Source organism: Pseudomonas sp. P97.38 (genome assembly GCF_001269745.1).
GTDB lineage: Bacteria > Pseudomonadota > Gammaproteobacteria > Pseudomonadales > Pseudomonadaceae > Aquipseudomonas > Aquipseudomonas chlororaphis_E.
The window spans coordinates 1-56,853 of sequence record NZ_LHVJ01000029.1; the positions used below are offsets into that span (position 1 = coordinate 1).

50 protein-coding genes and 8 tRNA genes are annotated in these 56,853 nt (G+C 62.0%); 42 read left to right on the forward strand and 16 right to left on the reverse strand.

From position 1 onward, the window contains the following. Window positions 1-392: 392 nt before the first annotated feature. Window positions 393-1,589, reverse strand: a complete 1,197-nt coding sequence (locus tag AD664_RS24525; protein WP_053150709.1) for an amino acid aminotransferase — start codon at window positions 1,587-1,589, stop codon at window positions 393-395. A gap of 332 nt (window positions 1,590-1,921) precedes the next feature. Here AD664_RS24525 and uvrB point away from each other — a divergent pair, with 332 nt between their 5' ends. From uvrB to AD664_RS24580, 11 genes are all read left to right on the forward strand, one after another. Further along, window positions 1,922-3,937: an excinuclease ABC subunit UvrB gene (uvrB, locus tag AD664_RS24530; RefSeq protein WP_042728353.1), complete on the forward strand. Its 2,016-nt coding sequence runs from the start codon at window positions 1,922-1,924 to the stop codon at window positions 3,935-3,937. Between the two features lie 331 nt (window positions 3,938-4,268). After that, complete coding sequence (gene gltX, locus AD664_RS24535; protein WP_053150712.1) at window positions 4,269-5,750, forward strand: glutamate--tRNA ligase; 1,482 nt, start codon at window positions 4,269-4,271, stop codon at window positions 5,748-5,750. Between the two features lie 146 nt (window positions 5,751-5,896). Further along, window positions 5,897-5,972, forward strand: a tRNA-Ala gene (locus AD664_RS24540). 79 nt (window positions 5,973-6,051) lie between these two features. Then, window positions 6,052-6,127, forward strand: a tRNA-Glu gene (locus AD664_RS24545). 53 nt (window positions 6,128-6,180) lie between these two features. Then, a tRNA-Ala gene (locus tag AD664_RS24550) sits at window positions 6,181-6,256 on the forward strand. A gap of 76 nt (window positions 6,257-6,332) precedes the next feature. After that, window positions 6,333-6,408, forward strand: a tRNA-Glu gene (locus AD664_RS24555). A 182-nt stretch (window positions 6,409-6,590) separates the two neighbouring features. Further along, on the forward strand, window positions 6,591-7,130 hold the full coding sequence (locus AD664_RS24560) for a TetR/AcrR family transcriptional regulator (RefSeq protein ID WP_042728355.1): 540 nt from the start codon (window positions 6,591-6,593) through the stop codon (window positions 7,128-7,130). A gap of 28 nt (window positions 7,131-7,158) precedes the next feature. Next, complete coding sequence (locus AD664_RS24565; RefSeq protein ID WP_053150715.1) at window positions 7,159-7,992, forward strand: alpha/beta fold hydrolase; 834 nt, start codon at window positions 7,159-7,161, stop codon at window positions 7,990-7,992. Between the two features lie 45 nt (window positions 7,993-8,037). After that, entirely contained in the window at window positions 8,038-8,496 is a 459-nt protein-coding gene (locus tag AD664_RS24570) for a thioesterase family protein (protein ID WP_053150717.1), read from the forward strand. Window positions 8,497-8,726: 230 nt separating this feature from the next. Next, on the forward strand, window positions 8,727-9,686 hold the full coding sequence (locus tag AD664_RS24575) for a tRNA-dihydrouridine synthase (RefSeq protein ID WP_053150721.1): 960 nt from the start codon (window positions 8,727-8,729) through the stop codon (window positions 9,684-9,686). 119 nt (window positions 9,687-9,805) lie between these two features. Beyond that, on the forward strand, window positions 9,806-10,258 hold the full coding sequence (locus AD664_RS24580; protein WP_042728359.1) for an Hsp20 family protein: 453 nt from the start codon (window positions 9,806-9,808) through the stop codon (window positions 10,256-10,258). Window positions 10,259-10,318: 60 nt separating this feature from the next. On the opposite strand, the gene AD664_RS24585 is transcribed toward AD664_RS24580, so the two are convergent. Together AD664_RS24585 and AD664_RS24590 are read right to left on the reverse strand one after the other, a co-directional pair. Next, window positions 10,319-13,597 (reverse strand): bifunctional diguanylate cyclase/phosphodiesterase, encoded by a 3,279-nt coding sequence (locus AD664_RS24585; RefSeq protein ID WP_053150724.1) that lies wholly within the window; start codon window positions 13,595-13,597, stop codon window positions 10,319-10,321. A gap of 69 nt (window positions 13,598-13,666) precedes the next feature. Then, window positions 13,667-14,557: a LysR family transcriptional regulator gene (locus tag AD664_RS24590; RefSeq protein ID WP_053150727.1), complete on the reverse strand. Its 891-nt coding sequence runs from the start codon at window positions 14,555-14,557 to the stop codon at window positions 13,667-13,669. Between the two features lie 156 nt (window positions 14,558-14,713). Between AD664_RS24590 and leuC the strand changes: the two genes are divergently transcribed. From leuC to AD664_RS24685, 19 genes are all read left to right on the forward strand, one after another. Beyond that, on the forward strand, window positions 14,714-16,132 hold the full coding sequence (gene leuC / locus AD664_RS24595; RefSeq protein WP_053150732.1) for a 3-isopropylmalate dehydratase large subunit: 1,419 nt from the start codon (window positions 14,714-14,716) through the stop codon (window positions 16,130-16,132). 11 nt (window positions 16,133-16,143) lie between these two features. Further along, a complete protein-coding gene (leuD, locus tag AD664_RS24600; protein ID WP_042728363.1) occupies window positions 16,144-16,788 on the forward strand; it encodes a 3-isopropylmalate dehydratase small subunit in 645 nt (214 codons plus the stop codon). Between the two features lie 147 nt (window positions 16,789-16,935). Next, window positions 16,936-17,700, forward strand: coding sequence for a class I SAM-dependent methyltransferase (locus tag AD664_RS24605; RefSeq protein WP_053150735.1), 765 nt, complete (start codon window positions 16,936-16,938; stop codon window positions 17,698-17,700). Between the two features lie 64 nt (window positions 17,701-17,764). Then, window positions 17,765-18,847, forward strand: coding sequence for a 3-isopropylmalate dehydrogenase (gene leuB / locus AD664_RS24610; protein WP_053150738.1), 1,083 nt, complete (start codon window positions 17,765-17,767; stop codon window positions 18,845-18,847). 54 nt (window positions 18,848-18,901) lie between these two features. Next, window positions 18,902-20,014, forward strand: coding sequence for an aspartate-semialdehyde dehydrogenase (gene asd, locus AD664_RS24615; RefSeq protein ID WP_042728366.1), 1,113 nt, complete (start codon window positions 18,902-18,904; stop codon window positions 20,012-20,014). Window positions 20,015-20,325: 311 nt separating this feature from the next. Beyond that, entirely contained in the window at window positions 20,326-21,336 is a 1,011-nt protein-coding gene (locus AD664_RS24620) for an aspartate-semialdehyde dehydrogenase (RefSeq protein ID WP_053150741.1), read from the forward strand. Between the two features lie 208 nt (window positions 21,337-21,544). Continuing rightward, window positions 21,545-24,160: a FimV/HubP family polar landmark protein gene (locus AD664_RS24625; protein ID WP_053150744.1), complete on the forward strand. Its 2,616-nt coding sequence runs from the start codon at window positions 21,545-21,547 to the stop codon at window positions 24,158-24,160. A gap of 369 nt (window positions 24,161-24,529) precedes the next feature. Beyond that, complete coding sequence (truA, locus tag AD664_RS24630; RefSeq protein ID WP_053150747.1) at window positions 24,530-25,354, forward strand: tRNA pseudouridine(38-40) synthase TruA; 825 nt, start codon at window positions 24,530-24,532, stop codon at window positions 25,352-25,354. Between the two features lie 64 nt (window positions 25,355-25,418). After that, window positions 25,419-26,051 (forward strand): phosphoribosylanthranilate isomerase, encoded by a 633-nt coding sequence (locus AD664_RS24635; RefSeq protein ID WP_053150750.1) that lies wholly within the window; start codon window positions 25,419-25,421, stop codon window positions 26,049-26,051. 257 nt (window positions 26,052-26,308) lie between these two features. Further along, window positions 26,309-27,229 carry an acetyl-CoA carboxylase, carboxyltransferase subunit beta gene (gene accD / locus AD664_RS24640; protein ID WP_042732641.1) on the forward strand — a complete coding sequence of 307 codons (921 nt, stop codon included), beginning with the start codon at window positions 26,309-26,311 and terminating at the stop codon, window positions 27,227-27,229. Beyond that, window positions 27,226-28,533 (forward strand): bifunctional tetrahydrofolate synthase/dihydrofolate synthase, encoded by a 1,308-nt coding sequence (gene folC / locus AD664_RS24645; RefSeq protein ID WP_053150754.1) that lies wholly within the window; start codon window positions 27,226-27,228, stop codon window positions 28,531-28,533. The genes accD and folC overlap by 4 nt, the downstream gene beginning before the upstream one ends. Further along, window positions 28,517-29,179, forward strand: coding sequence for an SPOR domain-containing protein (locus AD664_RS24650; protein WP_053150757.1), 663 nt, complete (start codon window positions 28,517-28,519; stop codon window positions 29,177-29,179). Before folC ends, AD664_RS24650 begins: the two co-directional genes overlap by 17 nt. Before the next feature lie 90 nt (window positions 29,180-29,269). Further along, window positions 29,270-29,830, forward strand: a complete 561-nt coding sequence (locus AD664_RS24655) for a CvpA family protein (RefSeq protein WP_053150760.1) — start codon at window positions 29,270-29,272, stop codon at window positions 29,828-29,830. Window positions 29,831-29,871: 41 nt separating this feature from the next. Continuing rightward, window positions 29,872-31,377, forward strand: coding sequence for an amidophosphoribosyltransferase (gene purF / locus AD664_RS24660; protein WP_042728273.1), 1,506 nt, complete (start codon window positions 29,872-29,874; stop codon window positions 31,375-31,377). 50 nt (window positions 31,378-31,427) lie between these two features. After that, window positions 31,428-32,639 (forward strand): O-succinylhomoserine sulfhydrylase, encoded by a 1,212-nt coding sequence (locus tag AD664_RS24665; protein ID WP_042728274.1) that lies wholly within the window; start codon window positions 31,428-31,430, stop codon window positions 32,637-32,639. Continuing rightward, entirely contained in the window at window positions 32,636-33,409 is a 774-nt protein-coding gene (locus AD664_RS24670) for an SDR family oxidoreductase (RefSeq protein ID WP_053150763.1), read from the forward strand. The genes AD664_RS24665 and AD664_RS24670 overlap by 4 nt, the downstream gene beginning before the upstream one ends. Before the next feature lie 159 nt (window positions 33,410-33,568). Continuing rightward, window positions 33,569-33,644, forward strand: a tRNA-Val gene (locus AD664_RS24675). 58 nt (window positions 33,645-33,702) lie between these two features. After that, window positions 33,703-33,779, forward strand: a tRNA-Asp gene (locus AD664_RS24680). 87 nt (window positions 33,780-33,866) lie between these two features. Beyond that, a tRNA-Asp gene (locus AD664_RS24685) sits at window positions 33,867-33,943 on the forward strand. A gap of 187 nt (window positions 33,944-34,130) precedes the next feature. On the opposite strand, the gene AD664_RS24690 is transcribed toward AD664_RS24685, so the two are convergent. After that, the gene (locus AD664_RS24690) at window positions 34,131-35,414 is read right to left on the reverse strand and encodes an FAD-binding oxidoreductase (RefSeq protein WP_053150766.1); all 1,284 of its coding nucleotides are present in this window, start codon (window positions 35,412-35,414) and stop codon (window positions 34,131-34,133) included. Window positions 35,415-35,597: 183 nt separating this feature from the next. On the opposite strand from AD664_RS24690, the gene AD664_RS24695 reads away from it, so the two are divergent. Together AD664_RS24695 and AD664_RS24700 are read left to right on the forward strand one after the other, a co-directional pair. After that, window positions 35,598-35,674 (forward strand) — tRNA-Val (locus AD664_RS24695). A 149-nt stretch (window positions 35,675-35,823) separates the two neighbouring features. Continuing rightward, entirely contained in the window at window positions 35,824-36,468 is a 645-nt protein-coding gene (locus AD664_RS24700; protein ID WP_053150770.1) for a hypothetical protein, read from the forward strand. 160 nt (window positions 36,469-36,628) lie between these two features. On the opposite strand, the gene AD664_RS24705 is transcribed toward AD664_RS24700, so the two are convergent. Both AD664_RS24705 and AD664_RS24710 read right to left on the reverse strand, forming a co-directional pair. Beyond that, entirely contained in the window at window positions 36,629-36,967 is a 339-nt protein-coding gene (locus tag AD664_RS24705; RefSeq protein ID WP_053150773.1) for a YceK/YidQ family lipoprotein, read from the reverse strand. Between the two features lie 71 nt (window positions 36,968-37,038). Next, window positions 37,039-37,467, reverse strand: a complete 429-nt coding sequence (locus AD664_RS24710; RefSeq protein WP_053150777.1) for an HD domain-containing protein — start codon at window positions 37,465-37,467, stop codon at window positions 37,039-37,041. A 162-nt stretch (window positions 37,468-37,629) separates the two neighbouring features. On the opposite strand from AD664_RS24710, the gene AD664_RS24715 reads away from it, so the two are divergent. Then, on the forward strand, window positions 37,630-37,830 hold the full coding sequence (locus AD664_RS24715) for a hypothetical protein (protein ID WP_042728282.1): 201 nt from the start codon (window positions 37,630-37,632) through the stop codon (window positions 37,828-37,830). A 25-nt stretch (window positions 37,831-37,855) separates the two neighbouring features. On the opposite strand, the gene AD664_RS24720 is transcribed toward AD664_RS24715, so the two are convergent. Then, window positions 37,856-38,755: a LysR substrate-binding domain-containing protein gene (locus AD664_RS24720; protein WP_053150781.1), complete on the reverse strand. Its 900-nt coding sequence runs from the start codon at window positions 38,753-38,755 to the stop codon at window positions 37,856-37,858. A gap of 106 nt (window positions 38,756-38,861) precedes the next feature. Between AD664_RS24720 and AD664_RS24725 the strand changes: the two genes are divergently transcribed. Beyond that, window positions 38,862-39,305, forward strand: a complete 444-nt coding sequence (locus AD664_RS24725; protein WP_053150784.1) for a PACE efflux transporter — start codon at window positions 38,862-38,864, stop codon at window positions 39,303-39,305. Between the two features lie 300 nt (window positions 39,306-39,605). Next, the gene (locus tag AD664_RS24730) at window positions 39,606-39,806 is read left to right on the forward strand and encodes a hypothetical protein (protein WP_053150787.1); all 201 of its coding nucleotides are present in this window, start codon (window positions 39,606-39,608) and stop codon (window positions 39,804-39,806) included. A gap of 268 nt (window positions 39,807-40,074) precedes the next feature. Here the strand turns inward: AD664_RS24730 and AD664_RS24735 are convergent, their stop codons facing one another. Together AD664_RS24735 and AD664_RS24740 are read right to left on the reverse strand one after the other, a co-directional pair. Beyond that, a complete protein-coding gene (locus AD664_RS24735) occupies window positions 40,075-40,506 on the reverse strand; it encodes a DUF2628 domain-containing protein (protein WP_053150789.1) in 432 nt (143 codons plus the stop codon). A 217-nt stretch (window positions 40,507-40,723) separates the two neighbouring features. After that, entirely contained in the window at window positions 40,724-40,930 is a 207-nt protein-coding gene (locus AD664_RS24740; protein WP_053150792.1) for a hypothetical protein, read from the reverse strand. 280 nt (window positions 40,931-41,210) lie between these two features. Between AD664_RS24740 and AD664_RS24745 the strand changes: the two genes are divergently transcribed. Continuing rightward, window positions 41,211-41,705, forward strand: a complete 495-nt coding sequence (locus AD664_RS24745) for an anti-virulence regulator CigR family protein (protein WP_053150794.1) — start codon at window positions 41,211-41,213, stop codon at window positions 41,703-41,705. Window positions 41,706-41,833: 128 nt separating this feature from the next. Here the strand turns inward: AD664_RS24745 and AD664_RS24750 are convergent, their stop codons facing one another. Then, complete coding sequence (locus tag AD664_RS24750) at window positions 41,834-43,684, reverse strand: sigma-54-dependent Fis family transcriptional regulator (protein ID WP_053150796.1); 1,851 nt, start codon at window positions 43,682-43,684, stop codon at window positions 41,834-41,836. Between the two features lie 423 nt (window positions 43,685-44,107). On the opposite strand from AD664_RS24750, the gene AD664_RS24755 reads away from it, so the two are divergent. The 6 genes from AD664_RS24755 to AD664_RS24780 are packed head-to-tail and all read left to right on the forward strand — an operon-like array spanning window position 44,108 to window position 50,059. Further along, a complete protein-coding gene (locus AD664_RS24755) occupies window positions 44,108-45,202 on the forward strand; it encodes an ABC transporter ATP-binding protein (RefSeq protein WP_053150806.1) in 1,095 nt (364 codons plus the stop codon). After that, window positions 45,202-46,311, forward strand: coding sequence for an ABC transporter ATP-binding protein (locus AD664_RS24760; RefSeq protein ID WP_053150809.1), 1,110 nt, complete (start codon window positions 45,202-45,204; stop codon window positions 46,309-46,311). Before AD664_RS24755 ends, AD664_RS24760 begins: the two co-directional genes overlap by 1 nt. Next, the gene (locus AD664_RS24765) at window positions 46,308-47,174 is read left to right on the forward strand and encodes a carbohydrate ABC transporter permease (RefSeq protein WP_042728292.1); all 867 of its coding nucleotides are present in this window, start codon (window positions 46,308-46,310) and stop codon (window positions 47,172-47,174) included. Before AD664_RS24760 ends, AD664_RS24765 begins: the two co-directional genes overlap by 4 nt. A 10-nt stretch (window positions 47,175-47,184) precedes the next feature. Continuing rightward, window positions 47,185-47,985: a carbohydrate ABC transporter permease gene (locus AD664_RS24770; protein ID WP_053150812.1), complete on the forward strand. Its 801-nt coding sequence runs from the start codon at window positions 47,185-47,187 to the stop codon at window positions 47,983-47,985. Window positions 47,986-47,995: 10 nt separating this feature from the next. Beyond that, window positions 47,996-48,268, forward strand: coding sequence for a DUF2160 domain-containing protein (locus tag AD664_RS24775; RefSeq protein WP_042728294.1), 273 nt, complete (start codon window positions 47,996-47,998; stop codon window positions 48,266-48,268). A 48-nt stretch (window positions 48,269-48,316) separates the two neighbouring features. Further along, window positions 48,317-50,059 (forward strand): ABC transporter substrate-binding protein, encoded by a 1,743-nt coding sequence (locus AD664_RS24780; protein WP_042728295.1) that lies wholly within the window; start codon window positions 48,317-48,319, stop codon window positions 50,057-50,059. Window positions 50,060-50,493: 434 nt separating this feature from the next. On the opposite strand, the gene AD664_RS24785 is transcribed toward AD664_RS24780, so the two are convergent. From AD664_RS24785 to AD664_RS24810, 6 genes are all read right to left on the reverse strand, one after another. Continuing rightward, window positions 50,494-51,435: an alpha/beta hydrolase gene (locus tag AD664_RS24785; RefSeq protein WP_053150815.1), complete on the reverse strand. Its 942-nt coding sequence runs from the start codon at window positions 51,433-51,435 to the stop codon at window positions 50,494-50,496. A 96-nt stretch (window positions 51,436-51,531) separates the two neighbouring features. Continuing rightward, window positions 51,532-52,326: a ChbG/HpnK family deacetylase gene (locus tag AD664_RS24790; RefSeq protein ID WP_053150818.1), complete on the reverse strand. Its 795-nt coding sequence runs from the start codon at window positions 52,324-52,326 to the stop codon at window positions 51,532-51,534. After that, window positions 52,311-53,471 (reverse strand): GNAT family N-acetyltransferase, encoded by a 1,161-nt coding sequence (locus AD664_RS24795; RefSeq protein WP_053150821.1) that lies wholly within the window; start codon window positions 53,469-53,471, stop codon window positions 52,311-52,313. The genes AD664_RS24790 and AD664_RS24795 overlap by 16 nt, the downstream gene beginning before the upstream one ends. 5 nt (window positions 53,472-53,476) lie before the next feature. Beyond that, entirely contained in the window at window positions 53,477-54,166 is a 690-nt protein-coding gene (locus tag AD664_RS24800; protein ID WP_053150824.1) for a hypothetical protein, read from the reverse strand. A gap of 95 nt (window positions 54,167-54,261) precedes the next feature. After that, window positions 54,262-54,951, reverse strand: coding sequence for a GNAT family N-acetyltransferase (locus AD664_RS24805; RefSeq protein WP_053150833.1), 690 nt, complete (start codon window positions 54,949-54,951; stop codon window positions 54,262-54,264). After that, complete coding sequence (locus AD664_RS24810) at window positions 54,948-56,843, reverse strand: hypothetical protein (RefSeq protein WP_053150898.1); 1,896 nt, start codon at window positions 56,841-56,843, stop codon at window positions 54,948-54,950. Before AD664_RS24810 ends, AD664_RS24805 begins: the two co-directional genes overlap by 4 nt. Between the last annotated feature and the right edge of the window lie 10 nt (window positions 56,844-56,853).

A 56,853-nucleotide genomic window follows, 5' to 3' on the forward strand; every position in this document is an offset into this window, starting at 1 on the left:
GGTTCTGTGGTCGAACCCAAACGACGAGATTTGATTTGGATATATCGATACCGACCCAGGAAATCATGGCAAAACCCTCTTACACTCAGAAATGAGAGTGCTCTGGCTTTGCCCACGCTTGTGATTCGAGTGCCGCTCGTACAACTGTTCGGGCTTATGGGCCAGAGTAGAAAGGTAGATGGCAGCTTTGCTCCCACTCGTGCTTCAAGCACCGCGGACTCACAGCTTGCCATCTACCCCTCTCACCCCAGAGTTTATTCCCTTACTCAGACACAAGCGGGCTTGCTCGCGAATACGGTGTGTCAGCTAAGAATATTTCAACTGACATATCGCCTTCGCGAGCAAGCCCGCTCCCACAGATCTCACCTGGTTCTGCTTTTAGTGAGCAAGCCTCAGATCACCTGGACGATGGCCTGGGTCACCGCGCCGATGTTGTTCTGGTTCAGCGCCGCCACGCAGATGCGGCCGGTGTCCAGGGCATAGATGCCGAACTCGTTGCGCAGGCGGGCGACTTGCTCAACCGTCAGGCCGGAATAGGAAAACATCCCACTCTGGCGCGCGACGAAGCTGAAGTCATGCTGTGGCGCGGCCTTGGCCAGCATGTCCACCATCTGGGTGCGCATGCCACGAATCCGCAGGCGCATTTCGCCCAGTTCCGCTTCCCACTGGGCGCGCAGCTCAGGGCTGTTCAGCACCGCAGCAACGATGCTGGCGCCGTGGGTCGGCGGGTTGGAGTAGTTGGTGCGAATCACGCGCTTGACCTGGGACAGCACGCGGGCGCTTTCTTCTTTCGACTCGCTGACGATCGACAGGGCACCTACGCGCTCGCCGTACAGGGAGAACGACTTGGAGAACGAGCTGGAGGCGAAGAAGGTCAGGCCCGACTCGGCAAACAGGCGCACGGCCGCGGCGTCTTCGTCGATGCCCGCGCCAAAGCCCTGGTAGGCCATGTCCAGGAATGGAACGTGGTTCTTGGCCTTGACCACGGCCAGCACGTTTTTCCAGTCTTGCGGGCTCAGGTCCACGCCGGTTGGGTTGTGGCAGCAGGCGTGCAGCACGACGATCGAGCGGTCGGGCAGGGCGTTGAGGTCTTCCAGCAAGCCGGTGCGGTTCACGTCATGGGTGGCGGCGTCGTAGTAGCGATAGTTCTGCACCGGGAAGCCGGCGGTCTCGAACAGCGCGCGGTGGTTTTCCCAGCTCGGGTCGCTGATGGCCACGACGGCGTCGGGCAGCAGTTGCTTGAGGAAGTCTGCGCCGATCTTCAGGGCGCCAGTGCCACCGACCGCCTGAGTGGTGATGACACGGCCGGCGGCGATCAGCGGGGAGTCCTTGCCGAACAGCAGGGTCTGGACCGCCTGGTCGTAGGCCGCGATGCCGTCGATCGGCAGGTAGCCGCGGGAGACGTGCTGAGCCACGCGAATCGTCTCGGCTTCGACCACGGCGCGCAAGAGTGGAATGCGCCCCTCCTCGTTGCAGTAAACACCCACGCCCAGGTTGACCTTATTGGTACGGGTATCGGCGTTGAATGCTTCGTTGAGGCCCAGGATGGGATCGCGGGGTGCCAATTCGACAGCGGAAAACAGGCTCATTATTGCGCGGCTCTGAATGGAGTGAGGGGGGACGTGTCGCGCTCCAGCCGGATGCACTAGAGCGGTGCACAAACGGGGAGCTAGTATAGAGGCCATCACAGGGCAGGGCGACAGGCGATTCGGTTTTTACGGTAAGTATTTTCGATTTTTTTCGACCGTTAGTCTCTTCTCGGCGTCAAAGTCTGCAAGGCGTGTAGGACGTTCGTCTTGAAAGCGAAGGCATTCACCTCCACATTGTGTGCATTCCAGTTTTTTCTTCGGGCGACATCAGTCGTTTCGGTCTTTCTCGTTCCTGTTGGTTGGCCAGCAGGAGTGAATCCAGGGGTTATGTCATGTCTGAATTCCAGCTAGTCACCCGATTCCAGCCCGCCGGCGACCAGCCGGAAGCCATCCGCCTGATGGTCGAAGGCATCGAGGCCGGGCTGGCGCACCAGACGTTGCTCGGTGTGACCGGGTCGGGCAAGACCTTCAGCATCGCCAACGTGATCGCCCAGGTGCAGCGCCCGACCCTGGTGCTGGCGCCGAACAAGACCCTGGCGGCCCAGTTGTATGGCGAGTTCAAGGCGTTTTTCCCCAACAACGCGGTGGAGTACTTCGTCTCTTACTACGACTACTACCAGCCCGAGGCCTACGTGCCGTCGTCGGACACCTTCATCGAGAAGGACGCCTCGATCAACGACCACATCGAACAGATGCGACTGTCGGCGACCAAGGCGCTGCTGGAACGCAAGGATGCGATCATCGTCACCACCGTGTCGTGCATCTACGGCCTGGGCAGCCCGGAAACCTACCTGAAGATGGTCCTGCACGTGGACCGTGGCGACAAACTCGACCAGCGCGCCTTGCTGCGCCGCCTGGCGGATCTGCAGTACACCCGCAACGACATGGATTTCGCCCGGGCGACGTTCCGGGTGCGCGGTGACGTGATCGACATCTATCCGGCCGAATCGGACCTGGAAGCGATCCGCATCGAACTGTTCGACGATGAAGTGGAGAGCCTCTCGGCGTTCGACCCGCTGACGGGGGAGGTGATCCGCAAGCTGCCACGTTTCACCTTCTACCCCAAGAGCCACTATGTCACGCCGCGGGAAACCCTGCTGGACGCCATCGAAGGGATCAAGGCCGAGCTGCAGGAGCGCCTGGAATACCTGCGCACGAACAACAAGCTGGTGGAAGCCCAGCGCCTGGAGCAGCGGACCCGTTTCGACCTGGAGATGATCCTCGAACTGGGCTATTGCAACGGTATCGAGAACTACTCGCGCTACCTGTCGGGGCGTCCGGCGGGTGCTGCGCCGCCCACGCTCTACGACTACCTGCCGGCCGATGCCTTGCTGGTGATCGACGAGTCCCACGTCAGCGTGCCCCAGGTCGGCGCGATGTACAAAGGCGACCGCTCGCGCAAGGAAACCCTGGTGGAGTACGGCTTCCGCCTGCCGTCGGCACTGGACAACCGGCCGATGCGCTTCGACGAATGGGAAAGCGTCAGCCCGCAGACGATTTTCGTCTCGGCGACCCCGGGTAACTACGAGGCCGAGCACGCAGGGCGGGTGGTCGAGCAGGTGGTGCGACCGACCGGCCTGGTGGATCCGCAGGTCGAGGTGCGGCCAGCCTTGACCCAGGTCGACGACCTGCTCTCGGAAATCACCAAGCGCGTGGCGCTGGAAGAGCGGGTGCTGGTCACCACGCTGACCAAACGCATGGCCGAAGACCTCACCGACTACCTGGCCGACCACGGCGTGCGGGTACGTTACCTGCACTCGGACATCGACACGGTGGAGCGGGTGGAGATCATCCGCGATCTGCGCCTGGGCACCTTCGATGTGCTGGTGGGCATCAACTTGCTGCGCGAAGGCCTGGACATGCCAGAGGTGTCGCTGGTGGCGATCCTGGACGCCGACAAGGAAGGCTTCCTGCGTTCCGAGCGTTCGCTGATCCAGACCATCGGTCGGGCCGCGCGTAACCTCAACGGCCGGGCGATTCTCTATGCCGATCGCATCACCGGTTCCATGGAGCGGGCCATCGGCGAGACGGAACGGCGCCGCGACAAGCAGATTGCCTTCAACCTGGCCAACGGGATCACGCCCAAGGGGGTGTTCAAGGACGTCGCCGACATCATGGAAGGCGCCACCGTGCCGGGCTCTCGCAGCAAGAAGCGCAAGGGCATGGCGAAAGTCGCCGAGGAAAGCGCCCGCTACGAAGCCGAACTGCGCTCACCGAGCGAAATCACCAAACGCATCCGGCAGTTGGAAGAAAAGATGTACCAACTGGCCCGGGACCTGGAGTTCGAAGCGGCGGCGCAACTGCGCGACGAGATCGGCAAGTTGCGCGAGCGGTTGCTGGCTGTCTGAGGTTGTGTGGCGACCTTAAGGGCCTCATCGCGAGCAAGCTCGCTCCCACAGTGGGCCGCGTCGTCCAGGCTGCAAGCGGTCTTCTGTGGGAGCGAGCTTGCTCGCGATGGGCGTTTGAGTTTTGCGGTGGTTTCGATGGCCTCATCGCGAGCAAGCCCGCTCCCACATGGAATGCATACCCCTGTAGGAGCGAGCTTGCTCGCGATGGGCGCGACTCGGTCCGACGACGAGCCACACAAATCCCGCTCTCACTGGAGCCCGCCCGCCATCGCCTGTTACCATTCGCCCCCTGTTTTGACCTCCGCTTTTATCTTCTTTTCCGAGACATGCCATGACCACCGTCCGCACCCGCATCGCGCCTTCGCCCACTGGCGATCCCCATGTCGGCACCGCCTACATCGCTTTGTTCAACTATTGCTTTGCCAAGCAGCACGGCGGTGAGTTCATCCTGCGCATCGAGGACACCGATCAGTTGCGTTCGACCCGTGAGTCGGAACAGCAGATTTTCGACGCCCTGCGCTGGCTGGGGATCGACTGGAGCGAAGGCCCGGATGTCGGCGGTCCTCATGGTCCGTATCGCCAGAGCGAGCGCGGTGCCATCTACCAGCAGTATTGCCAGCAACTGGTGGACATGGGGCATGCGTTCCCGTGTTTCTGCACTGCCGAAGAGCTGGACCAGATGCGTGCCGAGCAGATGGCCCGTGGCGAAACCCCGCGCTATGACGGGCGCGCGTTGCTGCTGTCCAAGGAAGAAGTCGCCCGCCGCCTGGCCGCTGGCGAGCCCCATGTGATCCGCATGAAAGTGCCGTCCGAAGGCGTCTGCGTGGTCCCGGACATGCTGCGTGGCGACGTCGAGATCCCGTGGGATCGCATGGACATGCAAGTGCTGATGAAGACCGACGGCCTGCCGACGTACTTCCTGGCGAACGTGGTCGACGACCACCTGATGGGCATCACCCACGTGTTGCGCGGTGAGGAATGGCTGCCATCGGCGCCGAAACTGATCCTGCTCTACGAGTATTTCGGCTGGGAACAACCGCAACTGTGCTACATGCCGCTGCTGCGTAACCCGGACAAGAGCAAGCTGTCCAAGCGCAAGAACCCGACTTCGGTGACGTTCTACGAGCGCATGGGCTTCATGCCCGAGGCGATGCTCAATTACCTGGGGCGCATGGGCTGGTCGATGCCGGACGAGCGCGAGAAGTTCTCGCTGCAGGAAATGGTCGAGCACTTCGACCTGTCGCGTGTTTCCCTGGGCGGTCCGATCTTCGACATCGAGAAACTGTCCTGGCTCAACGGCCAGTGGCTGCGGGACCTGCCGGTGGAAGAATTCGCCGCGCGCGTGCAGAAGTGGGCGTTGAACCCCGACTACATGATGAAGATCGCCCCTCATGTGCAGGGCAGGGTGGAGACCTTCAGTCAGATCGCACCGTTGGCCGGCTTCTTCTTTGCCGGTGGCGTGACGCCGGATGCGAAGCTGTTCGAGTCGAAGAAACTTGCGGGCGACCAGGTGCGCCAGTTGATGCAACTGATCCTGTGGAAGCTTGAGAGCTTGCGCCAATGGGAGAAGGACAGCATCACTGCGACCATCCAGGCCGTGGTCGAGTCCCTGGAGTTGAAGCTGCGTGATGCCATGCCGCTGATGTTCGCCGCCATCACGGGCCAGGCCAGCTCTGTGTCGGTGCTCGATGCGATGGAAATCCTCGGGCCGGACCTGACCCGTTTCCGCTTGCGCCAGGCCATCGATCTGCTCGGCGGCGTGTCGAAAAAGGAAAACAAGGAGTGGGAAAAACTGCTGGGCGCGATCGCTTAAGCGGTCGATGAGGCAGGGCACACCCCGGTTTTCCGGGGTTTGTCGGTAAGTGATTGTTATCCCGGCAAAAAATTTTCAAATTTGTTGAAAATAAATTTGACAGCCCTCCGATACGCCCTTAAGATTCGCCCCGTCCTCAGCGATGAGGGGCTATAGCTCAGCTGGGAGAGCGCTTGCATGGCATGCAAGAGGTCGACGGTTCGATCCCGTCTAGCTCCACCAATTTACACTTCGAGGTCTGGCCACACCGGCCTCGAAGCGATCAGCACTCAGCGTTGATCAGTGGTATAGAAGGGTTTGCGTCCCCTTCGTCTAGTGGCCTAGGACACCGCCCTTTCACGGCGGTAACAGGGGTTCGAGTCCCCTAGGGGACGCCAGTTTTACAGAAGCGATGTTGCAAGATGTCGCTCCGCCGCGAGGCGAAAAATCCGGGGCTATAGCTCAGCTGGGAGAGCGCTTGCATGGCATGCAAGAGGTCGACGGTTCGATCCCGTCTAGCTCCACCAATTTACACTTCAAGGTCTGGCCACACCGGCCTTGAAGCGATCAGTTCTCAGCGCTGATCATGTTCAGAAGGTTTGTGTCCCCTTCGTCTAGTGGCCTAGGACACCGCCCTTTCACGGCGGTAACAGGGGTTCGAGTCCCCTAGGGGACGCCACGATTACCCGCTCTGCGGGATTTTATAAGGGTCATTCAATTCTTGAATGGCCCTTTTGTTTGTCTGGCGTTCGGCCAATTCTCCTAATCTTTGAAAACAGGCTTCTGACCAACGGGCAGATATTCCGCTTGCGGAAAATTATTATATAGATAATATTTCAATCGTAATATTCGGAGGCGACGATGAGCGATAAGAAGGCACAAACCCGCGAACGCATTCTCAAGGCTGCCAGTGCGGCGTTGATCAAGCATGGCCCGGCCGAGCCGAGCGTGGGTGAGGTGATGGGCGCGGCGGGGCTGACGGTGGGTGGTTTCTATGCGCACTTCGAAAGCAAGGATGCCCTGATGCTGGAGGCGTTCAAGCAGTTGCTCAGCCATCGTCGTGACTTGATCGCCGGCCTGGACGCAGGGCTGACCGGTGAAGAGCGGCGCACGCTGTCGGCGGCGTTCTACCTGTCGCGCAAGCACCGCGACTCCAGCGAACAAGCCTGCCCCATCCCGGCCTCGGTGGGTGAGCTCGGACGCCTGCCGGATGAGTTTCGCGCGGTGCTCAATGAACACATAGAACTCATGGCTGCGCAGTTGGCGGCCAGCCCCGAAGACACCGATAAGGCCTTGGCCGACATCGCCCTGATGGTCGGCGGCTTGTCCCTGGCGCGGGCGCTGGGCCCGGGAGAGTTATCGGATCGTTTGCTGCGCGCTGCCAAATCGGCGGTGCGATGAGCTAAGGCGCAAGCCCTGGAGATGAGCAATGGACAGGTTGAGCTGGATTCGTGGTGTCAATGGCACGCTTGGGCGGGTAGCGCCGCGCCTGGTGGCGAAGAAAATGCGCTCGCTGTTCATGCGTCCGCGAAACCTGCCGCCACGGGACTGGGAACTGCCATTGCTGGCAACCTCCGAGCGCATCACCTTGCGCTTCGGGCTTTCGGCCCTGCGGTGGGGCAAAGGCCCGACCGTCCTGCTGATGCATGGCTGGGAAGGGCGGCCCACGCAGTTCGCGGCGCTGATCACGGCGCTGGTGAGCGCCGGCTACACGGTGGTGGCACTGGACGGTCCGGCCCATGGCCGTTCGCCGGGGCGCGAGGCGAATGTCCTGTTGTTCGCCCGGGCCATGCTTGAAGCCGCCGCAGAACTGCCACCGCTGCAAGCGGTGATCGGGCATTCAATGGGCGGTGCCAGCGCCATGCTGGCGGTCCAGTTGGGGTTACGCACCGAGACGCTGGTGAGCATCGCCGCCCCCGCGCGCATTCTTGGCATATTGCGCGGCTTTGCCCGGATGATGGGCCTGCCGCCCCAGGCACGTTCGGCATTCATCCGTCAGGTGGAACTCGACGTAGGCATGCCGGCCTCGAAGATGGACGTGGCGCATTACCAATTGGACATCCCAGGGTTGATCGTCCATGCCGAGGACGATACGTCGGTCTCGGTCAAAGAGTCGCAGGTGATTCATGAGGCCTGGTTCGACAGTCGCCTGCTGCGGCTGCCCCAGGGTGGGCACCAGCGGGTACTGGCTGATCCGCGGGTCATCGACGGGGTGCTGTCCCTGCTGGCCGGGCGCAGTTTGCAGGCGCGGCAATCGGCTTGAGCATCCGGTACACTGCCCCGATCCATATTCGACCGGGAGAGGGGCATGGGCTGGGATCGGGCAACGCCGTTCATCATTGATCTTCAAGTGAATGCCGAGGACATCGACGGGCTGGGTCACGCCAACAACGCGGTGTACGTCACCTGGCTCGAACGTTGCGCCTGGCGCCACTCACAGCGCCTGGGGTTGGATCTGGTGGAATATCGGCGCCTGGACCGCGCCATGGCGGTGGTGCGGCATGAAATCGATTACCTGGCGGCGGCCTATGAGGGCGATGAGCTGCAACTGGCCACCTGGATCGTCGACTGGGACCAACGCCTGAAGATGACCCGACACTTCCAATTGGTCCGCCCCCGTGACAACGCCACTTTGCTGCGGGCCCAGACCACCTTCGTCTGCATCGAGCTGTCCAGCGGCAGGCCCAAGCGCATGCCGGCGGAGTTCATCGACGGCTACGGCCCGGCGCTGGAGTCCCAGGTCGCGCCTGGTGTCATCACCGGCTGACCCACCGCCTTCGCGGGCAAGCCCGCTCCCACAAAGGATTTACGGTGGACACACATCCTGTGTCCGCCAACGATCAACCTGTGGGAGCGGGCTTGCCCGCGAATGCGGCGGTACATTGACCCACTGCCTTCGCGAGCAAGCCCGCTCCCACAGGGATTTATGCTGAATGCCGGATATGTGGGCAAAATCCGGTAAACTGCCGCACGTTTTTCCGTTGAGTGTGTGTTTCCATGCAAATTGCCCTGGCGCCCATGGAGGGGTTGGTCGACAACATCCTGCGCGATGTTCTGACCCGCGTTGGCGGAATCGACTGGTGTGTCACCGAGTTCATTCGTGTCAACGACCGCCTGCTCACGCCGGCGTACTTCCATAAGCTCGCCCCGGAGTTGCTGACCCAGGCTCGGACCGCTGCCGGCGTGCCGCTGCGGGTGCAATTGCTGGGGTCCGACCCGGTGTGCCTGGCGGAGAACGCAGCATTGGCCTGCGAGCTCGGCTCGGAGGTGATCGACCTGAACTTCGGATGCCCGGCCAAGACCGTGAACAAATCCCGCGGTGGGGCGGTGTTGCTCAAGGAGCCGGAACTGCTCAACCAGATCGTCGAACACGTACGCCGTGCCGTGCCGCGGCACATTCCGGTAACCGCCAAGATGCGCCTGGGCTTCGACAGCCCGGACGGCGCGCTGGTGTGTGCCACGGCGCTGGCCGAAGGCGGGGCAGAGCACATCGTGGTGCATGCGCGGACCAAGACCGACGGCTACAAGCCACCGGCTCATTGGGAATGGATCCCCCGAGTCCAGGACGTGGTCAAGGTGCCGGTATTCGCCAATGGCGATATCTGGAGTGTCGAGGATTGGCGGCGTTGCCGCGAAATCAGTGGCGTCGAGGACATCATGCTCGGTCGCGGCCTGGTTTCCCGTCCTGACCTGGCCCGGCAGATCGCCGCCGCCAGGGCCGGAGAAGAAGTGACGCCGATGTCCTGGGCCGAGCTGCAACCGATGCTGCGGGATTTCTGGGGGCAAGTGGTCGAGCAACTGACACCCCGCCAGGCCCCTGGCCGATTGAAGCAGTGGCTGGCGATGCTGACCCGCAATTACCCCGAGGCGGTGACGTTGTTCAGCGCGTTGCGCCGGGAGACCGAGCTGGAAGCGGTGGGGCATTTGCTGGGTGTGAAGCGCACGGAAGCGGCCTGAAAAAAATTCAAAAAAAGCTCTTGAAAAGTATTTGGCGGCCCCTAGATAGGGGTTACGCGATGCCGAATTCGGGTCGCGGAGACAAAAAACCTTGCTGATTTTTTCAGGAGATTTGAATCATGAGTACTGCATTTTCGCTGGCCCCACTGTTCCGTTCCTCGGTAGGTTTCGACCGTTTCAACGACTTGTTCGAAACCGCCCTGCGCAACGAACCAGGCAGCAGCTATCCACCCTACAACGTGGAAAAATACGGTGATGATCAATACCGTATCGTGGTCGCCGCCGCAGGTTTCCGGGAAGAAGACCTGGACCTGCAGGTGGAAAAAGGTGTGCTGACCATCAGCGGCGGTAAGCGCGAGGCCAGCAACGACAGCGTGACCTATCTGCACCAGGGCATCGCCCAGCGTGCGTTCAAGCTGTCCTTCCGGTTGGCGGATCATATCGAGATCAAGTCCGCTGGCCTGAGCAACGGTCTGTTGAGCATCGACCTGTTGCGGGTCATTCCGGAAGAGGCGAAAGCCAAACGCATCCCAATCAACGGGGTGCAGCAACAACCTGCGTTGCAGAACTGATGCATCGCCACTGAAAAAGGGCGCCGAAAGGCGCCCTTTTTCATGTCCAGCCTTTCACCTTCAGGGCAACAGCCGTTCAAACGCCTCCAGCGGCAGCGGCCGGCTGTGCAGGTAGCCTTGGTACAGATGGCAATCGAGCCCTTGCAGAAATTGCAGTTGTTCCAGGGTCTCCACGCCTTCGGCGATCATTTCCAGGTTCAGGCTGTGGGCCATGGCGACGATGGCGCGGATGATTTCGGCGTCGTTGGGGTCGCAGGTGGCGTCGCGCACGAACGACTGGTCGATTTTCAGCGTGTCCACCGGCAGGCGCTTGAGGTAGGTCAGCGACGAGTAGCCGGTGCCGAAGTCGTCCATGGCGAAGCTCACCCCCAGTTTTTTCAGCCGGCGCATCTTGCCGATGGTGTCGTCCAGGTTCTGGATCACGATGCCTTCGGTGATCTCCAGTTTGAGCATGGAAAAGGGCAGGCCGTGGGTGACCAGGCTGCTTTCGATGCGTTCGACGAAGTCGCTCTGGCGGAACTGCCTGGGGCTGATGTTCACGCACAGGCTGAATCGCCGCGGGTCGATCCTGCCCCGGGCGATCAGGTCCTTGAAGCCGACACAGGCCTCATCGAGGATCCAGGTCCCGACTTCGAGGATCAGGCCGCTGTCTTCCAGCACCTTGATGAACTCGTTGGGCGACTGGGCACCCAGTTCCGGGTGATGCCAGCGGACCAGGGCTTCGGCGCCGATGATGCGGTTATCCCGGGCGTCGACCTGGGGCTGGAAGTGCAGGCTGAATTCGCCACGGGCCAGGGCCTGGCGCAGGTCGGTTTCCATTCGCAGCCGTTCGCTGGCGGCTTTTTGCATGGTGGCGTGGAACATCTGTGAAGTGTTGCGCCCTGAATCCTTGGCGCGGTACAGCGCAATGTCGGCGCGCTTGAGCAGGTCGGCGGGCGTGGAGCCGTGGTCGGGAATCAGCGCCATGCCGATGCTCGGCGTGACTTGCAGGCGCTGGCCATCGAGGAACATCGGCTCCGAGAGCAGCTCACGCAGGGTGTCGGCCAGTTTCTGCACTTGCTCGCTGACGACGGCGCGGTTGCCCTCCAGCCCGCTGAGCAGTACGACGAATTCGTCGCCGCCGAGCCGGGCCACGGTGTCTTCCAGGCGTACGCTGGCCTCCAGTCGCGCCGTGATGATTTTCAGCACGGTGTCGCCCACGGGATGGCCGAGGGAATCGTTGATGTGCTTGAAATGGTCGAGGTCGAGAAACAGCAGGGCACCACGCAGGTTGTGACGCTTGAGCAGCGCGATCTGTTGGCTCAGGCGGTCCATCAACAGGGCGCGGTTGGGCAGGTTGGTCAGCGGGTCGTGGTAGGCCAGGTGGCGGATCTGTGCTTCGGCATTGCGCAGCAGGCTGACGTCTCGGGCGGTGAGCAACAGGCAGGCGGTTTCGTTCAGGGTGATCGGCTCGACGGACACCTCCACCGTGAGGATTTCCCCGCGCTTGTTGCGCCCGAGCATTTCCCGGTGGTGCACACGGCCCTTGAGTTGCAGCTCGGCCAGCAACGCCGTGCGCTGTTTTTCATCGGCCCAGATGCCCACTTCATAGACCGTGCGGCCCAGCACCTCGTCGGCGCGATAACCGGTCAGGCGATAGAAACCGTCGTTGATCTCCAGGTAGCGGCCGCTTTCGCGTTCGGTGATGGTGATGGCGTCGGGGCTGGAGTGAAACGCCTTGGCGAATTTTTCCTCGCTGGCCTTCAAGGCCGCTTCCGAGCGTTGCTGGTGGGTGATGTCTCGCAGGGTGGTGACGATGCAGGGCTGGTTGCCGACGTTGATCTGCCGGCTGGAGATCACGCAGGTCAGTGGCTGGCCGTCCTTGTGATGGACGACGATGGCGACATTGCTCAGCGATTGCTCGCGAATCACCCGCTCGATGCGCTGCAAGCTGCTGCCCGAGGCGTCCCAGAGGCCGATTTCGTCGGCGCTGAGGCCAATCACGTCCTTGGCGCTCCAGCCGAAGGTCTGGGTGAAACTGGAGTTGATCTCCAGGAAACGGCCGCTGTCCTGGTGGGTCACGCAAATCGGGTCTGGACTGACCTGGAACAGCGTGGCGAACTTCTCTTCCGAGGCCGCCAGGCTCTGTTCGCGCTCGACCTGGTCGGTGATGTCCAGCAGCGTGCCGGCCATGCGCAGGGGGCTGCCGTCTTCGTTGCGGTAGAGGCGTGCGCGGCTTTCCAGGTAGCGGGAGCTGCCGTCCGGCAGTTGCACGCGGTAAGTCAGCTGGTAATTGCCCGCCGGGCCCTCGCGCAGGCTGCGGTAGGCATTGCGCATATTGTTGCGTTCTTCATCGGGTACCCCTTCGAAAAACGCATCGAACGATTCGTGGAACGCCTTGGGCTCCAGGCCGTGCAATTGCGCGGCGCGGGCGGAGCCGTAGAGCATGCCGCTGGGAATGTGCCAGTCCCAGGTGCCTAGTTGCGCCGAGTCGAGGGCCAGGTCAAGGCGCTCCTGGCTGTCCTTGAGAGCCTGTTCGGCGAGTTTGCGTTCGGTGGTGTCGAGAAAGGTGCTCAGCAGATAGGGTTGACCCTCGAGCTCGACCTTCTGCGCGCTGAGGATGCCGTTGTGGATCTGGCCGTTACTGGCCCGGAACTCCACTTCCATGCTGACCAGTTCGCCCTTGGCCTTGGTCGCCTGCACCAGTTTGTGTCGTTGGCTGGGGTCTACCCACAGGCCCAGCTCCAGGGTCGTGCGGCCGATCACGGCATGGACCGGCCAACCGAACAGGCTTTCGAAGTACTGGTTGACCTCGCTGATCAGGCCGTCTTCCTGGCGCGTCAGCAGCACCATGTTCGGGCACAGATGAAACAGCGTGGCGAAGCGCTTCTCCGAGCTGCGCAAGGCCTGCTCGCGCTGGCGCTGGTGAGTGATCTCGCGGATCACCCCGATCATGCGTGGACGCCCGTGTTTGTCAGGTTGGACGCTGCCATTGATCTCCAGCCAGTGCAGGCTGCCGTCGGGCCAGACGATGCGGTGGTGCATCGCCTGTTCCAGCGGCGCACCGGCCACGGCGGCGCGAAAGGCGCGGATGGCCCGGGCGCGATCTTCGGGCAGCAACAGGTCCAGGTAGTCCATGTCCGCCGGCAGCGGTTGGCGCGGGTCGAAACCGAACAGCGCCTGGGTTCCGCGGGACCAACTGATCTGGCCCGTCTCGATGTCCCACGACCAGGCGCCCAGCCGCGCACCGTTGAGCGCGGCCAGCAACTGTGGCGCACTGTCCCAGCTTTGCTCTGACCGCTTCGGGTCAAGCGCCTGGATACGCGGCAGGGGCGGTAGGGGGTCTACGGGTTTGGGCATTCTCTGGCGAGCCTTGGGCAGGTTTGGGACTTAAGCGCGGGTGGCGTGGCGCTACAGGCGTCGCACAACCTATGCCTGAGTCCCTGGCAGATCGATTTGTGCGTCCAGTAGCGCCATGAAGGCCCGTGCAGCATTCGACAGCGTCCGTTCGGTGTGCAAGATATAGCCTAGCTGGCGAGTGAGTTGTATGCCTGGCAAAGGAATGCGTGCCACCTGTTCGTCCAGCATGGTGCGCGGCAAGACGCTCCAGGCCAGGCCGATGGAGACCATCATCTTTATGGTTTCCAGATAATTCGTGCTCATGGCGATGTTGGGCGTCAGGCCCTGGGCCTCGAACAGCCGTCGCACGATGTGATGGGTGAACGTATTGCCGCCGGGGAAGACCGCGGGGTGCAAGGCGATGTCGGCGAGGCTGACGGCGCCGTTTTCCAGCAGCGCATGTTCCGGCGCCACCACGAAATCCAGCGGGTCGTCCCAGACCGGTGTGGCGCTCACCAGCGTATGTGGCTCGGGGGCGAGGGTGATGACCGCCAGCTCCGCCCGACCATGGAGGATTTCCTCGTAGGCCACTTCCGAATCCAGGAACTGAATATCCAGCGCCACCTGTGGGTAGCGTCGGGTGAATGCCCTCAACAGCGGTGGCAGGCGGTGCAGGCCGATGTGGTGGCTGGTGGCGAGGGTCAGTCGCCCGGTCACTTCACCGGTCAGGTTGGTCAAGGCGCGACGGGTGTCGTCCAGTACATTGAGGATCTGATAAGCCCGTGGCAGCAGCGCGCGGCCGGCCTCGGTCAGGCCCACTTCACGGCCCAGGCGATCGAAAAGGCGTACGTTGAGTTGTTGTTCCAGGCCGGCAATGCGCTTGCTGATGGCCGGTTGGGTCAGGTGCAGGCGTTCACCGGCGCCGGAGAAACTGCCCGTCTCGGCGATGGCAATAAAGGCGTTGAGGTTGGCGAGGTCCATGGCGGTTGGGGTCGAATTCCAGTTGGTTATGCAAAGTATAAAAAATATGAATTTGAGTTATTCAATGTAACCCCATAGCATCAGCCTCACAAGCCAAAGGGTTATTGAAACGTTCAAGGCCCGGGGCATAGAAACAAGCTGATGAGGAACCGTCTGATGGCCGGCAAAACGCTCTACGACAAGCTCTGGGATTCGCATTTGGTCAAGCAGCGCGACGATGGCTCGGCGCTGATCTACATCGATCGTCACATCATCCACGAAGTGACGTCGCCGCAAGCCTTCGAAGGCCTGCGCCTGGCTGGGCGCAAGCCGTGGCGCATCGATGCCAACATCGCCACCCCGGACCACAACGTGCCGACCACCCCGGAGCGCAAGGGCGGCATCGCGGCCATTGCCGACCAGGTCTCGCGCCTGCAGGTCCAGACCCTCGACGATAACTGTGACGAGTACGGCATCGTCGAATTCAAGATGAATGACGTGCGCCAGGGTATCGTCCACGTCATTGGCCCGGAGCAGGGCGCGACCTTGCCCGGCATGACCGTGGTCTGCGGCGACTCGCACACTTCCACCCACGGCGCATTCGGCGCCCTGGCCCATGGCATCGGTACTTCCGAGGTCGAGCACGTGCTCGCCACCCAGTGCCTGGTCGCCAAGAAAATGAAAAACATGTTGGTGCGTGTCGAGGGCAAGTTGCCGTTCGGCGTGACCGCCAAGGACATTGTCCTGGCGGTGATCGGCAAGATCGGCACCGCCGGCGGCAACGGGCATGCCATCGAGTTCGCTGGCAGCGCGATCCGCGACTTGTCCGTCGAAGGCCGCATGACCATCTGCAACATGTCCATCGAGGCCGGTGCTCGCGTTGGTCTGGTGGCGGCCGATGAAAAAACCGTGGAATACGTCAAGGGTCGTCCGTTCGCCCCGAAAGGCGCGGAGTGGGACAAGGCGGTCGAAGCCTGGAAGGACCTGGTCTCCGATGCCGATGCCAAGTTCGACACCGTGGTCGAACTCGACGCCGCCCAGATCAAACCGCAGGTCAGTTGGGGCACTTCGCCGGAAATGGTCCTGGCCGTTGACCAGAACGTCCCGGATCCGGCCAAGGAAATGGACCTGGTCAAACGCGACTCCATCGTTCGTGCCTTGAAATACATGGGCCTGAGCGCCAACCAGGCGATCACCGACATTCAGCTCGACCGCGTGTTCATCGGCTCGTGCACCAACTCGCGGATCGAAGACCTGCGCGCTGCCGCGGTGATCGCCAAGGGCCGCAAGGTTGCTTCGACCATCAAGCAGGCCATCGTGGTGCCGGGCTCGGGCCTGGTGAAGGCCCAGGCTGAAGCGGAAGGGCTGGACAAAGTGTTCCTCGAGGCCGGTTTCGAATGGCGTGAGCCGGGGTGCTCGATGTGCCTGGCGATGAACCCGGATCGCCTGGAGTCGGGCGAGCATTGCGCTTCCACCTCCAACCGTAACTTCGAAGGCCGTCAGGGCGCCGGTGGCCGTACGCACCTGGTGAGCCCGGCCATGGCCGCGGCAGCGGCTGTCAACGGCCGTTTCGTCGACGTCCGCGAATTGATCTGAAGGAGCGCAGCATGAAAGCTTTTACCCAGCACACCGGTCTTGTCGCGCCTTTGGATCGTGCCAACGTCGACACCGACCAGATCATTCCCAAACAGTTCTTGAAGTCCATCAAGCGCACCGGTTTCGGCCCGAACCTGTTCGATGAGTGGCGCTACCTGGATGTGGGCCAGCCGTACCAGGACAACTCCAAGCGCCCGCTGAACAAGGATTTCGTACTCAACGCCGAGCGTTACCAAGGCGCCAGCGTGTTGCTGGCCCGCGAGAACTTCGGCTGCGGTTCGAGCCGCGAGCACGCGCCGTGGGCCCTGGAAGAGTACGGTTTCCGTAGCATCATCGCGCCGAGCTACGCCGACATCTTCTTCAACAACAGCTTCAAGAACGGCTTGCTGCCGATCATCCTGAGCGACGCTGAAGTCGACGAGCTGTTCCAGCAGGTCGAAGCCAACCCGGGTTACCAGTTGCAGATCGATCTGGCGGCCCAGACCGTCACCCGTCCCGACGGCAAGGTGCTGGGGTTCGAGATCGATGCCTTCCGCAAGCATTGCCTGCTCAATGGCCTGGATGACATCGGCCTGACCCTGCAGGACAGCGATGCGATTGCCGCGTTCGAGGCCAGGCACCGGGCGAGCCAGCCTTGGCTGTTTCGCGATGCCTGATTGATTTGAACTTTAAATAGGCAGGACCGGCCCTTCGCGGGCAAGCCCGTTCCCACAAGGTTTGCGAACACCCAGTGTGGGCGCGGGCTCGCCCTCGAAGACGGCAGCAAAAACACCACCAGGCTAACCCCAAAAAAGGAAGTGCCCATGACCAGCACCGCCCACAGTCAGGTTGTACAGAAACAATTCGGTGAACAGGCCTCGGCCTACCTGAGCAGTGCCGTGCATGCCCAGGGCACCGAGTTTGCGCTGCTGAAGGCGGAGCTGGCCGGTCATGAGCAGGCTCGTGTGCTGGACCTGGGGTGCGGTGCCGGTCACGTGAGTTTCCACGTGGCGCCGTTGGTCGGTGAAGTCGTGGCCTATGACCTGTCCCAGCAGATGCTCGATGTCGTGTCCACGGCGGCTGCGGAGCGTGGCCTGGACAACGTCGCCACGGTGCGCGGTGCCGCCGAGCGCCTGCCGTTCGCCGATGGCGAGTTCGACTTCGTGTTCAGTCGCTATTCGGCGCATCATTGGAGCGACCTGGGCCTGGCGTTGCGCGAAGTGCGCCGCGTGCTCAAGCCGGGTGGGGTGATGGCGTTCATCGACATCCTGTCGCCGGGCACGCCGTTGCTGGACACCTACCTGCAAAGCATCGAAGTGCTGCGCGATACCAGCCATGTGCGCGACTATTCGGCTGACGAGTGGTTGCGCCAGGTCAGCGAGGCGGGGCTGTACACCCGCAGTCTTTCGCGCCAGCGCCTGCGGCTGGAATACCAATCCTGGGTCGAGCGCATGCGCACCCCCGAGGTGATGCGCGGGGCGATTCTGGCGCTGCAGCGTGCGATGGGCGATGAAGTGCGTGAATATTTTGAGATTGAGGCCGATGGTTCGTTCAGTACAGATGTACTGGTGCTGTGGGCCGAGCGATAGCATTTTTCCTGGTGCGACCTGGGTTTAGAACCTGGTGCGTGCCGATAGAGCAAACGAGGAAAGCATGAGCAAGCAGATTCTGATTCTCCCCGGCGACGGTATTGGCCCGGAAATCATGGCCGAGGCGGTCAAGGTCCTGGAGTTGGCGAACGACAAGTACGACCTGGGCTTCGAGCTCAGCCACGACGTCATCGGTGGCGCAGCCATCGACAAGCACGGCGTGCCGCTGGCCGATGAAACCCTGGAGCGTGCCCGCGCGGCCGATGCCGTGCTGCTGGGCGCCGTGGGCGGCCCGAAATGGGACAAGATCGAGCGTGACATCCGCCCCGAGCGCGGCCTGCTGAAGATCCGTGCGCAACTGGGCCTGTTCGGCAACCTGCGTCCGGCGATCCTCTACCCGCAACTGGCCGACGCTTCGAGCCTGAAGCCGGAAATCGTCTCGGGCCTGGACATCCTCATCGTCCGCGAGCTGACCGGTGGTATCTACTTCGGCGCACCCCGTGGCACCCGTGAGCTGGATAATGGCGAACGCCAGTCCTACGACACCCTGCCATACAGCGAAAGCGAAATCCGCCGCATCGCCCGGGTCGGTTTCGACATGGCCCGCGTGCGGGGCAAGAAGCTGTGCTCGGTGGACAAGGCCAACGTGCTGGCGTCCAGCCAACTGTGGCGCGAAGTGGTCGAGCAGGTGGCCAAGGATTACCCGGACGTCGAGCTGAGCCACATGTACGTCGACAACGCCGCCATGCAATTGGTACGTGCGCCGAAGCAGTTCGACGTGATGGTCACCGACAACATGTTCGGCGACATCCTGTCTGACGAAGCGTCGATGCTCACCGGTTCCATCGGCATGTTGCCGTCGGCGTCCCTGGATGCCAACAACAAGGGGATGTACGAGCCATGCCACGGTTCGGCGCCGGACATTGCCGGGCAGGGCATCGCCAACCCGTTGGCGACCATCCTGTCGGTGTCGATGATGCTGCGCTACAGCTTCAACCGCAGTGACGCGGCCGACGCCATCGAGCAGGCGGTCAGCGTGGTGTTGGACCAGGGCTTGCGCACAGGCGATATCTGGTCGGCCGGTTGTACCAAAGTCGGTACGCAGCAAATGGGCGATGCAGTAGTCGCCGCGCTGCGGAATCTGTAATCTTTCGGGCCCACTGCTTCGACGGTGGCCCACTTTTGTATAGGTGTAGTTGCGATGAAACGTGTAGGTCTGATCGGTTGGCGCGGCATGGTCGGTTCCGTGCTCATGCAGCGAATGCTGGAAGAGCAGGATTTCGATCTCATTGAGCCGGTGTTTTTCACCACCTCCAACGTAGGTGGCCAGGGCCCGTCCGTGGGCAAGGATACCGGCGCGCTCAAGGATGCCTACAGCATCGAAGAGCTCAAGACCCTCGACGTGATCCTGACCTGCCAGGGCGGCGACTACACCAGCGAAGTCTTCCCCAAGCTGCGTGAAGCCGGCTGGCAGGGTTACTGGATCGACGCCGCTTCCAGCCTGCGCATGCAGGACGACGCGGTGATCATTCTCGATCCGGTGAACCGCAAGGTCATCGACCAACAGCTGGACGCGGGCACCAAGAACTACATCGGCGGCAACTGCACCGTCAGCCTGATGCTGATGGGTCTGGGCGGCCTGTTCGAGGCCGGCCTGGTGGAGTGGATGAGCGCCATGACCTACCAGGCGGCGTCCGGTGCCGGTGCGCAGAACATGCGCGAGCTGATCAAGCAAATGGGCGCGACCCACGCTGCCGTCGCCGATGACCTGGCCAACCCGGCCAGCGCCATCCTGGACATCGATCGCAAGGTGGCCGAGGCGATGCGCAGCGATGCCTATCCGACCGAGAACTTCGGCGTGCCGCTGGCCGGCAGCCTGATCCCGTGGATCGACAAGGAACTGCCTAACGGCCAGAGCCGCGAAGAGTGGAAGGCCCAGGCTGAAACCAACAAGATCCTGGGCCGCTTCAAGAGCCCGATCCCGGTGGACGGCATCTGTGTGCGCATCGGTGCCATGCGCTGCCACAGCCAGGCGCTGACCATCAAGCTGAACAAAGACGTCCCGATCGCCGACATCGAAGGGCTGATCAGCCAGCACAACCCATGGGTCAAGCTGGTGCCGAACAACCGCGACATCAGCATGCAGGAGCTGAGCCCGACCAAGGTCACCGGCACCCTGAACGTGCCAGTAGGGCGTCTGCGCAAGCTGAACATGGGCTCGCAGTTCGTCGGTGCCTTCACCGTCGGCGACCAGTTGCTGTGGGGCGCCGCCGAACCGCTGCGCCGCATGCTGCGGATCCTGCTCGAGCGTTGATTCGATGTGGCTGTGAAAGAACCCGTGCCTTGTGAAAGGTGCGGGTTTTTTTATGGTTACAGACATACGCGTCCTTGTGGGAGCGGGCTTGCTCGCGAAAGCGGTTTGTCAGTTTGCACCTGCGTTGAATGTGCCCCCGTCTTCGCGAGCAAGCCCGCTCCCACAGGTGTTTTGTCCGCCGCGAGAACCAATGTGGGAGCGAGCTTGCTCGCGATGAGGCCAGTCCAGGCACTGCAAGTCCCCCAGCCAATTGCCTGCATACCCACCACCCGGTAAAGTGCCGCTCCCCCCGTGTTACCTGAGGTAGACCCATGAGCCAGTCCTTTGATATTGCCGTGATCGGCGCCACCGGTACTGTCGGCGAAACCCTTGTCCAGATTCTCGAAGAGCGCGATTTCCCGATCGGCAACCTGCATTTGCTGGCCAGCAGCGAATCGGCCGGCAGTTCGGTGCTGTTTCGTGGCAAGAACGTGCGGGTGCGGGAGGTCGCTGAATTTGATTTCAGCAAGGTCCAATTGGCGTTTTTCGCCGCAGGCCCGGCGGTGACCCTGAGTTTCGCCCCGCGTGCCACGGCGGCCGGCTGTGCGTTGGTCGATCTGTCCGGTGCGTTGCCGCCGGAGCAGGCGCCGCAGATCGTGCCGCAAGCTAACGCCCCGGTGCTGGCCGGCCTGGCGAAGCCTTTCCAGGTCAGCAGCCCGAGCGCTTCGGCCACGGTACTGGCCATGGCGCTGGCACCGTTGCGCGAGTGCCTGGTGATGCAGCGCGTCAGCGTGACCGCCCACCTCGCCGTGTCCACCCAGGGCCGTGTCGCCGTGAACGAGTTGGCGCGCCAGACCGCCGAACTGCTCAACGCCCGCCCGTTGGAGCCGACCTTTTTCGATCGGCAGATGGCGTTCAACCTATTGGCCCAGGTCGGTACGCCGGACGAGCAGGGTCACACGCTGCTGGAAAAGCGCCTGGTGCGCGAATTGCGCCAGGTGCTGGAGCAACCTTTGTTAAAGATTTCCGGCACTTGCATTCAAGCACCGGTGTTTTTTGGCGATAGCTTTAGCGTGACGGTGCAGATGAGCGATGCCATCGACCTGGCGAAGGTCAATGCGGCCCTCGAAGCTGCGCCGGGTATCGAGCTCGTGGAGGCGGGCGACTACCCGACGCCGGTGGACGATGCGGTGGGGCAGGATGAGGTCTACGTCGGGCGTGTGCGACTGGGTATCGACGATCCGGCTGAACTAAATATGTGGCTGACGTCAGATAACGTACGCAAAGGCGCGGCGCTCAATGCGGTGCAGGTCGCTGAGTTGTTGATAAAAGACTTGCTGTAAAAGATACTTGGCGTCAATTTGTCGAATGGTTCTAGCTGGGCGCTATGCTTGGCCAGAGAGCTGAAGGCGAACCTCCCTCCGGGGGCTTCCCGGGACATGAGTGAAACGATCGCGCGCACCGTCGCTTCGGGGCTGCGCGCAATGCCTTACGGCAGCGGCATCAATACCTTCTCGCTGGCCGAGGAATGTTCAAACAAAGGAAGAGGCTATGGTTCAAGTTCGCAAACTGGTGTTAGCAATAGCGGCCGCCTCGGCGCTGTCCTCCGGTATGGCGCAGGCGCTCGGGCTTGGGGAATTGACCCTGAAGTCGACGCCGAACCAGCCCCTGGTCGCCGAGATCGAGCTGCTCGACGTCCAGCAGTTGACCGCAGCCGAAGTCGTGCCGAGCCTGGCCTCGCCCGAAGACTTCGCCAAGGCCGGCGTCGACCGCCAAGCCTTCCTCAACGACCTGAGCTTCACGCCGGTGATCAACGCCAATGGCAAGAGCGTCTTGCGGGTCACCTCCAGCCGGCCGCTGTCCGAGCCGATGGTCAAGTTCCTGGTGCAGGTGATGTGGCCCAACGGTCGCCTGCTGCGCGACTACAGCGTGCTGCTCGACCCGTCCAAGTTCTCCCCGCAGGCGGCGGATGCTGCCCGGGCGAAACCGCCGCAGGCGGTATCCACGCCGGTCACCGGTGCCACCAAGCCTTCCCAGTACACCACCACGCCGCGCGATACCCTGTGGGAAATCGCCGCCAAGGTGCGCAACGGCGGGTCGGTCCAGCAGACCATGCTGGCGATCCAGGCGTTGAATCCGAATGCGTTCATCAACGGCAACATCAACCTGCTCAAGACCGGCCAGGTGCTGCGCTTGCCGGACCCGGTGCAAAGCACCGCGCTGCCGCAGCCCCAGGCCATTGCCGAAGTCGCCGCGCAGAACGCCGCCTGGCGTTCGGGGCGGCGTGGCGTGGCGGGTGCGGGCCAGCAACAGCTGGATGCAACCCGGCGTGGCCGCGGTGAAGGCGCGCCGGCCCAGGCCGCTGGTCGCGATAACCTGAGCCTGGTGTCGGCCGAGTCGGCGAAGGCGGGCGGCAAGGGCAAGGGCGCTGCCGGTGATGCCCAGGCGCTGAGCAACAAGCTGGCCGTGACCCAGGAGAGCCTCGATTCGGCTCGCCGGGACAACGAAGAGCTGAAAAGCCGCATGGCCGACCTGCAAAGTCAGTTGGACAAGCTGCAACGCCTGATCGAGTTGAAGAACAATCAACTGGCCAAGATGCAGGCCGAAGGTGGCGCAGTGCCGCCTGCGGGCGAAGCGGCCCCGGCGATGTCCGCGCAATTGACCCCCGCTCCGGCTGCGCAAACGCCGGGGGCGCAAGCTCCGACGGTCGCGCCCGAGGCTGCTCCCGCACCGGCCGCGACTCCGGAAGCGACACCACCGGTCGCGCCGATCGAGCCAGTGCCGGCGGCTTCCAACGAGCAGAAGTACAACGATCTGCTGACCAATCCGGTCCTGCTGGGCCTGGTGGGCGGCGGCGTGTTGATCCTGCTGTTGCTGTTGTTGTTGCTCGCCCGCCGCCGCAAGGCCCAGCAGGAAGCCGAGAAACATTTGCGCATGGCCCGAGCCCTCGAGGAGGAGGCCGACTTCTCCCCGGAGCTCGATCTGCCCCCGAGCAGCTTCGAGGGCATTGAAGTTCCACCTCCCAGCGTCAAACTCGAGCCAAAACCGGCGCCTGCGCCAGTGCCCAAGCCAGCCCCGCTCGTTGCCCCGGTGATTGTCACGCCACCGATCGCCGCGCCCTTGGTGGCGCCGGCCGCCGAGCCTTCGGATGACGTGCTGCCCCTGGCCCAGTCCCACATCGACCGCGGTCGCCTGAACCAGGCCGCCGACCTGCTGGAACAAGGCATCAAGGCCGAGCCCCAGCGCAGCGACCTGCGCCTGAAGCTCATGGAAGTCTACGGCCAGCAAGGCGATCGCGATGCGTTCGTCGCCCAGGAGCGCCAGCTCGTGGCCAACGGCGACAACTACGCCCAGGTCGAGCAGCTCAAGAGCCGTTTCCCTGCCATGGTCGTGGCGACCGGCGCCGGCCTGGCTGCAGCGGCATTGGCCGCCGAGCTGGATGCGCAGTACGTCAAGGACCTGCTGGAAGACAAGCCGTTGTCCGATGAAGAACTGGACAGTGCCTTTGACCTGAGCCTGGATGACCTGGAAGCGACGCCGGTCCCACCGGCCGCCGAGCCGATCGCCGAGCTGGATGCATTCCCGGAAGACGACGACCTGAGCTTCGAGTCGGTGCTCAAGCAGCAGACCGAAGCCAACCAGAGCCTCGACGACCTGTCCGAGTTCGACCTGGACCTGGGCGCCGATACCCCGGCCCCGACCGCTGCCCTCGATGACGAGGACTTCCTGCTGGACCTGGGCGACGACCTCAAGGGCTTCGACTTGCCGCCGGCCGATGCGCCTGCGTTGCCCGACACCCCGGCCGACGATCTCGAACTGCCCGCGGATTTTGACCTGTCCCTGGCTGACGAAATGGATGCCCCTGGCGCGCCGAAGGATGCCTTCGAGTCCGAGCTGGACGACGTCAACGCCGAGTTGGACCGCCTGTCGGACAGCCTGAGCGAGCCAACCTTCACCGCCGAAGATGCGCTGGCCGGCGCCGAGGACGAGCCGGATTTCGACTTCCTCAGCGGCACCGACGAGGTGGCGACCAAGCTCGACCTGGCCCAGGCCTACATGGACATGGGCGATAACGACGGCGCCCGGGACATTCTCGGCGAAGTCCTCAACGAGGGTGATGCCACCCAGAAGAGCGAAGCGCAGGAGATGTTGTCGCGCCTGGTGTGAATCAGTGGTTATACAAAAACGGCAGCCGGTGAGGCTGCCGTTTTTGTTTGTGGGTCATTCACGCTGCTCTTGTGGCGAGGGAGCTTGCTCCCGCTGGGCTGCGAAGCAGGCCTCTCTATGGCACGTCGAGCACTTTTGCGAGCGCTGCGCACTCGAGCGGGAGCAAGCTCCCTCGCCACAAGGACTTGTCTTGGTCTGAAAACCATCTGAACCCCTGTGGGAGCAAGCGTGCTCGCGATAGCGCCAGTCCATTCGACACAGGATCGCCCGTTGGACTGGCATCCCAAGCCATCGGCCTTATAATGCCCGCCTTTGCGTCCCTCAGCAGGCTGTAATTCCTTGGCAAACATAGACAATCCGGCCGCCGAAATGGCGGCCGACGGTTTTTTCCGGATCGCCCTGGGCGTTGAATACAAGGGCTCGCGCTATCGGGGTTGGCAGCGCCAGGCTTCTGGGGTGCTGACGGTGCAGGAAACCCTTGAGAATGCGCTGTCCAAAGTCGCCGACTCGCCGGTGTCGCTGCATTGTGCTGGCCGTACCGACGCCGGCGTGCACGCCTGCGGCCAAGTGGTGCATTTCGACACCCAGGTCGAGCGCTCGATGAAGGCCTGGGTGATGGGCGCCAACATCAACCTGCCGCACGATGTCAGCGTCAGTTGGGCCAAGGTGATGCCGGCGCACTTTCACGCGCGCTTCAAGGCGATCGCCCGGCGTTATCGCTATGTGATCTACAACGATCAGATCCGCCCGGCGCACCTGAACGAAGAAATCACCTGGAACCACCGTCCGCTGGATGCCGAGCGCATGGCCGAGGCGGCGCAGTATCTGGTTGGTGTGCATGATTTCAGCGCGTTCCGTGCTGGCCAGTGCCAGGCCAAGTCGCCGATCAAGGAGCTGCATCACCTGCGCGTGACGCGGCACGGCAAGATGATCGTGCTCGACATCCGCGCCAGCGCGTTCCTGCACCACATGGTGCGCAACATTGCCGGTGTGCTGATGACCATTGGCGCCGGCGAACGCCCGGTGGAGTGGATCAAGGAAGTGCTCGACAGCCGTGTCCGCCGCTCCGGCGGGGTGACGGCGCATCCGTTCGGCCTGTACCTGGTGCAGGTGGAATACCGCGATGAATTCGAGTTGCCGGAGCGTTACATCGGGCCACATTTCCTCACCGGCTTCTCGGAACTCGACGGCTGACGCCTTTCGCAGCATTTGCTACCATCCGGGACTTTCACGGATTTGCCTTGGAGTTTTTCACGACATGTCGGCCGTTCGCAGCAAGATTTGCGGAATCACCCGCGTCGAGGACGCGTTGGCGGCGGTCGAGGCCGGAGCCGATGCCATCGGGCTGGTGTTCTACGCCAAGAGCCCGCGGGCGGTGACGGTGCAGCAGGCGAGGGCAATCATCCAGGCCCTGCCGCCGTTCGTGACCCCGGTCGGGCTGTTCGTCAATGCCAGTCGTTGCGAGCTGGGCGAGATACTCGATGCGGTGCCGCTGGCGCTGTTGCAGTTCCATGGCGACGAAACCCCGGATGATTGCGAGGGTTGGCACCGCCCGTACATCAAGGCGTTGCGGGTCAAGGCGGGCGATGAGATCGCCGCCGCATGCAAGACCTTCGCCGGGGCCAGCGGCGTTTTGCTGGATACCTACGTGGAAGGCGTTCCCGGTGGTACTGGCGAGGCGTTCGACTGGTCACTCGTGCCCAAGGGGTTGAGTAAACCGATTATCCTGGCCGGTGGGCTGACGGCGGAGAATGTGGCCGAGGCCATTCGCCAGGTTCGTCCGTATGCGGTCGATGTGAGCGGTGGCGTGGAGCAGGGCAAGGGGATCAAGGATCCGGCAAGGATTCGCGCGTTCATGGCGGCTGTACGCAGCAGCCAGTCGCCAATGTGACGGCTGGCAGACTGCCGCCGTCCATACCTGCACTGTACATAGCAGGCAGGCACCGCCTCCGGGTGGGCCGATAGCGTAGTGGCAACCACGATGAAGCGGTTGCCGGGATGGCTGAGGAAGGTTGGGTTGCACGCAGGTCATGTTTCGCGCTGACCGTGGCGGCCCTTCGGCCCTCGCCGCACAATGAATTTAGCTCAAGGGCATACGCGGGGCCGCGAACCAGAGCGTTCGGGCCGCCGGTACTGGAGAAAGAAAGCATGAGCAACTGGTTAGTAGACAAACTGATCCCTTCGATCATGCGTTCCGAGGTGAAGAAAAGCTCGGTGCCTGAAGGTCTGTGGCACAAATGTCCTTCCTGCGAAGCGGTGTTGTATCGCCCGGAGCTGGAAAAGACCCTGGACGTGTGCCCCAAGTGCAACCACCACATGCGCATTGGTGCGCGTGCCCGTATCGATATCTTCCTGGACGCCGAAGGCCGTGAAGAGCTCGGCGCCGACCTGGAGCCGGTGGATCGCCTGAAGTTCCGCGACGGCAAGAAGTACAAGGACCGCCTCACCGCTGCCCAGAAGCAGACCGGCGAGAAGGACGCCCTGGTGTCCATGAGCGGCACTTTGCTGGGCATGCCAGTGGTGGTCTCGGCGTTCGAGTTCTCCTTCATGGGCGGTTCCATGGGCGCCATCGTTGGCGAGCGTTTCGTTCGTGCCGCCAACCATGCCCTGGAAAACCGTTGCCCGATGATCTGCTTCGCCGCCTCCGGCGGTGCGCGGATGCAGGAAGCGCTGATTTCCCTGATGCAGATGGCCAAGACCTCCGCGGTGTTGGCGCGCTTGCGTGAAGAAGGCATTCCATTCATCTCGGTGCTGACCGACCCGGTCTACGGCGGCGTCTCCGCCAGCCTGGCCATGCTGGGCGACGTGATCGTCGGCGAGCCTAAGGCGCTGATCGGCTTTGCCGGCCCGCGCGTGATCGAGCAGACCGTGCGTGAAAAACTGCCCGAAGGCTTCCAGCGCAGCGAATTCCTGCTGGAACACGGTGCCATCGACATGATCATCCATCGCCAGGAGCTGCGTCCGCGCCTGGGTAACCTGCTGGCGCAACTGATGGGGCTGCCGACGCCGAAGTTCGTCGCCGCTCCCGTCGAGCCGATCGTGGTTCCGCCGGTGCCTGCAGGCCTATGACCCAACGTACCCTGGGCGACTGGCTTGCCTACCTCGAGCAGTTGCATCCGTCGGCCATCGACATGGGGCTGGAGCGCTCGCAAGCGGTAGCGTCCCGCATGGGACTGGCCAAGCCGGCGCCCCGGGTCATCACCGTGACCGGCACCAACGGCAAGGGTTCGACCTGCGCCTTCCTGGCCTCGCTGCTGCGGGCCCAGGGGTTGAACGTCGGTGTCTACAGTTCGCCGCACCTGCTGCGCTACAACGAGCGGGTGCAGGTCAACGGCGTCGAGGCCACTGACGCCCAACTGTGCGAAGCCTTTGCCGCGGTGGAAACCGGGCGGGGCGAGACTTCCCTGACCTATTTCGAAATGGGCACCCTGGCGGCGTTCTGGCTGTTCGCCCGGGCAGGCCTCGATGCCGTGGTGCTGGAAGTCGGCCTGGGCGGGCGCCTGGACGCGGTCAACCTGGTGGATGCCGACATCGCCTTGGTCACCAGTATCGGCGTGGACCATGCCGATTACCTGGGCGATACCCGCGAATCCGTGGCGTTCGAGAAGGCCGGTATCTTTCGCCAGGGCGCACCTGCGCTCTGCGGCGACCTCGATCCGCCTCAGCCGCTGCTGGACAAGGTCCGCGAGCTGGGCTGCCCGTTCTTCCTGCGGGGGCGGGACTTTGACCTGGCAATGACCGAGCAGCACTGGCAATGGCGCGGCAGCGATGCCCAGGGCCAGCCAGTGGAGCTGCGTGACCTGCCGCTGCTGGACCTGCCCATGGAAAACGCCGCGCTGGCGCTTCAGGCCTACCTGCTGCTGGGCTTGTCGTGGGAGGCGGGGCAGATCGCCGAGGCGTTGCAGGCAACGCGCGTTGTCGGGAGGTTGGATCGTCGCCAGTTCGAGTGGCAGGGCAAGCGCCTGAACCTGTTGCTGGATGTCGGGCACAATCCCCATGCCGCGCAGTACCTGGCCGAGCGTCTGGCCCGGCGGCCGGTCGTGGGGCGGCGCCTGGCGGTATTCGGACTGCTGTCCGACAAAGACCTGGATGGCGTTGTCGAGGCGTTGGGTGCTAGTGTCCAGCAATGGGCGGTGACGCCGCTGGACTCGCCGCGTTCGCGTCCGGCGACCGAGTTGCAGGCCACTTTGCAGCGTCACGGTGCTGCTGTACAAAGCTATGGCAGTGTGGCCGCCGCGCTGGAAGGGCAGTGCGCCGCGGCGACGGCCGATGACGAGATCCTGTTGTTCGGATCATTTTTTTGTGTTGCCGAGGCCCTTCAATGGTTGGTCCGGCGCTCCACGGAGGACGCGGCAGATGGCAATGCTGGATAAGGCGTACAAACAGCGCATGGTCGGTGCCCTGGTGTTGGTGGCCCTGGCGGTGATTTTCCTGCCGATGCTGTTTTCCCGCCAGGACGAGCAGCGCCAGATCACGGTGGATGCGCCGGCTGCGCCCCAGGCGCCTGCCGTGCCGCCCGTGCAGGTCGAGCCGGTGGCGGTGCCCGAACCACAGGCGCTGCCCCAGGAGCCTGTGCCGAGTGACGAGGAGCTAGCGCAGCAGCCAACTGCGCCGTCGACGCCTATCGCACCCGCACCCGCTGCGCCAGCGTCGAGCAAACCGGTCGTCGCGCCGACGCCTGCTCCGGCGGCGCCTGCCGTCAAGCCGGCCCCGACCCAGCCGATTACCGCCGCACCCGCCAAGCCGGATACCACGCAAAGCCGTGTGGATGCCAACGGCCTGTCGGTCAGTTGGTCGGTGCAACTGGCCAGCCTGACCAGTCGCGAAAGTGCTGAAAGCTTGCAGAAAAACCTGCGCAGCCAGGGCTACAACGCTTATATCCGCTCCGCCGATGGCAAGAACCGGGTATTTGTCGGGCCGTTGATCGAGCGCGCCGAGGCCGACCGCCTGCGTGACCTGCTCGGGCGCCAGCAGAACCTCAAGGGTTTCGTGGTACGTTTCCAGCCAGAGCGTGGTTGACCGGCGATTTAGCTGATTTGAATCACGCAGCTTACCGACAGCCCTGGGCTCTGCTAAAATGCGCCGCCTTATCCGTCTGCAGGCTGCACCGTGCCATTTACCTGGGTTGACTGGGCGATCGTTGCGATCGTCGCCATCTCCGCATTGATCAGTCTGAGCCGAGGCTTCGTCAAGGAAGCCCTCTCGCTGCTGACCTGGATCATCGCGGGAGTCGTGGCCTGGATGTTTGGTGGCTCGCTGTCCCAGTACCTCGCCGGATACATCGAAACCCCGTCGGCTCGCGTGATCGCGGGCTGTGCCATCTTGTTTATCGCCACCTTGCTGGTCGGCGCAATGATCAACTATCTGATCGGCGAACTGATTCGCGTCACCGGGCTTTCCGGGACGGACCGGTTCCTAGGCATGGCCTTCGGCGCGGCGCGTGGCGCGTTGCTGGTGGTCGTGGCCGTCGGGCTCCTGAGCCTGGGGCCGGTGCAGCAGGATACGTGGTGGCAGGAGTCCCGGCTCGTGCCACAATTTCTATTGGTCGCAGACTGGTCTAAAAACCTGATTCTGGGTTGGAGCAGTCAGTGGCTTGCCAGCGGTATCAGCGTACCCGCTGAAATACCGTTCAAGGAGCAGCTCTTGCCGACGGCCAAAACGCCGCAGTGAGTGCTGTTCAGTTCAGATCCATTAAGTAGGGGTTGCGTCGCATGTGTGGCATCGTCGGTATCGTCGGTAAGTCGAACGTCAATCAGGCGCTGTATGACGCGCTAACCGTGCTCCAGCACCGCGGCCAGGACGCTGCCGGTATCGTGACCAGCCATGACGGCCGGTTATTCCTGCGCAAGGACAACGGCCTGGTACGTGACGTGTTCCACCAGCGCCACATGCAGCGCCTGGTCGGCCACATGGGTATCGGCCACGTACGCTACCCGACGGCGGGCAGCTCGACGTCGGCTGAGGCCCAGCCGTTCTACGTCAATTCGCCATACGGCATCACCCTGGCGCACAACGGCAACTTGACCAACGTCGAGCAGCTGGCCAAGGAAATCTACGAATCGGACCTGCGCCACGTCAACACCAGTTCCGACTCGGAAGTGATGCTCAACGTGTTTGCCCATGAGCTGGCCCAGCGCGGCAAGCTACAGCCTACCGAGGAAGACGTGTTCGCGGCGGTGACCGACGTGCATAACCGTTGCGTCGGCGGTTACTCGGTGGTGGCGATGATCACCGGCTACGGTATCGTCGGCTTCCGCGATCCTCACGGCATCCGCCCGATCGTGTTCGGCCAGCGTCACACCGACGAAGGCGTCGAGTACATGATCGCCTCCGAAAGCGTGTCCCTGGACGTGCTAGGTTTCACCCTGATCCGCGACCTGGCCCCGGGCGAAGCGGTCTACATCACTGAAGACGGCAAGCTGCACACCCGCCAGTGCGCGACCAATCCGAGCCTGACCCCCTGCATCTTCGAGCACGTCTACCTGGCGCGCCCGGACTCGATCATCGACGGCATCTCGGTCTACAAGGCCCGCCTGCGCATGGGCGAAAAGCTGGCCGAGAAGATCCTGCGCGAGCGCCCGGACCATGACATCGACGTGGTCATCCCGATCCCGGACACCAGCCGCACGGCAGCCTTGGAGCTGGCGAACCACCTGGGCGTCAAGTTCCGCGAAGGTTTCGTGAAGAACCGCTACATCGGCCGTACCTTCATCATGCCGGGCCAGGCCGCGCGGAAAAAATCCGTACGCCAGAAACTCAACGCCATCGAGCTGGAGTTCCGCGGCAAGAACGTGATGCTGGTGGATGACTCCATCGTGCGCGGCACCACGTGCAAGCAGATCATCCAGATGGCCCGCGAAGCCGGCGCCAAGAACGTGTACTTCTGCTCGGCCGCCCCGGCGGTGCGTTATCCGAACGTCTACGGCATCGACATGCCGAGTGCCCACGAACTGATCGCGCACAACCGCAGCACCCAGGACGTGGCCGACCTGATCGGCGCCGACTGGTTGATCTACCAGGACCTGCCGGACCTGATCGAAGCAGTGGGCGGCGGCAAGATCAAGATCGAGCAATTCGATTGCGCGGTGTTCGACGGCAAGTACGTCACCGGCGACATCGACGAGGCCTACCTGAACCGGATCGAGCACGCGCGTAACGATGCGTCCAAGGCCAAGACCCAGGCGGTCAGTGCGATCATCGATCTGTACAACAACTGAGTGACGAACCGGCCCCGAGGGGCCGGTTTGCGATTTGAAGGAGTGGCAGCATGAGTCAGGATTGGGATGCCGGTCGGCTGGACAGCGACCTTGAGGGCGTAGCGTTCGACACCCTGGCGGTGCGCGCGGGTCAGCACCGGACACCGGAAGCCGAACATGGCGATCCGATGTTCTTTACCTCCAGCTACGTATTCCGCACGGCCGCCGACGCGGCAGCGCGGTTTGCTGGCGAGGTGCCAGGCAACGTCTACTCGCGCTACACCAACCCGACAGTGCGCGCTTTCGAAGAGCGCATTGCCGCCCTGGAAGGCGCCGAGCAAGCGGTCGCTACCGCTACCGGCATGGCGGCGATCATGGCGGTGGTGATGAGCCTGTGCAGCGCCGGCGACCATGTCCTGGTCTCGCGCAGTGTCTTCGGCTCGACCATCAGCCTGTTCGAAAAATACTTCAAGCGCTTTGGCGTGGAAGTCGACTACGTACCCCTGGCGGACCTGTCCGGCTGGGACGCGGCGATCAAGCCCAACACCAAGTTGTTGTTCGTTGAATCGCCGTCCAACCCCCTGGCCGAGCTGGTGGACATTGCCGCCCTGGCGGAAGTCGCCCATGCCAAGGGCGCCATGCTGGTGGTCGACAACTGCTTCTGCACCCCGGCGTTGCAACAACCGCTGAAACTGGGGGCTGACGTGGTGGTGCATTCGGCGACCAAGTTCATCGACGGCCAGGGCCGGTGCATGGGTGGCGTGGTAGCCGGTCGCGGCGAGCAGATGAAGGAAGTGGTGGGTTTCCTGCGCACTGCCGGGCCGACCCTCAGTCCGTTCAACGCCTGGATCTTCCTCAAGGGTCTGGAAACCCTGGGCCTGCGTATGAAGGCGCACTGTGCCAACGCCCAGGCCCTGGCCGAATGGCTGGAACAACAGGACGGTATCGAGAAGGTCCATTACGCGGGTCTCAAGAGTCATCCGCAGCATGACCTGGCCCAGCGCCAGCAGCGCGGCTTTGGTGCGGTGGTGAGTTTCGAGGTCAAGGGGGGCAAGGAGGGCGCCTGGCGCTTCATCGACGCGACCCGGTTGATTTCCATCACCGCCAACCTGGGCGATAGCAAGACCACCATTACCCACCCGAGCACCACGTCCCATGGTCGCCTGTCGCCCCAGGAGCGTGAAGCGGCGGGTATTCGTGACAGCCTGATCCGCGTAGCGGTCGGTCTGGAAGACGTGGCCGACCTGCAAGCCGACCTGGGTCGCGGGTTGGCGGCCTTGTGATCGAGTTGGCAACGCCGCCGGGCGGCACTCACGGCCGGGTTGCACTGGTCACGGGGGCCGCGCGGGGCATCGGCCTGGGCATTGCTGCCTGGTTGATCTGCGAAGGCTGGCAAGTGGTGCTGACCGACCTGGATCGCGAGCGCGGTTCCAAGGTTGCGAAGACCCTGGGCGACAACGCCTGGTTCATCGCCATGGACGTGGCGGACGAGGCGCAGGTCGCCACCGGTATCGCCGAGGTGCTCGGTCAGTTTGGCCGTCTCGACGCGCTGGTGTGCAATGCGGCCATTGCCGACCCGCACAACATCACCCTGGAAAGCCTGGACCTGGCCTACTGGAATCGGGTCCTGGCGGTGAACCTGGGTGGGCCGATGCTGCTGGCCAAGCATTGTGCGCCGTACCTGCGTGCCCACAACGGCGCGATCGTCAACCTGGCCTCGACCCGCGCCGCACAATCGGAACCGGACACCGAAGCCTATGCGGCGAGCAAGGGCGGCCTGCTGGCCCTGACCCATGCCCTGGCGATCAGCCTCGGGCCGGAGATCCGCGTCAACGCCGTCAGCCCTGGCTGGATCGATGCGCGCGACCCTTCGCAGCGTCGTGCAGAGCCACTCACCGATTCCGACCACGCCCAACATCCGGCGGGCAGGGTAGGGACCGTGGAGGACGTGGCGGCGATGGTGGCATGGCTGTTGTCGCGCAATGCCGGTTTTGTCACGGGCCAGGAGTTCGTGGTGGACGGCGGCATGACCAAGAAGATGATTTATGAATGAGAGCAGCTGTAAGCGGCAAGCTGCAAGCGACTGTGTGGTGTCGGCGCTTCTGACTTGCCGCTTGAAGCTTGCCGCTCCAAGTTGTTTTTGAAAAAAACCAATCCTGCTATTGACTTAGCTTCGGTACCTGCGTAAATTTCGCGGCCTCAGCGAAGCAAAGGGTGATTAGCTCAGCCGGGAGAGCGTCTGCCTTACAAGCAGAATGTCGGCGGTTCGATCCCGTCATCACCCACCATGTTCCAAGAGAGTCTTGCGAAAGCAAGATGGAAGCTGTCAAAAGCCTCCACCGACGCGCAGCGGTAGTTCAGTCGGTTAGAATACCGGCCTGTCACGCCGGGGGTCGCGGGTTCGAGTCCCGTCCGCTGCGCCATATTTTCCGAAGCAGGTTCGCCTGGTTCGAGATCAAGCCCAAGGGGTTGGTCAGATGAGTCAACTGGACGCAAGTCCACAGCGATACGCAGCGGTAGTTCAGTCGGTTAGAATACCGGCCTGTCACGCCGGGGGTCGCGGGTTCGAGTCCCGTCCGCTGCGCCATATCTGCTTCGAGGCCCACTGAACGCCTTGAAGCCAGGAAGAACGCCAAGGGCTTCTTCTGATCGATAGCAAAAACCCTGGTCGAAAGACCGGGGTTTTTTGTTTCTGTCATTCGGCTTTTGCTTGCCGTGCCCAGCGGGCTGCTTGGCAGCCCTTCTGTGGTCCTGCGAACGCTGGGGCGCTGGCCTCAGAACCCAAGTCTATCCCGCAGCCCGTAATACCATGCACCCATCGCCGCAAACGGCGTACGCAGCAATTGGCCGCCGGGGAACGGGTAGTGGGGCAGGTCGGCAAACGCATCAAAACGCTCAGCCTGACCACGTAGCGCTTCGGCCAGGACCTTGCCTGCCAGGTGCGTGTAGGTCACGCCATGGCCGCTGCAGCCCTGGGAATAGTAGATGTTGTCCCCCAGGCGCCCGACCTGAGGAAGACGCGACAACGTCAGTAGGAAGTTTCCGGTCCAGGCGTAGTCGATCTTCACCTGTTTGAGCTGAGGAAACGCCTTGAGCATTTTCGGCCGGATGATCGCCTCGATATTCGCCGGGTCCCTCGCGCCGTACACCACGCCGCCTCCGAAGATCAGGCGCTTGTCGCCGGTCAGCCGGTAGTAGTCGAGCAGGTAATTGCAGTCTTCGACGCAGTAATCCTGCGGCAGCAGGCTCTGGGCCAATTCGTCTCCCAAGGGCTCGGTGGCAATCACTTGGGTGCCGCACGGCATGGATTTGGCTGCTAGCTCCGGCACCAGGTTGCCCAGATAAGCATTGCCGGCCACGATGATGAACTTGGCCCTCACCTTGCCCTGAGGCGTGTGCACGACGGGGCTGGCACCGCGCTCGATACGCACTGCCGGTGACTGCTCATGGATGACCCCGCCGAGCGACTCGACGGCCGCTGCTTCACCCAAGGCCAGGTTCAGTGGATGGATATGCCCGCCGCTCATGTCCAGCATGCCGCCCACATACTCCTCACAAGCCACTACCTCGCGAATGCGACGCTGATCCAGCAACTCCAGCTGGGTATGCCCGAAACGCTCCCATAAGCGCTTCTGCGACTCCAGGTGGCCCATCTGCTTGGCGGTCAGGGCGGCAAACACGCCACCGTCCTTCAAATCGCACTGAATCTGATATTTCGCCACCCGTTCCCGAATGATCCGTCCGCCCTCGAACGCCATGTTGCCCAGCAGTTGCGCCTGTTGAGGGCCGACGCTGCGTTCGATCACATCGATGTCACGGCTATAGCTGTTGACGATCTGCCCGCCGTTGCGACCCGACGCACCAAAGCCCACCTTGGCCGCTTCAAGGACGGTGACCTTGAAGCCGTTTTCCAGTAGGAACAGCGCAGAGGACAGGCCGGTGTACCCCGCACCGATTACACACACATCCGTCTCGACCTCACCCTGCAGGGCTGGGCGCGACGGAGCCGGGTTGGCCGACGCGGCATAATAGGACGCTGGGTAGGATGTGTTCGCCATTCTGCAACCTCTGTTTTATATTTTTTACGAATGCGCCGATCCTACCCGAGATAAAAATCGGCCGCCAGCCACTGCAAAATCTTCGTCGCGTGGGCGAAATTAAATATTTTGCATATTCATAGGGTTAGGTGAAAAAAAGGTGTTGACACCCCTTCGGAATTCCGTAGAATGCCGCCTCACAGCAGGCACGTAGCTCAGTTGGTTAGAGCACCACCTTGACATGGTGGGGGTCGTTGGTTCGAGTCCAATCGCGCCTACCAAACAAAATCCGCTCTGCTGGGCGGTCTAGAAGGGCTCACCGAAAGGTGGGCCCTTTTTTGTTGTCTGCGATTTGGAAAATGCTGGGCTCGATAGTCTAGGGTGTTCTCTCCAATACAGGGGACATCTTTGATCGCATAAGGAAATGATCATGCGGGTTGTCACTTTCGTAAGTTTTTTTGCTGCAGCACTTGCTGGTTGCTCAGGAATACCTTCAGTTCCATACGAAGAGCCTGCTCAATCAGAGGACCTGGCGCGCGTTCGGGTAATCACGAATTCCAGTGTGTTCGGAGACAGCATCGTTGGCAGTTGTGCTCCTGCTACACGTCACAAGATGGCTGAAGCCGGACGTTTCGGGCGTGACGGTACGGCGAACATCAACTATCCGCAGCAGCCCCAAAAGTCGGCGAGCCTTGGTATGCCGAAAAGAGTTGCGCCCACGCTTATCGATTACATTCCTGCAATTCGGATGGGGGAAGGTGCTTATAAAGAAGTCGTAACCGAGTACCGCGTCAGGACTGATCTGCCATTCCAAATTGCAACCCTGGGCGCGACCATCGGTGGCTATGGCAGCACTTACTCTTCCTGCAGTGGACAGGCACTCGTTTACAAGCTGGAGGCCGGGAAAGACTATGAAGCGTTGGCGGGAGTGAGCAGCAGGCTCAACACGAACGGCGGTCAAGCGTTTATTTGCATGCTGGGGATTTTCGAACTCGTCTCTTTGCCAGGTACTTCAATGGTTATTCCCAAAAAGCTGACACCTGTTGCGCCCGCGCAGGCGGTCTGCAAAAACTAACAGGTGCGGCTCGCCATCGAGCCGGATTTGCATTTGTCAGAAACGAGAAAGCCACGACCTGGATCGGGACTTTTGCATTGCGCAAAAAAGAGAGAGCGATGTGAGATCGTGCGCGAACACGGCGTCAAGTCACCGGAGCGCGGTATAGCCGTTTGCCTCGCTATTCGAAACGAGCTTTCTTGATATCGCCATGCTGGTTTTGCAAATAGAGAGTGTAGGGCAACAAGAGCGTGTCTGTTATTGCTGAAACGCCCATGTCCAGAACAATAAGGGTTGGAGCGGGTTGTCCATCGAAACCGGTACTTTGGCGTGGTTCCGCGTCCAGGGTGCAGTAATCAAAGACGGCACCGCTGTAGATTCTCGGCACGGCATCACAGTGGGACTGCCAGCGAGCCAGTTTATTGCTGGCCACGGCATCATCTCGAAAGGTTGTATTGATTGTTCCGCAGCCCGAGGCCGAAGCGGCCGCAAATATCCAAAGCATGCTTCTGAAATTCATTGAATCGACTCCTTTCGAATGAAAAATAGATTCGATCTTTTTGTTCTCAAGGCGCAAGGTTGCCGTAGCGCTTATCGTTCTAGCGTCATCAAGTAATCGATGGCCTCGCGGTACTTCGCTATGCGCTCCAAATCTTTTTGGCTGGGCGTGCCCAGGCGTGACAAGTCGCTGTTCTCCGTCAGGTCGGCCAGTTTCACCCGGCGCGCCACAGGGTCACGTGCGGCGCGTTCGATAAAGGCCTGATAGGGTTCGCCGTCGCGCTTGGTGAGTGAATCGATGGCGTTAAGCGTCGCTTCGCTGAAGCCTGCATCGCGCAGGTCTGCCAAGGTAACCGCAGTGTCTTCGACGACGTCGTGCAACACCGCGACAATGCGTTCTTCGTCACCGGATAGACGCAACATGACTTTCAACGGGTGCAGGATATAAGGAGCCCCCCCTTTATCGGCTTGCCCTTCATGGGCCAGCGCGGAAATCGATATTGCTCTTTCAAGCGTACTCATTGCTCGCTTCCCCTAGTCAGTCCATGGTTTCCTATCGGTCATCTCCCAGGGCGCGTTTTGGGTAGACGTTCGGGAAGTCCAGCGCAAGTATAGGGCTCGGCTCGCACTTGAGCCCAGCGTACAGTGGAGCGTCTTGATCCAGGTTCCGAAGAGAGTAAGGCAATGCCGAAGAAACATCAGGAAAGCACCGCCGTGACGGCTGCCGACATTGAGCGCTCTATCCAGGCGTTGAACAAGATGGCGGAACGTCTTTGGGGCGATGGTCGGGAAGCCGAGGCGAAGGCGCTATTGGGCGCTTTGGATGCTTTGAACAGGGCCCTCGATCGCATCAGGATTGGCGAGAGCCGCAGGGTCCTTCATTGACCTGAAGACAGTGTAGGGCCCCGGGTTAATGCTCCGCCTGCGCCATGAGCGCCTGTTCCCGCAACCACTCACTGAACCCGTGCACCACCGACTGGCGCTCCCGCCCCGGCACGCACACTGCGCTGTATCGCGCGCCAGCCAGGCGAACGTCAGGCCGATAGCCGACCAGTTGTCCACGTGCGACCGCTTCGGCAACCAATACATTGCTGGCAAGCACCAGTCCATGCCCGACGATGGCGGCCTGCAGGGCGTGCTGTTCCTCGTCATAGCGTCGAAAGCGCGCGTTATCCAACCAGTCCGGGGTGCCTGCCTTGGCGCACCAGGTCGGCCAATCGACCGCTGCGCTTGAACTGCTCAACCAGGGCACGTCGATCAGCTCCATGGATGAGCCGGCGGTGGGCGGTTGCCAGTCGGGGCGGCAGTAGGCGCCGAAGAGCTCTTCCAGCAACGGTTGCTGGAACAACTGAGGATCAGGCGTGAACTGGGCGCGGATGGCCAGGTCGATGCTGGCGTCGCGGAGCAGGTCGACCACCTCGTTGCTGCTGTGCAGCCTCACGTCGATGTCCGGGTATAACCGATGAAAATCCCCGAGCCGAGGGATCAGCCACAGGCTGGCGAACGCCGGGGTGGTGCTCACCACCAGCGATTGTGAAGCGCAGGGCGGTGAAAGCGCCTGTAAGCCGTGCTGGATGTCCAGCAGGGCGCGGTGCAGTTGTGGGTGAAGGCGCTCGCCGTCGGCGCTCAGGCGCACGTTCTGGCTGGAGCGCTCGAACAAACGCACGCCCAGGAATGCCTCGAGGCTCTTGACTTGATGGGAGATCGCCGCCGGGCTGACGTGCAGCTCCTGGGCCGCCGCCTTGAAGCTGCCCAGCCGTGCGGCAGACTCGAAGCCGCGCAAGGCGGTGAGGGGCAGTTTGGCAAACATGGGCGGCGGGATTACTCGGGTTGAGCGTGGCTCAATTTAGCTCATTTGTACGCGTCGGCTCAACTTGCCAGGCTGTGGTCTCGCACTGCCAACAGGAGATCACACCATGCAAGGCGCGCCCCGTAAAATCCTCCAGGCCGTACTCTATGAAGCCGGCGGTGTGCTGTTCGTGGCACCGGCGCTGGCGCTGATCTATGGCCAGGGCATGGGGTATTCAACCCTGTTGTCACTGGTGATTTCTGCCGTCGCACTGGCCTGGAACATGCTTTTTAACGGTCTGTTCGAATGGTGGGAGCGCCGTCAGCACAACCGTCATCGCAGTTGGCGGCGACGGTTGCTTCACGCGTTGGGATTCGAAGGTGGCTTGACCCTGATCCTTACCCCGGTGATCGCGGCGTGGCTGGGCATCAGCCTGTGGCTGGCGCTGGTGACCAACCTGGGATTGTTCGTGTTCTTCTTTTTTTATTCGCTGGTGTTCCAGTGGGCGTTTGATCGGGTTTTCGATGTTCCGCTCTCGGCGCAGCCTGCCCGGCCACTCGAAACAAATTGAACTGCCGGTACCGCAGGCAGCCCAACGGGGTATCACTTGGAGGGCAACGCCATGGCAGATGAAAAAGACCAGCAACAACCCAAGAATGACACGCCGGCTCATGCCACTGAGCAAGAGCGTGAGCGTCTGAAGGATTTCAACAAGGACGGCATTCCGCCCGGCTCTTCGTGAGTGCTGGAATAGAACGGCCGAGCCCCCCACAACGCCTTGCGCCGTTCATCCATTGCCCAGCACTTGCAATGTTCCACTGGCTCTTATGTTTTAGCGCGGCTGTCCCGCGCGCCAGAATGGAGAGCCAGCATGGAAATCGACGAAAATGCGCCTGGAAACAGGTCCCAGCAGGAAGTCACGCGCGGCACGGATAACGAAACAGGTCACGACCCCAGCAAGGATGCGCCTGAAGTCCCGCTGCCGCCGGACGACGACGCACCTGTCGAAGAGGATATGTCCGATGTGAATGCCGCCGATTCGGTGACGACCGAGCATCCCGACCCTCGATGATGATGCTTTTGCCCCTGAAGCCCGGCCACTGCGCCGGGTTTTTTTGAGCCCCAAGTCTGGCCTGCGCCGGTTTCCCTGATGCTATTGAGTACCTGAACATCCACTGTTCGTGTTCCCCGCCTCAGCCTTGTTCGAAGAGGCGTTCAAGAATTACTTCGACAACGTCGTGAGTGGCAATACCCGTCATCAGTTTCGCGGGCCTCAATAGCTTGAGGCGCGAGGGCCCGCACGTCCGTGGAGAAGTGCGGGCCCTCGCCAAGCAAAATCGCTATCGCAAACCCATGCCCTGGAACGGGTTCCAGCCTTGCTCGCCTTTGACTTCTTTCAAGTAGTAGGCGTAGTTGGTCAGGATGGCGTACATCACCGAGGTGGCACCGTTCAGGCCGGCGTTCAGTGGCTTGGGGAAGTCCATGCCCAGGGCCGCGAAGAACACGCTCAGTACAAGGTTGACCAACAATATGATGCCCAGCAGGGCCAGGTTCTTTTTCCACAGGCCCAGTACGAACAGGTAGATGGGACCGAAGAAAAACGCGATCACGTTGGCATTGATGAGGATTTTTTTCTTGAAGCCAGGCAACTGCTTGAGGGCCTCCTTGTAGCGCGGGTCGTTGGGCGCGCCATAGGTGTCAAAGAAGTTGAAGCGTTCCTGCCATTTGGCGCTGTATTTTGCGCTGTTGTGCACGTGTTCGGTTGCGCTCATTTTTTGCTGCTCCTGGTGTTTCCATTAAACGACGTTGTTCTTCCGAGAAGTCCTGTGCTCGGCTTTATATATCGTTCGGCTGGAAAAATGCCTCTGGTAGCAGGAGCAGCGATTGAGTCTGTGACGGGCATCACTGTATGGCGGGGCTGGAACCTGAGGCACGAATCCGTGGCGAGGGACACAAGCCTCGCCACAAGGAACAGCATTGCCGCGTTCGTCAGAAAGCCAGCGCAGCCGTTTCTGTGAACACGTGTTCCGGTACACCCGCCATGAAGTGCAGCGGTATCGATTGTTTCGCCTCGATCGGCGGAATTTCAAAGCTACCGACTATTTGCCCCTGGAGCGCACCCAGCCGTATCGACTCTTCTTGCTTTGCCTTTGCCATTCTCGCGTGGTTCGCTGCGATTTCGTTGAGAGTTGACACGGTACATCTCCGTTTGCTGACCCTAGCCTTGATTGATTTGCCGCCGCGTCAGAATCACGTCGTTCTTGGCTGCTGGAGCAAGCCGAAGCAAACCCTAAGCCAGACACGATCACCGGTTGATCTTGTTATTGGAGAGGCGACGGATGGCGGTTTGCCGTGGGAAGCCGTCAGCACGGCGACCAACAGCCATGCCAGCGGCGTGTAGCGTGATAGGCGACTAATATCATCCTTGGCGTCTATCTATATAGGCAGCCATTTTTCCTTTTTAGTGAGAACCATCATGTTTGAATCGCGCTCGTTGATGGCTGTACTGACCTGCTTCGCCTTGGTGGCCGGGCCTGGGATTGTCGTGGCAGACCCAGGTAACGGCAAGGGCAATGCCCCATTCGACCAAGGGGCCGGCCATGGCCAAGGCAAGGGAGGGCAAGGCCACAAGGGCGGTCAGGGCAATCAAGGCAACCCGGGAGGGCAGGGTAACCGGGGTGGCGGCGACTGGCATAACGGCCCCAGTATCGACCGCGGCGGCGTGCTGGGTGTGATCGGTGGCTATCGTGACTACTGGAGTCCGGGGCCTGCGTTGCCGCCGGGGATCCAGAAAAACCTCGCCCGGGGCAAGCCGCTGCCACCGGGCATCGCCAAGAAACTCGATTCACGCCTATTGGGCCGGTTGCCGCACTACGACGGTTATGAATGGCAGCAGGTGGGCACCGACCTGATCCTGGTGGCCATCGCCAGCGGCATTATCTATGAAGTGCTGAACGGCGCGTTCGACTGACGCGTTGGACAGTCAGTGAAACGAACCTTATGTGGGAGCGAGCCTGCTCGCGATGACGGCCTGTCAATTACTGCATTATTGGCTGAACTGACGCTATCGCGAGCAAGCTCGCTCCCACAGGTTTCGTCTCAGTTTTCAAGTTGGCGCAGGCGCTTGTACAAGGTGTTGCGGCTGACCCCCAGCCGTCGCGCCAAGTGCGAGATGTTCCCGCCGGCCGCTTGCAACTGGCGGTTCAGGTCCTCGGCGTCGTTGAGGTCCACGGTCAGCGGTTCCGGGGTTTGCATCGGCTCCATTTCCAGGTCGACGAAGAAATCGTCGGGCAGGTGCTCGGGACGGATCGGCTGTTCCTCGGCCATGGCCAGGGCGACTTGCAGTACGCTGCTGACCTGCCGCAGGTTACCCGGCCACGGGTGGCGGTCGAACAACTCCAGCACTTCTTGACTCAGGCCGGCCCATTGGGTCGGTTCACGGTGGTGTTCCCAGAGGCGCTTGAACAGCGCCTGCTTATCGTTGCGCTCGCGCAGGGGCGGCAGTTCCAGGGTCAGGCCGCCGATGCGGTAATAGAGGTCTTCGCGAAAGCGCCCCAGTTGCACCTGTTCGCGCAGCGAGCGGTTGGTGGCGGAAATGATGCGGATATCCACCGGGAACAGCTCGGCGCTGCCTACCGGTTGCACGCAGCGCTCTTGCAACACCCGCAGCAGCCGGGCCTGGGTCGGCAGGGGCATGTCGCCGATCTCGTCGAGGAACAGCGTGCCGCGGTCGGCCTTGCGGATCAGGCCGATGCTGCCCTTTTGATTGGCGCCGGTGAAGGCGCCTTTTTCGTAGCCGAACAGTTCCGACTCCACCAACTCGGCGGGAATCGCCGCGCAGTTGACGGCAATGAACGGTTGTTTGCATCGCGAGCTGGCCTGGTGAAGGGCCTTGACGAACACTTCCTTGCCGACGCCGGTCTCGCCATGGATCAGCAGCGGGATGTCTTTTTCCAGCAGGCGCTCGGCCTGGCGCACAGCTTTTTCCACACGGCTGTCACCGAAGTGTAGGGTGTTGAGGCTGATGATGTTGGCGGCAGGCGCGGGGACCGGTGAAGGGGGCGCTTCGGTGAACACCCGCGCCTTGATCGAGACCTGGCTCGGCCGCCGGAGCAGGCACTGGAAGCGATTGCGTCCGGACGCTTGCAGGGCGAACGGCAGGCCATCGGGCTGGTTCAGCAGTTCCAGCAACGAGACCTTGAACAGGCTTTCGATGCTGACCCGTGACAGGCTCAGGCCCAGCAGGTTGTCGGCCCGGCGGTTGGCGGAAAGCACCTGGCCACTCTCGTCGAAGATCAGCAGCCCGGCCCATTGGCTGTCCAGGTTGTTCAGCCCGGTGTTGAAGGTCAGCTGGAAGTGTTCGCCGCGAAACAGGTTGAGGATCAGCCGGTTCTCCACGGTCTGGCTCATCATCTTGACCATGCCCAGGGTGTGGGAGGGCGGCAGGTAGCTGTCGCTGGAGACGTCCAGCACGGCGATGACCTTGCGCTCGGCGTCGAAGATCGGCGCGGCGGAGCCGGTCATGAAACGGTTGGCCTTGAGGAAATGTTCATCGTGCTCGATGTGCACGGCCTGCTCGCAGGCCAGCGCGGTGCCGATGGCATTGGTGCCGGTGCAGCGTTCCATCCAGCTCGCCCCGGCGCTGAAGCCGTGGGCCAGCTTGGGCTCGATGAAGCGCTGGGTGCCCCAGGAGGTCAGAACTTGGCCCTGGTTGTCGGCCAGCATGATCAGGCAATTGGAATTGCTCAGGATGTTCTCGTAGTACGGCAAGACTTCCTGGTGGGTGGTCTGCACCAGTGAGTGCTGGCTCTCCAGCAACTGGGCGATGCCATCGGCGGGCAACGGGTCGAAGGCCGGTACGCTCTGATGGTTCAGGCCGAAGGCGCGGCAACGGGACCAGGAGGCCTGGATGATGGCCTCGTGGGACAAGGCGGGGGCAGGTGCGGCCATGGGGCACTCTCGCAGGTGCTGTTTTTATTGTGGTGGTGAGTCTCGCACATACTCCTTGTGCAGGGGCAGGTCTGGATAAGACTCAATTCACATTCCCATGTAGGAGCGGGCTTGCTCGCGAAAGCGGTGGCTCAGCTAGACAAGTCTCGGCTGATACACCGCTTCGCGGGCAAGCCCGCTCCCACAGGAGGATTGCCTGCGGCCCGGCTAAAGCATTCCAGTCAGTGTTGTTCAAATTTGTTCATTGTCAAGGCTCGAACTGTTCAGTTGTTCAATCCGAGTTGTTCACTTTTGTTCATCAACGAACACGTTTTTTTGAGAAATCCCAGGCAGACGCAGCTAGATCAATGGCTTGCATTTTCTGGCACGGCTTTCGCTTTGAAGCTCGGGTCGCTTGACTCCAAATAATAAAAAGGCCGAGCCATGTCATTAAAGCTTGAGCACATCTGTCGCACCGTCGAAGGCCAGACCTGGATCGACGATGCCAACCTGAATTTCGAACCCGGATCCTTCAACGTCCTGCTGGGCCGCACGCTGTCCGGCAAGACCAGCCTCATGCGCTTGATGGCCGGGTTGGACAAGCCCGACAGCGGACGCGTGCTGATGAACAGCGTCGACGTCACGAACAAGCCCGTGCGGCTGCGTAACGTGTCGATGGTCTATCAGCAGTTCATCAATTACCCGACCATGACCGTCTTCGAAAACATCGCCTCGCCGCTGCGCCAGGCGGGTGTGTCCGACGAGGTGATCCAGGACAAGGTGCTGCAAACCGCCAGGATGTTGCGCATCGAGAAGTTCCTCAAGCGCCACCCGCTGGAGCTGTCCGGCGGCCAGCAGCAGCGCACCGCCATGGCCCGGGCCTTGGTCAAGGACGCCGAGCTGATTCTGTTCGACGAGCCGCTGGTGAACCTCGACTACAAGCTGCGCGAGGAACTTCGCCAGGAAATGCGCGAGTTGTTCCAGGCCCGCCACACCATCGCCGTCTACGCCACCACCGAGCCCAACGAGGCCTTGGCCCTGGGCGGTACCACCACGATCCTGCACGAAGGCCGGGTCATTCAGAGCGGCAAATCGTCCTCGGTGTACCACCAGCCGCAAACCGTGCTGGCCGCCGAGCTGTTTTCCGAGCCGCCGATCAACCTCATGCCGGGCCGCATTGCCGGCAATGAGGTGAGTTTCGCCAATTTCGTGCACTTCCCCCTGAACGTCGACCTGCGGCCGGTGGGCGAGGGTGAGTTCCGTTTCGGCGTGCGCCCCAGCCATATTTCCCTGGTGCCGAGCAACGACGACGACCTCGAACTGGCGGTGACCGTGGAGGTGGCCGAGATCAGTGGTTCGGAAACGTTCCTGCATGTGCGCAACGAGCATTTCCTGCTGGTGCTGCACTTGCCCGGCGTCCATGAATACGACGTGGATGCGCCGATCCGCATCTACATCCCTACCCATAAACTGTTTGTCTTCGATGCCCAGGGCAAGTTGGTCCAGGCGCCGGGCCAGCGTATCGCGAGGGTTGCCTGATGGCCGAAATTCGCTTGCAGAACCTCGCCCACAGCTACACCAGCACCCCGGCGAGCCCCGAGGACTACGCCATCCGTGAGATGAACCACATCTGGGAGCAGGGCGGTGCCTATGCCTTGCTCGGGCCTTCGGGCTGTGGCAAATCCACTTTGCTCAACATCATTTCCGGCCTGCTCAGCCCGTCCGAGGGCCAGGTGCTGTTCGACGGCAAGGCCGTCAACGAACTGAGCCCGGAGCGGCGCAACATCGCCCAGGTGTTCCAGTTCCCGGTGGTCTACGACACCATGACGGTGTTCGACAACCTGGCGTTCCCGCTGCGTAACCAGGGGCTGGCCGAGGCGCGGATCCACACCAAGGTGCAGGAAATCGCCGAAGTCCTCGACTTGCAGAACCTGCTGGACAAGAAGGCGCGCAACCTCACCGCCGACGAAAAGCAGAAGGTCTCCATGGGCCGCGGGCTGGTGCGCGACGACGTGTCGGCGATCCTCTTCGACGAACCGCTGACGGTGATCGACCCGCACCTGAAATGGAAACTGCGGCGCAAGCTCAAGCAGATCCATGAGCAGTTCAACATCACCATGGTCTACGTCACCCACGACCAGTTGGAGGCGTCTACCTTCGCCGACAAGATCGCCGTGATGTATGGCGGCCAGATCGTGCAGTTCGGCACGCCCCGTGACTTGTTCGAGCGTCCGAGCCACACCTTCGTCGGCTATTTCATCGGCAGCCCGGGGATGAACCTCATCGAGGTCACGGCGCAACCCGGAGGCGTCGGTTTTGCCTCGACCCACCTGCCTTTGTCGGCCCCCCTGCAACAGCGCGTGGCCGAGGCCCAGGGCAAGCGCCTGAAGGTCGGTATTCGGCCGGAGTTCGTCCATGTCTGGGACGGCCCCTACGACGATGCGATGCGCGCGCAAGTCGTCCACGTCGAAGACCTGGGCACCTACAAGATCCTGACCCTCAACCTCGATGGCGCGCCTTTGAAAGTGCGCCTGGCCGAAGACAAGCCTGTGCCGGAAGGCACCGCGTACATCAGTTTTCCGGCTCAATGGCTGATGGTCTATGCCGATGAATACCTGCTGGAACCGTTGAGCGAGGTGCAGCCATGAACAAGGTGCAGAACAACAAGGCCTGGTGGCTGGTGCTGCCGGTATTCCTGCTGGTGGCGTTCAGTGCCGTGATCCCGATGATGACGGTGGTCAACTACTCGGTACAGGACATCTTCGACCAGTCCAGCCGCTACTTCGTTGGCGCCGACTGGTACAAGCAGGTGCTGCTCGACCCACGCCTGCACGACTCGTTGCTGCGCCAGTTCATCTACTCGGCGTGCGTGCTGCTGATCGAGATCCCGCTGGGCATCGCCATCGCCCTGACCATGCCGACCAAGGGCAAGTGGTCGTCCCTGGTGCTGATCATCCTGGCGATTCCGTTGCTGATTCCGTGGAACGTGGTGGGCACCATCTGGCAGATCTTCGGCCGCGCCGACATCGGCCTGCTGGGTTCGAGCCTCAACGCCCTGGGCATCAACTACAACTATGCGGCCAACACCATGGACGCCTGGGTCACCGTGCTGGTGATGGACGTCTGGCACTGGACGTCTCTGGTGGCCTTGCTCTGCTACTCGGGGCTGCGGGCGATTCCCGACGTGTATTACCAGGCGGCGCGGATCGACCGGGCCTCCAACTGGGCGGTGTTCCGGCACATCCAGTTGCCGAAGATGAAGAGCGTGCTGTTGATCGCGGTGATGCTGCGTTTCATGGACAGTTTCATGATCTACACCGAGCCCTTCGTGCTCACCGGCGGCGGGCCGGGCAACGCCACCACGTTCCTGAGCCAGACCCTGACGCAGATGGCCATCGGCCAATTCGACCTGGGCCCGGCAGCGGCGTTTTCCCTGGTGTACTTCCTGATCATTCTGTTGGTGTCGTGGCTGTTCTATACCGCCATGACGCACTCCGACGCCAACCGTTGAGGCCCGCACGATGAGCAAGAAAAAGCTGGTTCCATTGCTGATCTACATCCTGTTCCTGCTGGTGCCCATCTACTGGCTGCTGAACATGTCGTTCAAGAGCAACACCGAGATCCTCGGCAGCCTGACCCTGTGGCCCCAGGACTTCACTTTCCACAACTACAAGGTGATCGTCACCGACCCGAGCTGGTACACCGGTTACCTCAACTCGCTGTACTACGTGAGCCTGAACACGGTGATTTCCCTGGCCGTGGCGCTGCCGGCGGCCTATGCGTTCTCGCGCTACCGGTTCCTGGGGGACAAGCACCTGTTCTTCTGGCTGCTCACCAACCGCATGGCGCCGCCGGCGGTGTTCCTGCTGCCGTTTTTCCAGCTGTATTCGTCCATCGGGCTGTTCGACACCCACATCGCCGTGGCCCTGGCCCACTGCCTGTTCAACGTGCCGCTGGCGGTGTGGATCCTCGAAGGCTTCATGTCCGGGGTGCCGAAAGAAATTGACGAGACCGCCTACATTGACGGCTACAGTTTCCCCAAGTTCTTCGCCAAGATCTTCATCCCGTTGATCGGCTCCGGCATCGGTGTGACGGCGTTCTTCTGCTTCATGTTTTCCTGGGTCGAATTGTTGCTGGCCCGCACGCTCACCTCGGTCAATGCCAAGCCGATCGCCGCGGTCATGACCCGCACCGTGTCGGCGTCCGGTATCGACTGGGGCGTGCTGGCGGCGGCGGGGGTGTTGACCATCCTGCCGGGCATGCTGGTGATCTGGTTCGTTCGCAACCATGTGGCCAAGGGCTTTGCCCTGGGCCGGGTCTGAGGAGTCGATGATGGAATGGATGAACTGGACCGTCCCGACGGCGGCTTTTTTTGGGGTCATCGCCTTGTTCCTGATCGGCATGACCACTTGGGAGTTGCGTTCGCCGAGCATCCCTCGGCGTGGTTTCCTGCCGATTACCACGACCCGTGGCGATCGGTTGTTTATCGGTCTTCTCGGTAGCGCCTACCTGCATCTGCTGGTCATCGGCGCCACCGACTGGAGCATCTGGACAGCGTTCGCGCTGTCTTGGGTGTGGCTGTTGGCAGTGATGCGGTGGGGCTAGTCGCGCGTATTTGACGATCAGGCTCTCAAATCCAAACAGGAGGTCTCTATGTTCAATAAAAACAATAAGCTGCGACATAGCGTTTCATTGGCAGCCGCACTGGCACTCAGCGGCTTGAGCGCTGTGGCCTGGGCTGACGCCTATGAAGACGCCGCTAAAAAATGGATCGGCAGTGAATTCAAACCGTCAACCTTGACAGCCGAGCAGCAGCTCGAAGAGCTCAAGTGGTTCATCAAGGCCGCCGAGCCGTTTCGTGGCATGAAGATCAACGTGGTGTCGGAAACCCTCACCACCCACGAATACGAGTCCAAGGTACTGGCCAAGGCCTTCACCGAAATCACCGGGATCCAGTTGACCCACGACCTGCTGCAAGAAGGCGACGTGGTGGAAAAGATGCAGACGGTGATGCAGTCGGACAAAAATATCTATGACGGCTGGGTCAACGATTCGGACCTCATTGGTACGCACTTTCGCTACGGCAAGACTGAATCGATCACCGACCTGATGGCCAACGAAGGCAAGAACTTCACTTCGCCGACCCTGGACCTCAAGGACTTCATCGGCACCTCGTTCACCACCGCGCCGGACGGCAAGCTGTATCAACTGCCCGACCAGCAGTTCGCCAACCTCTACTGGTTCCGCGCCGACTGGTTCGAGCGTGCGGACCTGAAGGCCAAGTTCAAGGAGAAGTACGGCTACGAGCTGGGCGTACCGGTCAACTGGTCGGCTTATGAAGACATCGCCAAGTTCTTCAGCGAAGACGTCAAGGAAATCGACGGCAAGCGCGTCTACGGCCACATGGACTACGGCAAGAAAGACCCGTCCCTGGGCTGGCGCTTCACCGATGCCTGGTTCTCCATGGCTGGTGGCGGCGACAAGGGCCTGCCCAACGGCTTGCCGGTGGACGAGTGGGGCATTCGTGTCGAGGACTGCCATCCGGTCGGTTCCAGCGTCACCCGTGGTGGCGATACCAACGGCCCGGCGGCGGTGTTCGCCACCACCAAATACGTCGACTGGCTGAAGAAGTACGCGCCACCGGAAGCGGCGGGCATGACGTTCTCCGAGTCCGGCCCGGTGCCGTCCCAGGGCAACATCGCCCAGCAGATCTTCTGGTACACCGCTTTCACCGCCGACATGACCAAGCCGGGTCTGCCGGTGGTCAACGCCGACGGCACGCCGAAATGGCGCATGGCGCCTTCGCCGCGTGGTCCGTACTGGGAAGAGGGCATGAAGCTGGGCTATCAGGACGTGGGTTCCTGGACGTTCATGAAGTCCACGCCTGAGAAGCAGAAATTGGCGGCCTGGCTGTACGCGCAGTTCGTGACGTCGAAAACGGTGTCGCTGAAGAAGACCATCGTCGGCCTGACGCCGATTCGTGAGTCGGACATCAACTCGCAGGCGATGACCGACCTGGCGCCCAAGCTCGGTGGCCTGGTGGAGTTCTACCGCAGCCCGGCCCGCGTGCAATGGACCCCGACCGGGACCAACGTGCCGGACTATCCGCGCCTCGCGCAACTGTGGTGGAGCCACATCGCCGAAGCGGCCAGCGGCGAGAAGACCCCGCAACAGGCGCTCGACGGCTTGGCCAAGGACCAGGACGCGATCATGACGCGCCTGGAACGCTCCAAGGCCCAGGCCACCTGCGCCCCGAAAATGAACCCGGAGCGCGACGCGCAGTACTGGTTCGATCAACCGGGCGCACCGAAGCCGAAGCTGGCGAACGAGAAGCCTAAAGGTGAGACCGTGAGCTACAGCGAACTGCTGAAGTCGTGGGAAGCGGCCCGCAAGTAAAGCGTCTGACAGTGAAAGACAAACGGCACCGAGAGGTGCCGTTTTTTTTCGTCCAGCCCCCTGGTTGATTGGGGTGGATTCGAGCCTTGCGGCTGGCGCGAGCCTTGTGGGAGCGGGCTTGCCCGCGAAGGGGGCGGTACATCCGACATCTTTGCAAGCTGATCCAGCGCTTTCGCGAGCAAGCCCGCTCCCACAGGGGTTTGGTGGTGTTTGCAGGTGCTTGATTCACTGCACTCATCTGTGGGAGCGGGCTTGCCCGCGAAGGCGCCAGCCCATCCAGCAGCTCAGCAAACAGACCCACCGCCATCGCGAGCAAGCTCGCTCCCACAGGGGGGTGGTGGTGTTTGCAGGTGCTTGATTCGCTGCACTCATCTGTGGGAGCGGGCTTGCTCGCGAAGGCGGCGCCCGTCGACCCATCCTTTGGGCGGATCGGCTCAGCCGGCCTTGGCGGCATTCACCTGGGGCGCTCCGGCCACGGGGGAAGGGCGGGGTTTGAGTAAGGCGTCCAGTGCCTGGCGATACTGCCGGCCGGCCAGGCTCATGCTGTTGTTGTGGGTGGCACCCGGCACCAGCAGCAGGCGCTTGGGCTCCTGGGCGGCCTTGAACAGTTGCTCGCTGAAGCGTGGCGGTACGTAGCGGTCGGCGGCGCCATGGACCACCAGCAGGGGCATGTTGATCTCATGGATCTTGTCGATGGAATCGAATTTCTGCGACAGCAACCAGCGTACCGGCAGCGATGTGTCGGCCATGGCCGTGGCCACATCGCCCAGGGACGTGAAGGTGGATTCGATGACCAACCCCCTGGCCGGTACGACGCTGCCGTCCTTCGCCGCTTTCTGGCCCAGTTCCGCCGCCAGGTCCACCGCGACGGCACCGCCCAGGGAGTGGCCATAGATCAGTCGCAGCGCCGGGTCGGGTTGCAGCGTTTCCAGGCGTGCCCAGGCGATCCGGGCATCTTCGTAGACGCTGGCTTCAGAAGGTAGGTCGCCCCGGCTTTTGCCAAACCCGCGGTAGTCGATCGCCAGCACCGAGAAGCCCAGGTCCCTCAATTGCTGGATGCGGAACAACTGCCCGGTCAGGTTCCAGCGCACACCGTGCAGGTACAGGATCGCCGGCGCGTTCTTGCGCTCGGCCGGCCACCACCAGCCGTGGATATTCTCCCCGGCCTTGAAGTGTTTTGGCTTGAGGTCGAACTCCTGCACGCTGCTCGGCAAACCGCTGAACCAACTGGCCGTGCCGGGCTCGATCCTGAACACCAGCTCGCGCTCCTTGTGCTGCAACACCGCGCAGCCCACCGGCAGCCCGACGACCATCGCCGCCATGCACAGCATCGCCAGCCAGCGCCGACCGGGACGAGGAAGAAAAAAAGAACGCATCGAAGGGTTCACTACTCAAGACAGAAAGATGCCTTTTAACAGATTCGCCCCAAGGATGGCGCGATTTCGGACGGCTGCGGGCTAGCGAGTCTTTGGTCACAACGTATCCTTGAGCTGAACCAATTCGAACGGCCGTTCATTTTTGCCGTAGCCGACCCTCGGTACGCCCGCCAGGCGCTGATGCAGGACCTCGGTCAATGAGTGGTCTGCGGGCAAGTAGATATCGCCGAAGTCCCCATCCAGTTGCGTCGGATGAGCGATCACTTCCAAGACTCCGTAGTCCGGTGCCGCCGCGTGTTGCAGGTCGGCCGGTGTGCAGACATAGTCAGCCGTCGCTGCGCATAAGCGACGCAGGCGGCGATTGAACAAGGTCTTGAAGATGCGCTTGGCTACGTTCAGGTTCGTTCCAATGTTGCGCGCCAGGCGAATGGACACGCCTTGCTGCGTAGCGAAGCGCGCAACCAGTTCTCCGATGGGCCAGATGTTGTGCACGTGCTGATGAGAGTCCAGGTGGCTTGGATGCAAACCGTGATCCAGGCAGCGCTGCCATTGCGCCTTAAGTTCTTGCTCGATTGCCGCGAGGTCCTTGGAGCCCAGGCGCAGGCAGTAGCGCGACAGGTTGAAATTGAACTGGCCGTGCGCATCGCAAAATGCCCGCCGCGATTTTATGGCCTGGCTCAACGGCTGCCCATGGCTGAGATTGAAGTGCAGGCCGATGCGCCCCTTGAGCCGGGGCTGGCGGGACATGACGCACGCCTCTTCGAAGCCCGGCATGTTGGCCATGATGGTCGCCGAACTGATCAGACCTGCTTCGAAAGCTCCAACGATTATCCTGTTTTCGCGGGAGCACAGTCCGAAATCATCAGCATTGACGATCACCTGGTGGGGCATCGGGAATCTCCTTTTCCTTGGGAGGGTAGGGCTGTTGCTTTGGTTTTTTTGGGGGAGTGTTTACGCAGCCAGGGTTTCAGACTTTTCCAGAGGCGCAAGGCAAACCCGAGAATCAGGCCATCGGGTTGCCAGGAATAAAAGCTCCAGCGCCAATGCTCCAGCTGGCCAGTCATGCGTTCGTGCAGTTGATGGCTGGAATTGTCCAGGCTGACCCGTGACGCATCGATCCATCGCCAGTTTTCCTCCAACCCCCAGCGGATCCATTCTTCAAGCAATACCCGGCCACTGCCCAAGTCCGAGTGTTGCGGCAGGAACGCCAGGTTGTAATCGTATAGCCGACCTTGATCCAACAGGCCGAGGCGATAGCTGATGCACTCGCCGTTGAGCTCCAGCATCACCACCCGCACCAGCCCCTGGGCGGCGAGGGCGGTAAAGGCATGGGTCATCCATTGCCGACGCATGGGGTCAGCGAAGATGCCGACGCCTTCCTCGCCTTTCCAACTGGCGGCCTCGACCTCGATCAGTGCCCGCAACACCTGTCCCATGCTGATGGCATTGGGTGTCACTCGACGGATTTGGGCGCCGCAAGCGGCGATCCGCTTGCGCGCACGGCGCAACTTGTAGCGTGGATCGCCGGAGATTTCCTGATGATCGCTGTCGCTGACCAGGTGCACCGGAACCCGGCAACTGAGCCGTCGCTCCCCGGTGGAGCTCAGCGCCATCCAGGCGCTGAGGATGCTTTGCTCTCCGACCGGCTCGATCACTTCATTGAACTGTAGCAATGCGTGAGGTAAACGCTGACGGATCTGCGCCAGCGCCTGGCCCATGTCTTCGGCGTTCAGGCGAACCAGCACCGCAATGCGGTCGGCCAATGGATATCCCAAATGATGCAACACCCGGAACCGCAGCCCGCCGATACGCTCAAGCCCTGATATCAGGGGCAGGCAAAGGCACAAGGCCTGATCCTGCCAGCCTAGCAGCACATGCAGTTCTTGCTCGGGCAACAAGGCGAATTCCGCTGCTTGCAGCCAGGCCAGGGTGTTGAACGGTGTCGCGTCGGTCACCTGGGTTCGCAGTTGTTCATAATCTGTCGCGGGAAAATCCGCTGCGCTCAGAGAGCGACACCATTGGAATCGGATCGCCATGGACGTCAGGCCGCCGCAGTCGATGCAACCGGCTTGGCCGGTTTACGAAAGGCGTCCAATACGGAGCCTGTGTAGTACGTATCCCGGAAAAACCGCCAGCGGCGGAAAAAACAATGCATGTGAGTGATCTGGCCGCGCTCCTGATAGTCCATGCGCAGGTGCAGCTTGGCGGCTGGAACGTTACTCAGTTCGAAGACATCGACCACTTTGTTGCAGCCCTGCTCGGCCATGGCTTTCCACAGCTCCAGCTGGAGATCGACCGATAGCTGGGTCCCCCAGTAAGCACGGTACAGTTCGCCGCCGAATTCAAAGAATTCACCTGGCTTGACCGGGAACCAGCAGCGAAAGAAATGACGATCGAAGTAGTCTCGCGTGCTGCCCCAGATGAAAGCGACGGTGTCGCCCTTGTCGTCCAGGTACATGAGCCCGGTGTGGCCTTCGGCGGCCAGCTCACGCATGGTCTCGACACGGTCGCCAAAGTACCTGCCAAAGGCATCTGCATTGCTGGTGGTAATGTGCTCTCGGCGCAGTGGGCTATAGGGCCTGAGCTTTTGAGCCCGTACCGGGCTGACCAGGTCGCGTTCCATCCACACCAGTTGCTCGTGGAAATACAGGTAGTGCTTGCACAACTGCCTCAGAACGGCGCGCAGACCTTTTATACGAATCTGATCATGCAGTTTTTGTAGAACGTTCATGTTGCCTCCTGTCGCATGGTGGGCTGGGATAACGCCGTGGCTTCCCGTTGACGCGGCAGGTGGCCGCCTTGCTGGCGGCCGGACTGCCACGCCAATCAGGCTGCCGCAATCGTTGCTGCCGGCCCGGCTGGTTTATGAAAGGCGTCCAGTACGGAGTGGCGGTAAAACGTGTCGCGGAACAAACGCCAGCGACCGAACAGGCGATACACATGGGTGATCTTGCCGCGTTCCCGGAAGCCCATGCGCAAGTGCATCTTGATCGCCGGAATGTTTTGCAAATCGCAGACATCGACCATCGTGTGGCAACCTTTGCCGGCCATGACCTTCCACATCTCCAGTTGCATGTCCGCCGACATACAGGAGCCCCAGTAAGCTGGGATCATCTCGCCACCGAACTGAAAGTATTCGCCAGGCTTGATCGCAAAGTTGCACCGATAGTAATGGCGGTCGAAATAATCCTGTGTGCTGGCCCAGGCGAAACCCACGGTGTCGTCCTGTGCATCCAGATACATCAGGCCTGTGTAGCCCTCGGCTGCCAGCTCGCGCATGGTTTGCACACGGTCGCCGAAGTGTCGGGCAAAAGCCTGGGCATTGCTGACCGTGATAAAAGCCAGGCGCATCGGTGGGTAGGGCTTGAGGTTATGCGCAGGAAGCGGGGTCTGTACATCGTGCTCCAGCCACACCAGCCGAGTGTGGAAAAACACATAGTGCTTGAGCAGTTGTTTAAAGACTGCGCGCAGGCCCTTCTTTTGAACGTGACGACGACATTTCTGTAAAACGCTCATGGTGCCTCCTGAGGGATGGCGGGTTGTGGGGAAGCGGGAGCGGTCCAGCCCAGGACAAACAGGGTTTCTCCTGGCAGGAGAAACCGGATCTGCCCGGCCTCGCAACTGAACGGGGCGCTGCGGATATGGCTGTCGGGGCCGAAATACGCCAGTTCTGCTTTAGCCTGGTGGCAGGCAACGCCGTCCAGGCTGACCTGATGGGCTCGGGTGCTTTTGTTCACGCCCAGCAGGCTGCTTTGCTTGCCGGTGGCCATGGCCAGTGCGTCCACCTCGAAGGCGTCGTTGTCCAGGCGCAGCACCTGTCCCAACCAGTGCTGCTGGATGAATTGCTGGGCCAGGCCCACCGGCTTGAGTTCGAAGCGATCGTCGTCCAGGACCCGCACCATGCCCTTGGGGTACTGCGGCTCGTCGGCGGCCTGGAACCAGTTGAGCATGTCGAGCAGGCCATCGGCGGAGGCGTTGATCACCACCGAGGTCCACCACAGGGCGGCGTAGTGGGTTTCCTGGTCGTAGGGGCTCAGGCTGGAACCGCTGGACATGTTGGTCTGGTCCAGCAGCAGCGCCTTGCGTGGCCGGCCCGTGGCGTCCAGGCCCACCAGCCCGGCGGCGCGCCGCACACTGTTGCGATACACCCGTGTCGCCAACAGGTCGCGAATCATCCATTCATGCCAGGCCAGGGCGTCGACCTGGTCGCCGTACTGGGCCAGCAGGCGCCGGGCCCAGTCGATACCGCGTTTGTCGGCGGCGTTTTCGGCCAGCGGACCGTTGGTGAACCGGGAACTGGCCGGGATCGCGATGCGCACCCCCGCGCGGACGTTGGCGGGCAGGGCGCGGACTTCATTGGCCATGCTCTCGAACACCGCCTGGTAGCTGGCGAAGTCGGGGTAGTTGAGGTTCGGCTCATCGGCGAAACCCAAGTAGTGCACGCCTTTGCCGCCCAGGGCGCGGGTGGACTTGAGCCAGGCTTGCAAGCCGCTGTTGGTGGTGCGGTCGGCCACGAGATCGGCCTTGCGTCCGCTGCCGGCGAGCAGGGTAATGTCGCGGCTGATGCCGAAGCGATCCTGGTAGAGGCGCCGGAACCGATCCTCATGGGCGGGGTTGGCCGCGATGACGTCGACGATGCTGTAGTAGGTGGCTGCCTGGGGTTTGAGTGCGTCGATGACCGCATAAGCGGAGGGCGGCGGCATCGCGTAGGGGAGCGCAACCCCCAGCTTGGGCGTGTTCCCCAGCACTTCGGCGTACACCTTCAGGTGTGTTTGTCCTGGGTCTTCGCGAAGCGGTCGCAGTTGCGCCGGCGCCTGGGCGAACAGGTTGGCAGTGCCGTCCAGCCAGAACGCCGCCTTGCCGTTGCCCAGCAAGTGCAGGCGCCAGACCTGCTCGACGTCGGCGACAGGCAGGGCCACTTGGTCGAACTGCCAATAAGCGGGGTACGGCTTGAGGTTCAGTTGCAGTTGTTTGCCGTCGGCCACGCGCCGGGCTTGCAGACCGCGCACGCCACCGTGGAACTTGCCCGCCAGCACGGCACGCTCGCCGGCGGCGACCTTGAAGTACAGTTCGTCGCCGTCATGGGCCTCGGTGCTGAAATGCACCTTGGCCGGGGCGAACAGCGCCTGGGTGCGTGCATCGTGTTCAAGGGTGTAGCGACGGAAACTGTAGCCGGGGATTTCCAGCCGATAGCTGGCGGGGCCGGGCAGCAAGGGCCATTGCTGCTCGCCGTGTTCCTGCTCGGCCTTGATCAGGCGTTCACCCACCAGGCGGCCCTGGCCATTGAGCAGGTAGATGTGCTCGGCATTGGCGTTGGCTTGCCAGGCCGGCACCCAGCGCACGGTCACGGTGTCTGGCCGATCGGTCTGCAAGTACAGGCTGCCGTCGCGAATGCCGGTCCAGGCCATGGTTGCGCCA

Bases quoted from the DNA above. Each gene is read 5' to 3' on its own strand.
- AD664_RS24560 (WP_042728355.1), top strand. From the start codon at position 6,591: ATGAGCGATAAGAAGGCACAAACCCGCGAACGCATTCTCAAGGCTGCC.
- AD664_RS24690 (WP_053150766.1), bottom strand. From the start codon at position 35,414: ATGGCGAACACATCCTACCCAGCGTCCTATTATGCCGCGTCGGCCAAC.
- AD664_RS24705 (WP_053150773.1), bottom strand. From the start codon at position 36,967: ATGAATTTCAGAAGCATGCTTTGGATATTTGCGGCCGCTTCGGCCTCG.
- AD664_RS24725 (WP_053150784.1), top strand. From the start codon at position 38,862: ATGCAAGGCGCGCCCCGTAAAATCCTCCAGGCCGTACTCTATGAAGCC.
- AD664_RS24760 (WP_053150809.1), top strand. From the start codon at position 45,202: ATGGCCGAAATTCGCTTGCAGAACCTCGCCCACAGCTACACCAGCACC.
- AD664_RS24580 (WP_042728359.1), top strand. From the start codon at position 9,806: ATGAGTACTGCATTTTCGCTGGCCCCACTGTTCCGTTCCTCGGTAGGT.
- AD664_RS24720 (WP_053150781.1), bottom strand. From the start codon at position 38,755: ATGTTTGCCAAACTGCCCCTCACCGCCTTGCGCGGCTTCGAGTCTGCC.
- leuD (WP_042728363.1), top strand. From the start codon at position 16,144: ATGAAAGCTTTTACCCAGCACACCGGTCTTGTCGCGCCTTTGGATCGT.
- AD664_RS24585 (WP_053150724.1), bottom strand. From the start codon at position 13,597: ATGCCCAAACCCGTAGACCCCCTACCGCCCCTGCCGCGTATCCAGGCG.
- AD664_RS24765 (WP_042728292.1), top strand. From the start codon at position 46,308: ATGAACAAGGTGCAGAACAACAAGGCCTGGTGGCTGGTGCTGCCGGTA.
- AD664_RS24715 (WP_042728282.1), top strand. From the start codon at position 37,630: ATGCCGAAGAAACATCAGGAAAGCACCGCCGTGACGGCTGCCGACATT.
- AD664_RS24575 (WP_053150721.1), top strand. From the start codon at position 8,727: ATGCAAATTGCCCTGGCGCCCATGGAGGGGTTGGTCGACAACATCCTG.
- AD664_RS24755 (WP_053150806.1), top strand. From the start codon at position 44,108: ATGTCATTAAAGCTTGAGCACATCTGTCGCACCGTCGAAGGCCAGACC.
- leuC (WP_053150732.1), top strand. From the start codon at position 14,714: ATGGCCGGCAAAACGCTCTACGACAAGCTCTGGGATTCGCATTTGGTC.
- AD664_RS24800 (WP_053150824.1), bottom strand. From the start codon at position 54,166: ATGAACGTTCTACAAAAACTGCATGATCAGATTCGTATAAAAGGTCTG.
- AD664_RS24605 (WP_053150735.1), top strand. From the start codon at position 16,936: ATGACCAGCACCGCCCACAGTCAGGTTGTACAGAAACAATTCGGTGAA.
- AD664_RS24665 (WP_042728274.1), top strand. From the start codon at position 31,428: ATGAGTCAGGATTGGGATGCCGGTCGGCTGGACAGCGACCTTGAGGGC.
- AD664_RS24805 (WP_053150833.1), bottom strand. From the start codon at position 54,951: ATGAGCGTTTTACAGAAATGTCGTCGTCACGTTCAAAAGAAGGGCCTG.
- AD664_RS24625 (WP_053150744.1), top strand. From the start codon at position 21,545: ATGGTTCAAGTTCGCAAACTGGTGTTAGCAATAGCGGCCGCCTCGGCG.
- AD664_RS24790 (WP_053150818.1), bottom strand. From the start codon at position 52,326: ATGCCCCACCAGGTGATCGTCAATGCTGATGATTTCGGACTGTGCTCC.
- AD664_RS24730 (WP_053150787.1), top strand. From the start codon at position 39,606: ATGGAAATCGACGAAAATGCGCCTGGAAACAGGTCCCAGCAGGAAGTC.
- gltX (WP_053150712.1), top strand. From the start codon at position 4,269: ATGACCACCGTCCGCACCCGCATCGCGCCTTCGCCCACTGGCGATCCC.
- AD664_RS24590 (WP_053150727.1), bottom strand. From the start codon at position 14,557: ATGGACCTCGCCAACCTCAACGCCTTTATTGCCATCGCCGAGACGGGC.
- uvrB (WP_042728353.1), top strand. From the start codon at position 1,922: ATGTCTGAATTCCAGCTAGTCACCCGATTCCAGCCCGCCGGCGACCAG.
- folC (WP_053150754.1), top strand. From the start codon at position 27,226: ATGACCCAACGTACCCTGGGCGACTGGCTTGCCTACCTCGAGCAGTTG.
- AD664_RS24770 (WP_053150812.1), top strand. From the start codon at position 47,185: ATGAGCAAGAAAAAGCTGGTTCCATTGCTGATCTACATCCTGTTCCTG.
- AD664_RS24620 (WP_053150741.1), top strand. From the start codon at position 20,326: ATGAGCCAGTCCTTTGATATTGCCGTGATCGGCGCCACCGGTACTGTC.
- AD664_RS24635 (WP_053150750.1), top strand. From the start codon at position 25,419: ATGTCGGCCGTTCGCAGCAAGATTTGCGGAATCACCCGCGTCGAGGAC.
- accD (WP_042732641.1), top strand. From the start codon at position 26,309: ATGAGCAACTGGTTAGTAGACAAACTGATCCCTTCGATCATGCGTTCC.
- purF (WP_042728273.1), top strand. From the start codon at position 29,872: ATGTGTGGCATCGTCGGTATCGTCGGTAAGTCGAACGTCAATCAGGCG.
- AD664_RS24570 (WP_053150717.1), top strand. From the start codon at position 8,038: ATGGGCTGGGATCGGGCAACGCCGTTCATCATTGATCTTCAAGTGAAT.
- AD664_RS24565 (WP_053150715.1), top strand. From the start codon at position 7,159: ATGGACAGGTTGAGCTGGATTCGTGGTGTCAATGGCACGCTTGGGCGG.
- AD664_RS24780 (WP_042728295.1), top strand. From the start codon at position 48,317: ATGTTCAATAAAAACAATAAGCTGCGACATAGCGTTTCATTGGCAGCC.
- AD664_RS24795 (WP_053150821.1), bottom strand. From the start codon at position 53,471: ATGGCGATCCGATTCCAATGGTGTCGCTCTCTGAGCGCAGCGGATTTT.
- asd (WP_042728366.1), top strand. From the start codon at position 18,902: ATGAAACGTGTAGGTCTGATCGGTTGGCGCGGCATGGTCGGTTCCGTG.
- AD664_RS24525 (WP_053150709.1), bottom strand. From the start codon at position 1,589: ATGAGCCTGTTTTCCGCTGTCGAATTGGCACCCCGCGATCCCATCCTG.
- leuB (WP_053150738.1), top strand. From the start codon at position 17,765: ATGAGCAAGCAGATTCTGATTCTCCCCGGCGACGGTATTGGCCCGGAA.
- AD664_RS24735 (WP_053150789.1), bottom strand. From the start codon at position 40,506: ATGAGCGCAACCGAACACGTGCACAACAGCGCAAAATACAGCGCCAAA.
- AD664_RS24710 (WP_053150777.1), bottom strand. From the start codon at position 37,467: ATGAGTACGCTTGAAAGAGCAATATCGATTTCCGCGCTGGCCCATGAA.
- AD664_RS24775 (WP_042728294.1), top strand. From the start codon at position 47,996: ATGGAATGGATGAACTGGACCGTCCCGACGGCGGCTTTTTTTGGGGTC.
- AD664_RS24785 (WP_053150815.1), bottom strand. From the start codon at position 51,435: ATGCGTTCTTTTTTTCTTCCTCGTCCCGGTCGGCGCTGGCTGGCGATG.
- AD664_RS24810 (WP_053150898.1), bottom strand. From the start codon at position 56,843: ATGGCCTGGACCGGCATTCGCGACGGCAGCCTGTACTTGCAGACCGAT.
- AD664_RS24700 (WP_053150770.1), top strand. From the start codon at position 35,824: ATGCGGGTTGTCACTTTCGTAAGTTTTTTTGCTGCAGCACTTGCTGGT.
- truA (WP_053150747.1), top strand. From the start codon at position 24,530: ATGGCGGCCGACGGTTTTTTCCGGATCGCCCTGGGCGTTGAATACAAG.
- AD664_RS24650 (WP_053150757.1), top strand. From the start codon at position 28,517: ATGGCAATGCTGGATAAGGCGTACAAACAGCGCATGGTCGGTGCCCTG.
- AD664_RS24745 (WP_053150794.1), top strand. From the start codon at position 41,211: ATGTTTGAATCGCGCTCGTTGATGGCTGTACTGACCTGCTTCGCCTTG.
- AD664_RS24750 (WP_053150796.1), bottom strand. From the start codon at position 43,684: ATGGCCGCACCTGCCCCCGCCTTGTCCCACGAGGCCATCATCCAGGCC.